Below are 57,671 nucleotides of genomic sequence, written 5' to 3'. Positions count from 1 at the left end.
AGTTAAAGGCATTAACTAAACAAATAGATGCTGGTGTCATTCAGTTTATTCAGTCAATTGAGACTGACTATTTGAGTGATGAGTCAGATTGACGTGATCATCAGAGGTAATGAAAGAAAAATGACAGCGGTCCAATCCTGTAAAGTTAGATGTCTATGAATGAAAAAAGGTGATAGCGTTTACTTGTGATTCGGTTTATATTAGAATTAGAAAGACTTTAATAGCATATTTAAAAAACGGAGGAATACGAATGGCTAGATTTGGATGGGCTTACATTGGGTGCGGAGGAATTGCTCATGGTACAGCAAAAGAACTGGTACAGACTGATGACAATCAGATAGTAGCAGTGTGGAACAGAACGAGGTCAAAAGCTGAAGACTTTGCAAAAGAATATGGTGGTATTGTTTACGATACAGCTGAAGAAGCGATCAATGCAGATGGAGTGGAAGGCGTTTACGTGAATGTGAATGGAGATAAACATGCTGAGTTTACAATTCTTTCAATAGATAATAATAAACCGGTCCTTTGCGAAAAGCCGTTTACAGTTAATGCCAAACAGACAAAAGCGATTTTTGACTATGCTAAAGACAAAGATGTCTATGTGTCTGAAGCGATGTGGACCTGGCACAATAAAACAGCTTTACAGGTCAAAACGTGGGTGGAGTCTGGAGTGATTGGTGATATTCAGTCAGTTGATTCTTCATTTGCTGTACCGTTGATAAGTAACAACACTAATCCCAGACTTACGACGCCTGCCATGTTGGGTGGTGCCTTGCTGGACCTTGGTATTTATAATATCCGATACTGCTATGAACTGTTTGGTATTCCCGAAAAAATTGACTGTACAGCTAAAATGGACAAAGTTGATTACAGTGAAACTATAGTATTTAATTATCCTGAATTTAAAGCCAACCTGTTTGTGTCGATGGAAGAAGCGGGTGGTCACTTCTTTGAAATAAAAGGAACGAAAGGGTCTATTTCTATTCCGAAATTTCATATGGCGAAAGAGGCGATTCTTAAGACGGAGACGAAAGAAGAAACCTTTGAAGTCAGAGATCTTTTATATGGCAGACAATTTTCCAATGTAGCTGCCGAGATTCGTTCTGGAAAAAAAGCAGGAGAAATCATTTCACCTGAGAGTACGATCGATGTAATGGCATTGATGGATGAATGCAGAAGACAAATAGGCTTAGTATACCCGATGGAAGAGAGTGAAGAGATAAACGGGTGGATCAGTAACTAAACCGAAAGTGAATTAGGAAAGTAGTTATTTAATCAGAAGCAGGCATTTGGTCAAACGGACAATGCGAGGCGGTCGACAGGAGAAAGCCGGTTGCTGGATGATTCTCCAGTTGACGGACTGGCACTGAACCTCTGGATGCGGGCGGCTTGAGGACAGAAAAGCATCAACCGGTGAGGATAAACGCCATTATAAGGTGAAGGGAGATAAACTAGTGAAAAATACATATTTAACTGCATTAGCCTTAATTGCTGCCTCAGCAATCAGTCTAACGGCCTGCAGTCAGGAAGATCCTACTCTAGAGGATCATGCTAATCAGCAACTGGTCGAACAAGAAGACATGGCAGAAAATGAGGATAACGCTGATAATGGTGATGAATTATCAAAAAATGAAGAAGACGAAATAGATAATGAAGACCCAGCAGAAGAGTCTGAAGATGATATGGAAGAGCAAGAGGAAGAGACTGCTTCGATATTCGGCAATCAGGAAGACACTGTTTACATAAGTGCAGACAGATTGACCGTTAGAGCCGACAGCAGAGAAGAGAGCGAGTCACTTGGCAGTTTAGTCAAAGGAAATGAAGTTAAAGTGATGAACGAGGCTAAAATTGAAAACGAAACCTGGTATCAAGTCGCTCACCATAACCCCACTGTAAATGAAGGATGGATTTCTTCTGAATTTACAGTTAGCAACTTAAATGACCTCCATTCGATATCATCATTTGATAATGATGAACTGAATGAATTTTTCACTTCACCCACGCTATTTGAAGAAAATACAATCGTTGCCTATTATGGACACCCCAATTCTGAAGTGATGGGGATCGTAGGCAGACATCCAGTAAAAGAGCTGATCGATTTGCTGGTTGAAACGGCTGACTCTTATGATGCTGCAGATGACAGTAAAGGTGCTGTACCGGCCATTTATCTTGTCTACGGAACCGTTCAGCCCGGTGGTGAGATTTACAAAATGAACTATGACCTTGTAATGTCATACATTGAAGAGGCGTACGAGAGAGGCGCTCTGGTCTATATTGATCATCAGATGGGCAGACACCATCCAGCGTATTCCATCAGAGAAATTCTGTCATTCTTAAGGTATCCGAATGTGCATCTGGCTCTCGATCCTGAATGGCGTACTGACAAACCAATGCAGGAAGTTGGCCATGTTACAGGTGCAGAAATCAATGAAGTACAGGGTATCATGCAGGACTATCTTTTATCTAACGAAATACCAGGGACCAGACAATATGTTTTCCATCAGTTTGTTGAAAAAATGATTCACACTATCGAAGACGTCACTACTGATTATGAACAAGTGCTGCTCGTTCATAATACTTCTGGGTGGGGTTCTCCTGAAGGTAAAAAAGCAACACATGACAACACGGCTGAAGCTACAAATATCCCATATAAAGGCTTTAAGTTATGGTATCATTTTTCTGATCAACCGGGAGTACACTATGATGACCCCCTCATGACTCCAGAACAGGTACTGGAGCTTGAACCACAGCCTGGACTTGTGATTTATCAGTAAGTCAGTTTAAGAGGAACGCTGCTGATAATGCATAGAAGGTTTCTGATTTATGACTAAACTGATAAGAATCGCCTCGTGTTTGACCCCTCGATTATTAAAAAATCACAAAAAAGTCGTTCTATTTGAGTCTTAATGTTAATATAGTAGGTGTGAAAGAAGTAAATAATCGATAGAGGAGAATGACATTGAAATTTATTACATGGAATATTGATTCATTAAATGCAGCTTTGACGAGTGATTCTGCTCGAGCAGTGATGTCACGTGATGTATTGGATACGATCATCAAACAGGATGCATCAGTGATTGCCATTCAGGAAACAAAATTGCCCAGAACCGGCCCTTCAAAGAAACACTTGGAAGTTTTAAAAGAAAAATTTCCTGACTATGAACTTGTCTGGAGTCTTTCGGAAGAACCGGCCAGAAAAAGTTATGCCGGAACGATGTTTTTATATAAAAACCATTTAACTCCTGCAGCTACACTTCCAAAAATCGGAGCACCGGATACTATGGATTCTGAAGGAAGAATTATTACGCTTGAGTTTGAGGACTTTTACTTGACTCAAGTCTATACGCCTAATGCAGGATCAGGGCTTGTGAGACTAAAAGAACGTCAACTGTGGGATGAAAAATATGCTGAGTACTTAGCTCAACTGGACGAGAAGAAAATCGTCGTGGCGACAGGCGATTTTAATGTAGCGCACACAGAAATCGATTTGGCGAATCCCAAAAACAATCACCTGTCAGCAGGCTTCACAGATGAAGAACGTGAGGGGTTCACGCGGCTCCTTAACAAAGGCTTTACAGATACGTTCCGACACATACATGGTGATGTGACAGGACAGTATTCTTGGTGGAATCAGCGGGTTAAAACCAGCAAAGTGAACAATTCCGGCTGGAGAATCGATTACTGGCTGGTGAGTGACCGCGCGGCAGATAAAGTCGTTAAATCTGAAATGATCGATTCCGGTATACGCCAGGATCATACACCTTTGCTGCTTGAAATTGATTTGGGGTAAGGGAGAAGCTATTTTCAAACTAAGTCAAACGTTTTCTAGTTCTTTAGAGCGTGAAACGATCTGATAAAATAGACTGTTCTATAAGCAAAAGCCGACTGGTTAAAGTTCAGTCGGCTTTTGCGTACTCAAACACTAAAATGAGTTGCACACTATAGTGTAACCTTTTTCAATTTCAAACGTATATAAAGTGAAGGGAGGGGTTCGATGGAGTCAGATGCAATGGAAAAGGCGTATAAAAAATATTACAGAGAAGTATACTTATATGCGCTTAGTCTCTGCAGACAAGAAGATATGGCTGAAGAACTGGTTAATGAAGCATTTTACAAAGCATTTATTGCTTCTGACATACCAGAGGGCTCTTTCAAGTTTTGGTTGTTTCGAGTGCTGAAAAATCAGTTTATTGATTTCAAGAGAAAAGAAAGCAGACTGCACCCTATTGGTCAATTTGAAGCGGGATTTTCAGAAATCAGGAAAGAAGGACCTGCAAACAAATACATAACGAAAGAAAGAGACGAGCGGCTATACCTGCATCTGGTAGCGCTGGAACCGGAGATATACCGAGAAGTCATTTTCTTATTCTACTATGGCGATATGGGTATAAAAGATATTGCTCTCACACTATCACTCTCGACTGGGAATACTAAAACGACACTCTATCGTGCCCGTAAGAAGCTCGGAAGATTACTGAAGGAGGATCCATATGAATTTTAAAGACTTAATCACTCGCTACAAAGAAGGTACTGCAAGCGAAGAAGAGAAACGGATCGTTCAGAATGAGCTGGAGAAGTATGAATCGATCGAACATTATTTCTCAGATCAGTTATCTGATGAATTATTTTTCAGTAAGGACCAGACAGAGGAGTCAGTGACTAAAGATGTTGAGGAGACAGCCAGTATAAAAAAGGTTGTTAACCGAAAGCTGGCAAAGGTTGTTTTAGTGTCAGTGCTTAGCGTTATCTTACTCTATGTAGGCATTTTCTATGGGCTGTCCAGTATCGTAGACAGCTTGCACTATGATCCGACCTCGATCACTGCCTATGAGGGTCAGGAGTATCCAGAATCTGACTTCTCTTTTGATATGAAAGCATATGTCAGCTTGAATATTCCTGGACACACCTTAAGTTCATTCACATATGAAGAACCACAAGGGTTTGGGGTGTATGAAACAGGCTACTTTTTAAGAGATTTATTCACAAATGAAGAACAACGTCATTCAATAGACATTCACAGGGGAATCCCTCGGAACTTTCATGACGGGATATTTAGTTATACTAACCGTTTTGACATATGGAGTGGATTTGATGACATATACTCTCCTGTAACGGATGACGATTCTGGGATGTCTGAAGAATACAGAGAAGGGGACAGGCAACGTAAAAATGATATCACACTCAACTATTTAGAGGAATTGAATCCTTTATCATATATTTCAATGAGTATTGTGTTTGAGGAAGATTTAACTATGGAAGAATTGTATGATTTGAGTAGAGAAGTTCAGATGCTGGATTTTAAATGGGTAGGAGTACGAACGATCGAACCCGGTACCAGGTGGAGTGAAAATCAGCCTAATCACTTAATCGGGTTTAATCCAAATATGAGTGACGAGCCGCAAGGGAATATGAAACCTGATCCAGAGGTCTATCCACTATTTAACTTAAGTGACGTATTTGACAGGTCTCCTTCTTCAGAGAATCCCTTTCCTAAAGGATACGAGACACATTTTGAGTCTCGTTTGACTTACTTGAGTCACCGAGATGAGTTTGTCGAAATAATTGATTATAATCCTCATAAAACAGAATTTTATGATCATGCGCTTAACTACATTAATGAAAATGGAGTCGAAACGTATGGTGTTCTTATTTACGGAACAGCTGAAGATTTTATGGAGAATATTGACTCTATCCCTTTCAGTTCGCTATATATTAATGAGATACAGTCATCATCTCCAACGATTTATTATGAGTAAATGACTTGAAAAAACGGTCTTATAATAGGAAGATAGGCGTAGAAGTGCTGCTTTTAATTAAACTGATTTCTTCTAAAAAGTATAACCAATATAAGCTTAAGGGCTTTATGTAACGACTATTAAACAGTTTATCTGAAGTATGTTTACACTAATTTAAGCACAGCATTGTGCATAGTTATAAGGAGCTAGTAATGATTAGAACATTTAAACCAGAAGATCTAGATGACGTAATGGCTATTTGGCTAAAAGCAAATACAGAAGCGCACCATTTTATCAGTAGACAGTACTGGGAAGAAAATTATGAGCAGGTAAAATCTATGCTGCCACAAGCAGACATAGTGGTATATGAAAAAAATGGTCAGAATTTGGGTTTCATCGGACTAAACAATCAGTTTATAGAAGGACTATTTGTTGAACCAAGTGAGCAGTCTAAAGGGATTGGGCAAGCTTTGTTAGACTATGCTAAACGGTCTAAATCTTCTCTAATGCTGCATGTCTACAAGAATAATAGGCGAGCTGTGCATTTTTACTATAAGAATGGCTTCTGTATTACAAGTGAGCAGGTAGATGAGAATGTAGCCCAAGTTGAATGTGTGATGAAGTGGCAAGCATTATAGTTAATAACATTATGCATCAGGATGAATTAGGGTACCCGTATGCGTCACCGTCCAAGTGATTCTGCATACGGGTTTTTATATAAGATAAACATTCTGGCATAACTGAATTTTAATTTGACAAACTGGCTATAATCGTTAAAATAGATAGAGTTAACTTGGTTACAATGAGTAAATGAAGTATAACCAACTGAAATAGCATTATATGATGCAATATAATTTGAACTTTAAAAGTGAAAGGATATACAGACTATGAAAAAAAACTTTTGGAAAGACTTGCCGAAGCCATTCTTTGTCCTGGCTCCAATGGAAGATGTCACGGATGTTGTATTCAGACATGTCATAGCTGAAGCGGGCAGGCCAGATGTTTTCTTTACTGAATTTACAAATTCCGTCAGTTACTGTCACCCGGAAGGTCGAAACAGTCTGCGTGGACGTCTTGCTTTTACTGAAGACGAGCAACCACTAGTGGCTCACATATGGGGAGATCAGCCGGAACATTTCCGAGAAATGAGTATCGGGATGGCAGAGGCTGGATTCAGTGGTATCGATATCAATATGGGTTGCCCGGTACCAAACGTTGCCGGAAAAGGAAAAGGCAGTGGCCTGATCCTGCGCCCTGAAGTTGCAGCTGAATTAATTGAAGCAGCCAAAGCTGGAGGACTGCCCGTCAGCGTCAAAACAAGGTTGGGTTATACTAAACTGGATGAGTGGCGCGACTGGATCACCCATTTACTGAAACAGGATATCGTAAACTTGTCGATTCATTTACGGACAAAGAAAGAAATGAGCAAAAAAGACGCTCATTGGGAACTAATTTCCGACATCAAAAAGCTTCGCGACGAAATAGCGCCAGACACCTTGATCACGATCAATGGAGATATACCCGATCGCGAAACCGGGTTGAAATTAGTTGAGGAAACCGGTGTAGACGGCGTTATGATAGGACGGGGCGTATTTAAGAATCCCTTTGCTTTTGAAAAAGACCCTAAAGATCACAGCAGTGAAGAAATGCTTGCCCTTTTAAGACTGCATTTGAATCTTTTTGATGAATACGGAGTCGATGCTGGACGTGCATTCAAGCCGCTGCGCCGATTTTTCAAAATTTATGTCAGAGGAATGCGTGGTGCGAGTGATTTGAGAGTTCAGTTAATGGAAACCCAGACCACTGATGAGGTTCGTGCCTTGCTGGATGACTTTGAAGAACACTATGACGATCCAGTAGAAGACGAAAGACAGAATAACTTTATCGAAATTAAGCTTAATTAAAAGTGCAAAAGGACAGTCTACTCAGTATGTTGAGAGACTGTCCTTTTTACATTGATTAAATAGGATGGGTGAGCGGCTAAAGATGAGTCTTCAAGAGACGAACTGTGATAACTTAAGCTAATTGTTCTTCATACATTTGCTGAAATTCTTCAGCCTTCTTAGGTGAGCTGTAGAAAGATCCTTGGCCATATAAGCAGCCGATCTGCTTTAAAAAGCCGGATTGCTGAACAGTCTCAATTCCTTCAGCCATTACTTTGCAGTCGATGGCATCACCGAGGCTGATGATTGTTTCTACTAACTTAGCGTTATGCTCGTTTTCCAAAATATTCAAAACAAAGGATTTATCAATTTTTATTGTATCAATTGGCAGAGCATTGATGACGCTTAAAGAAGAATACCCTGTTCCAAAGTCATCAATGGCTATTTCAAACCCCATATTTTGCAGCTGGTGGATAACATTTGATGCGTGCTGAGTATTCTGCAGAATATTCTCGGTAATTTCCAAAGTTAAATTTTCAGCGTTATAATGATTTTTGGATAGCAGGTTGCTGATATTCCTCAAAAATAGAGGATTTTCAAATTGAATAATCGATACGTTGACGGAAAGACGGATATCTATCCCCATTTCTTTCCATCTATTTCCTTGTTTCATTGCTTCATCTAAAACCCATAATCCGATTTCATCCATTAGACCATGACTTTCCGCCAGTGGAATGAATTCAGTAGCGGATACTCTTCCTAAATGAGAATTGTGCCAGTCAATTATCGTTTCAGCTTCAAATATGTCTCCAGTTTTTAAGACGACTTTTGGCTGGTAGTATAATTCGAACTCATCTTGCTCTAATGCTTTTTTCAATTGTTTCTCAATGCTGTTCTTGCGTATTTCAGCCTGTTCAAGTACAGGATTAGCAAACCGGTAAGTATTTTTACCTTGAGCCTTGGCTCTATACATGGCTCTGTCAGCCTGTCCGATCAGTCCTTCTATCGTCGTGGCATCTTTCGGATACATACTGATCCCAATACTTGCTGAGATTGTACTGTTTTCAATGTTCAAGTCATATGGTGTTTTGAATGTGTCCAGGATTCCATTGACGAGCTCTTTGAATTGCTTGTATTTGTTGTAACGGATGATAATAATGAATTCGTCGCCGCCATGCCTTGACACAATTCCTTTGCCATCAATAAAAGTCTGGAGACGGTTCCCAATTTGAATAAGTAATTTATCCCCTGTATTATGTCCATAATTATCGTTTATAAACTTAAATCGGTCCAAATCTAGAAATAAAACAGCAAAAGACTGATTCTTTTCTTGACATTTTTCTATCTCACTTTTCATGTGGCTCATTAATTTCTTGCGATTGGGCAGGCCAGTCAGATCATCATGAGTAGCACTATGGTAGAGTTTTTCTTCCAGTTCTTTACGGTCCGTAATGTCATAAGCCACTCCTGTCAGATGAGTAACTTCTTTCTTGTCATTAAAAATAGGGGTGCCCCAAGCATCAAGCCACCTTATTTCTTCATTACTGTTCCTGAAACGAAACATTCTGTTTGAAGGCAGCCCAGATTTGAGTCTGGCATAATGTTCTTCAGCTATATCCATATCTTCTGGAATAACCCGATCTTTCCATAATTCATAGTTGTTCATAAACTCATCTCTGGAAAATCCGTAAACTTGTTCGAAACCTATAGAGGGAAGGAAAGTCTTTTCAGCAAAATCGATCGTCCACAAGTATGAATTGTTATTGTCAAACAGTGATTTTAAAACGTTCTCTCTTAATAGGATCTGTTTGCGATTATCATTAAGTTCCTGGTTAGAGTCCTTTGTTTTTTTTGATTCCCGGTAGAGGTGCCAGGAGTAAGCACATAACAGCATCATAATAATATGTAGAAGTGTTATCACAGGACTATAAGAGACGTTATAGTAGTTCAGTGTGAAAGGCAGTCCGAGCAGAGAAACTAAACCGAGAAGGCCGAAGGTGAGATTTTGTTTGGTTAATAATGCCATGATTTTTCTCCTTTACTTATTTAATGTCAGAATAATTATATTTTAACCATAACTTTAAAGCAAATAATTATATAAATAAAGAATGATCACTTGGAATTTAGACTATTTGCAGCAGTGTGAAATTAAGTGACAATTTGTTGGAAATGAGGTTTAGAGTTTTTATAATTCAAATTATTTTAACCAGTGCAAAAAAAGATTAGGTTTTTTTGAAAGGATATGGTATACTGTGTTTAACATATTGTAAGAGACATTTTAAGAACTGTGTAATGCATTCCGAATTGATCCTTAAGCAATAATGTAAATATTTGTGCTGAAGGCACAAGGAGGAATTTTAATTATGGAAACAGGTACAGTAAAATGGTTTAACGCAGAAAAAGGTTTTGGCTTTATCGAACGTGACGGAGCAGACGACGTATTCGTACACTTCTCAGCAATCCAAGAAGAAGGATTCAAATCTTTAGATGAAGGCCAAGCAGTAAACTTTGATACTGAAGAAGGCGCACGCGGACTTCAAGCAGCAAACGTTACTAAGGCTTAATTAACCTAAACTAAACTGTTAAAGGCAAGGACATGAGCAATCATGATCCTTGTCTTTTTTTGTTTTAATTAGTTTCTGTCCGACCACAGGCGCAACTAATTAAAAAAATGATTATTAAAAACTCTGGCAACGAGTCTGCTCCTTTTGTCAATCATAAAACATTTAATTAGCCTGTTCTCTGATTTTATGTATAATTAGTAAGTAAAGATTTTTAAAGTATGACAATCTAAGGAGGAACAGAATATGAATAGTTTGACAGATACATACTCTTTATCTAATGGATTAGAGATTCCAGTATTGGGATATGGGACTTGGCAGGTTACAGATCCAAACGAAGCGGTTGAAGGGGTCAAAGCAGCAGTTAAAGCTGGCTATCGTCATATTGATACAGCCCAGATGTACAAAAATGAAGAGTTTGTCGGAAAAGGAATCAAAGAATGTGGTGTTCCTAGAGAAGATTTATTTGTGACAAGTAAACTAAATAATACTAATCATGGGTATGAGGCGACGAAACGAGAAGTAGCTATATCACTTGAGAAGTTGGGTCTGGATTACCTTGACTTATTCCTGATCCACTGGCCTGTGGTTAAAAATAACGGCGGAGACTGGAAAAAAGATAATAGAGAAACGTGGCGCGCTTTGGAAGAACTCTATGATGAAGGGAAATTAAAAGCAATCGGAATCAGCAATTTTGCTGTCCCTCATATAACTAATATAATGGAAACAGCAAGAATCAAGCCTATGGTCAATCAGATCAGATTACACCCTGGTGTCTTGCAGAAAGATACGGTTGAGTTGAGCCGTAAACACGATATCGTGGTTGAGGCATGGTCACCTCTTTCACCAATGAAACACTTGAATGAAGACGAAGAGGTTCAAAAAATGAGTGAGGCATATGGCAAATCGATTGCTCAAATCCTTTTAAGATGGAGCCTCCAACATGGGTTTGTTCCATTAACCAAATCAGTTCATGAAGAGAGAATTCAAAAAAATGCAGAGATTTTTGACTTTGAATTAAAAAAAGAACACATGAACTATCTGGACAGCCTGACGTTTGAAGACTTAGATAAGCCGGAAGACTTCGTAGAAAGATAATTTTTAAAGTCTTTTCAATATTCATTAGGTTTTCTTGGAAGAGTGTGTTATACTGTGTTTAACATATTGTAAGAGACATTTTAAGAACTGTGTAATGCATTCCGAATTGATCCTTAAGCAATAATGTAAATATTTGTGCTGAAGGCACAAGGAGGAATTTTAATTATGGAAACAGGTACAGTAAAATGGTTTAACGCAGAAAAAGGTTTTGGCTTTATCGAACGTGACGGAGCAGACGACGTATTCGTACACTTCTCAGCAATCCAAGAAGAAGGATTCAAATCTTTAGATGAAGGCCAAGCAGTAAACTTTGATACTGAAGAAGGCGCACGCGGACTTCAAGCAGCAAACGTTACTAAGGCTTAATTAACATAAACTAAACTGTTAAAGGCAAGGACATGAGTAATCATGGTCCTTGCCTTTTTTTGTTTTAATTGGTTTCCTTATAATCATAGGTGCAAATAACCGTCAGATTAGGGGACTAGTGGTATACTATCAGCGTAAAGCCCTTCTTAGTGACTGTTTATTACATATTCAATGCTATTAAAAGGAGAGGTTAAGAAATGAAAGACATCGTTCCCAACTTGTGGTTCAATGATGAGGCAGAAGAAGCAGTGAGATACTATACACGTTTATTTGACCAGTCTAGGATTACTAGTATACAGGTCCTGGAAAACACCCCATCTGGAGACACTACGACAATCAACTTTGAATTATCAGGTCAGCCTTTTACCGCCTTCAGTGCGGGTCCTCTATTCAAGTTCAATCGTTCTTTTTCATTGATGGTACAGTGTTCATCAGACGAAGAAGTCGATAGAGTATGGACGACCCTGACTGAAGGCGGAAAAGAATTAGTACCGCTTAGAGAATATCCGTTCAGTAAACGGTATGGATGGCTTGAAGATCGTTATGGTCTGACTTGGCAGATTTTACTTTCTGACAAGCCAGTCGTTCAGAAAATAATACCCAATTTTTTATTTTCTGACGCTGTATCAGGTAAAGCTGAAGATGCGGTTGTTTATTATACGGACCTATTTCCGATCTCTTCAATAGAAGAAATGCAGTATTATGAGGCAGGAGAAGCTGAAAACACGGATTCTAAAGTTAAATTCTCCGGATTTCACTTGTTTGGCAGACAGTTTTACGCTATGGATAATGCAAAGAATGAAAATCTATCATTCAATGAGTCCTTTTCGTTGATGGTGCTGTGTGAAAATCAGGCAGAAATTGATTATTACTGGGATAAGTTATCTTTCGATCCAGAGTCTGAGCAGTGTGGATGGCTCAAAGATCAGTTTGGCTTATCGTGGCAAATCGTACCAGAGTCAATGGATGATTTACTGTCAAATGGAACAAAAGAACAGATTAATCGAGTGACTCAGTCATTTTTAACCATGAAAAAACTGGACATCGCTGAGCTGGATAGAGCATGGCAGGAAGCTGAGTGATAAGGTCAGTACGGAGAGACTACCGACTAAAGATAGTCTCTTTTTTTTCGGTTTAAAAGTATCTTTATTCATTCGATTGAAAATGACTGGTGATCACATTGAGGTATTAATTGTGTATTCCCTCAATCTATGCTATTCTGATAAGCGACAATAATGGAGGGTATTATACATGATTAATAAGTTTAAGTTTATATTTTTATCGTTGATTGGATTCATATTTTTTCTAGTTCCATTTACTATTGGTGGCGAGAGTCGAATTATGATTTCTCACATCATCTACTTAGTAACAGATAATATATTGGACGAGTTTATATTGTTCACAGTCATCTGTGCCTGGATCGTCTTAGTCGCAACGGTTATCTTTACTTTTTACACGTCAAAAAGTGGTTTTCTCAACAAGATATTCAAAGCATCGCCTATCAACGTGGTTTTGAGACTCGTCGGTTCATTTCTTTATCTGATGGTAATCAATAACTGGTTTGCAGGTAATGCTGTAGCCGATATGATCCTGGACCCTGATACAGGTGGGTTGATGGCTGGGAGTAAAGGACTTTTAACAACCCTGTATATTACGTTTTTCGTAGGAATCCTGGCCCTTCCGTTACTGACTCACTTTGGAATCGTAGAATTTGTCGGGATACTCTTAGGCCCCTTAGTTGAAAAATTATTTAGAGTACCCGGTTATTCTATGATTGATGCGATTGCCTCTTTTGTAGGCGATGGAACAATTGGAATTGTTGTGACTGATAAGCAGTATCAGAGAGGATACTATAATAAAAGAGAAGCTTACATTATTTCCACCAGTTTTTCTATTGTCGGGATCGCGTTTGCAGCTGCAGTGGCAGAAGAATTGGGATTCAGCGGTATTTTCCCGATCTTTTATGGATCTATTGTAGTCGTCACACTGATTTTAGCCTTTATCACTGCACGGTTACCTTTAAAGAAATTTGAATCTACTTATTTTGAAGATAAAACACCTAAATCAGTTGAAATACCTGAGGATAAAACAATTGTGGAACACTCGTATGATTCAGCCATTGAACAGGCAGAACAGACTTCCATAGGGGGCGCTTTTCTGGAAGCCTTAAAAAATGTGGTTGATATCTATGTCGGTTTTCTTCCAATTATTATGGCTGTTGGAACATTGTCACTGATCATCGCAGAGTATACTGCATTCTTTGATATCATCAGTGCCCCACTCGTTCCTGTTTATGATTTTCTCGGATACAGTCGTGAGGTCGCCTCGCAAATGGCACCGGCTTCTGTAGCAGGTTTCGCAGATATGTATCTGCCTGCACTATTTATAATTGGCGCTGAGTCAGAAGCCGCTCGTTTCTTCATTGGTGTATTAGCCTTTACCCAATTAGTGTTCATGTCTGAAACGGGAATGATTCTGGTGAAAACTAAAATCGGATTAAATTTTTGGGATGTCATTAAAGTATTTTTATTTAGAACAGTATTATCTATCCCAGTCCTTATAGTATTGGTAAATATTCTATCCTGGGCCGGTGTATTGTCGTTTTAAGTGAAGAGTGACAACATGATATGAGAACAAGCTGCTATCTAATTTAATGGATAACAGCTTGTTTTTTTTGCATAATTAGAGGCTGCAACTAAGCGAGTCCAACCAAATAATGTATAATAAGCACTATATTTAACAATAATTAAACAGGACAACTCGATTTTAATACTAGATACGGATAAAGGCATTTTTTTCAGGACATACCCTAATAACTCTAAGACGGAATTTCAATAGAGAATACAAGGAGTGATCAGATGGACTATGTAGCACTGTTAAGAGGAATAAATGTTGGCGGAAAAAATAAAGTCAGTATGCCTGAGCTAAAGCGGTCAGTTGAAAGAGTTGGAGTGAGAGGTGTTCGAACCTATATTAATACTGGAAATGTCATTTTTAATTTGCCTGCAGACAACAAGTCTGAATTCAAAGATAATATAGCTGAAGTCATTTATGAAGACTTCGGGCTGAAGCTGGACATTCTGATACGCAGTCGATCTGAGATGAGCACATTAATGGCAGAAGTACCTGAGCTTTGGACGAATGATAAGCAAATGAAATGTGATGTGCTCTTTTTATTTGAAGAAGTTGATACGCCTTCTATTATAGGTGAGCTGTCTATTGTGCCAGCGATCGATACGGTCTTTTATGTCCCAGGAGCTGTCATATGGTCTGTTGATAGAAAAAACGTTACGAAGAGCGGATTAATGAAGCTCGCCGGGTCACGGCTTTACAAAAAAATGACAATCAGAAATATCAATACTACTCGTCGGCTAGTTAGTTTGATGAATGAGGGACTAAAGGATGAGAGCCCGTATAATTAAGGAGCTGATGACAATGGAAATTTGGGATACGTATGATAGAAATAGAGTTATAACAGCTGACAAGATGATCAGAGGAGAAGCCTTTGACAATGGTCAATTGCATATGATCGTCCACCTGTGCCTGTTCGATTCAAACGAGAGGATGCTGATACAGCAGAGACAAGCAGATAAGGCAGGCTGGGCAGATATGTGGGATATTTCTGTCGGTGGCAGTGCATTAAGTGGAGAAACAAGCCAGGCAGCTATAAAACGGGAAACAAAGGAAGAGCTCGGGATTGAAATAGATTTTGAAGAAGTCAGACCTCATCTGACTATAAACTATGATCATGGCTTTGATGATATTTATATCATTCATAAAAATATAGCGATAGAGGATCTGTCTTTGCAAGAAGAAGAAGTGCAGGCAGCTAAGTGGGCTACGAAAGATGAAATCTTAGACATGATCAGTAAGGGTTATTTTATCCCTTATTTTCCAAACTTCATAGAGCTGTTATTTGAGAGCAGGAATCAGTATGGCATTATTTCAAGAGATGTGGAACAGTCTTGAAATGGGAAGTAAGGAGGCTTAGTCATGAGGGTATTTATAGCAATCGAACTGAGTAATGACTTAAAAAAACGCGTACTAGATGTACAGGAAAAAACTAAACAGATAGTTGATAAAGGAAACTATACTAGTGTGGACAATTTTCACCTGACGCTGCATTTTATAGGAGAAGTAAATGAAGAAAAGACTGAGGAGATTAAAAGGACACTCGATCAAGTATCTGAACGGACAAGCCCGTTTCAGTTGAGATTAAATTCAATTGGTCACTTTCAAAAAAAAAATAAACACATTATATGGATTGGTCTTAAAGGAGATCTAACTCATCTTCATGCATTGAATCAGTCGATCAGACGAGCGCTGGCAAAGGACTCGACTCCTGATGATTTAAAATATACTCCTCATATCACTTTAGGAAGACAGATTGTACTATCAGACTCAATGGATGAAGTTGTGAATTTAGTCGAAGTGCCAGAAGAACGCCTGGAAGTTGACACTATTTCATTGATGGAGAGCAGACGAGAAGAAGGCGAGTTAGTGTATCGACCGATTTATACCAGAACTTTAGACTGTGGGACAGAAAGATAACAGGCTAAAAGCGCCTTAAATAAGACAGAAAAGAGTTCTGCCCCTTCAAATCTGCTACATAACAGACAAAGGAGCAGGAACTCGGTATATAATATAAGATCAGGGCTGCATGACACCTGCAAAAGCTAACCAGGCGAGTATGGATTTAGCAAACAAACTCAAAATAATGTACCCTCGTTCACCATAAAGATAATTTTCCCATTTACCGATCCTTTTATATTGCAGAATCATGTTGATCGGAAATAGATTGAAAAAAACAAAATAACTGCCGACTATAGCATAGACAAACCAGGGGATTTCAGCCGGATTAGAATTCCCGAATGCATATAGAAGGATGACGATCCATGGTGCCAGACCAGCTATAGTGCCGAAGATGAATGGTTTCCAGTTTGTTTTTTTTGTATAATAGTTGATCTCTTCCATATCAAGACCGAACAGGTTCATTGACGCATTGATGAGAACGATTAGTATGAGTGCCCCAATATCATAGACGCCAAAGAGTAAGGCAATCAGCATAATCATGAGAGAAGAACTGAGCGCATATTCATACCAGCGAAATCGGTTCATCCCTTTACTTAAGTCATCGTTATACTTAGGGTTTCCCCATGGGCTGACGATTATAAAATGTGCAAGGGCAGATAAAAAGAGAAATAAAGAAACGGTTATCCCGAATGGCAGTTCAGCAATCATGTCTGTTTCGGTGACAAGACGCATCTGAGTCTCATCGAATGTCAGAAAATTAGACATGACAGGAATCCTGAAATCAGCAATGCGATCAATGAATAAAGCAAAGCCGAGCATGAGTAACCCTTGAATAAGGTGGAGAAAGCCCATGATCAGATTGAATCTTTTTAATGATGAATATGTGATGGCTTTTGACAAGACGAACACCTTCTTTCGAATAGTAAGCTGCATTGAGATATAAGACTTGCCTGATAAGCATCATTTCCTTTAGTTTACATCAGTTTAAAGATTGATTTGTTAAAGTCATAATACCATAACAATCGTTATATAGTGTTCTATACTATCTCGACTGAATACTGTTTAGAAAAAACAGAAGGGCGATATCACTTCAGATTATTGACACTGCAAAAGTCCCTTCAAAAAGGTATACTGATATTAGGAATTTAAAGATAACTAAAGAATGATTAATCGATAAGGGGATTAACGATATGGATGGAACTAAGCGAGCAAATATTAAACAGGGGGATAAAGTCAAAGTGGTTCAGAAACAGGATCAGCGTTCAGGCAAACTGACTGAAGGGGTCGTCATGAAACTGCTAACTAATTCACCCACACACCCACACGGGATAAAAGTTATGCTGGAAGACAAAACAGTCGGTAGAGTGAAGGAAGTTATTAAATAATGAGAAGTTAAAGAGCATCTGTTACCTTTTAACAGATGCTCTTTAAGATATAAGGGCTTATTGATACTTCTTTGAACCAGCAGACGATTTTAAATGACCGTGCAGTAGGGTATGCCTTTTTGGACAAACATTGTATAATAAAGGTGATAATAGAAAGAAAGTACAATTGAATAATCGAAAGCCAACGTATGTCATACATGTCAGCCGTTAGCCTAGTAAACTCGGATACACCCATGGAGTTAAAGCAGTAAAGTGTGTCTGTTCTCAGAAGTCTATCTTACTGGTCCAGTAAAGGATGTGACATTATGAATACTGAGCAATCTTTATTAATCAATCCTTTTCATTTCGCAGTCGATCCCATGGAAAGAGTATTACTGATCAACTTTCAAAGGGATCCTGATGAGTATTATATAGGGTTTGAGGTGCAGGTTTTCGATGACGAAATAAACGGGCAGGGACATCTTGTGATTGGCTGGAGAAGAGACAGCAAAGTCGATGTCTATTATCAGAAGAGTCTTGCTTTATCAGAAAAAAACTTTGATACAGCAGGAAAGGGTCTGGCAGACAAAATAGAGTGTTTGTTTGAAGTGGCATCGTTTGAAATTAATGAAAGAGGGGCACAGGCACTTTATCGTTTTACTGATAAGTATCAAAGGTCGGTCAAAATCAAAATTAACGAAAGAAACTACAAAAAAAGACAGCCATTTAGTCTCCTGGCTCCTATGGAATCCGCTGCTGAAACACCATCCTGCCTACCGCTTATTTATTTGTTTGATTTTTATTTTGTCAGAAAAAACCATACAGTTATCGCCATTAAAATAGACGGAAAAGAGCATGCCTTGGATACCCTTTCTTTCCCCATGGATGGAATGAAGATGTATTTCACGCGCTACAGTTCAAAGCCGCTTATTGCAGGGTTTAATCCTTCTTTAGACGATCATGTCAGCTTGATCAAATTGACTGGACAGCAGGAGGTTGTAAAGAAGGAATCAACTTTTATTGAATTGATTTGGAGTGAGGACTGCCCATCCATCAAAAAAATAAGACAGACTAATCCCTTACACCCTTTAGAACTGACATTTGTACCGCCATTCCCAAGTGTGACGGGACTGGAAAACAATCAGATGAAAGAAGGGTTATTCCAAATCAGCTGTCACTCCTCTTTAGGTCTTATAATGGGGCGATACCAGGTGATTAAAAGAGGAAGGACAATCAAGATAAAATGTTATCCTTCTGAGGGATGGTCTCCTGTTCCAGAAAAATGGTCTATTCGATTCTTGTACAGGACTGCGCCTGTATTCAAGGAATGGACTAAGTCGTATGAATGGTCAGCCTATATATATGAGAGAAAGCAGAAGAATTATTATATGCACTCCAGCTGGAAAAAGTTGAATAGATAAATTCAAGTATCATTTTCAGTGGTGGAGTTTAAGGAGACTAGATATGAACAAGCTTGAAGTGGAACGGTCATTAATATTACCGAACAATGTGGTTGTAAAAAATAGATTCTTTAAGTCAGCAATGAGTGAGACACTGGCCGACCGTTTCAACAGCCCTAGTGCACTGCTTGTCAGCTTATACAAGCAATGGGCTGAAGGCGGAGCAGGAATAGTGGTCACCGGAAATATAATGATAGACCGTGATGCACTGGGAGAGCCTGGAAATGTCGTGATCGATGATGAACGGGACTTAGCTAGATTAAAAGAATGGGCAGCAGCAGGGAGCATCAACAATACAAAAGTGTGGGTACAGTTAAATCATCCCGGCCGGCAATCTCCCCGTTCTCTTTCAAAAGAACCAGTGGCTCCCAGTGCACTCTCCCTGGATAAGAAATACAGATCATTTTTTAGTCCTCCTAGAGAATTAACGACTGAGGAAGTGAAAGAAATTATCCAGAAATTTATCAGGTCTGCTCAGATCATCAGAAAAGCAGGTTTTAACGGTGTTCAAATTCACGGGGCACACGGGTACCTGGTCAGTCAGTTTTTGTCACCTCTAAGTAATCAGCGTCAGGATGACTATGGAGGTTCAAGCGAAAACAGGATGCGTTTTCTAATCGACATATATTCTGGTATCAGAGAGGTGCTGGGTCCGGACTTTTCGATAAGTGTCAAATTAAATAGTTCTGATTTTAATGAAGGTGGCTTTAATGAGAAAGCGGCTCTAAAGGTGATGACGAAACTGTCAGATCTAGGTATCGATTTAATAGAAATATCAGGAGGAAATTATGAGAACCCCCGTATGTTCGCCGAAGCGGATGGTGAAGAGGTGTTCTTTATAGATTATGCCAAAAAATTGAAGTCAGTCATTAGTTCTCCAATAGTCGTCACGGGTGGCTTTCGCACGCTTTTAACAATGGAAAAGGCATTAAACGAGAAAAAGACTGACATGATCGGCTTAGCACGACCATTAGTGTTGTACCCTGACCTTCCGCAGAGGATGATGGAAGGGAAACTGTCAGAAGTGACAATGCCTAGGCTGACGACAAACATTCCTTTACTGGATGGTAAAGCAGGTGGATTTATGGGAATCAGTTATTATGAGCAGCAGATCAAGCGAATCGCTGACGGAAAAGCTCCTGTCATTCATGAGAATGGCTGGAAACCCATCTTCAGTACGCTTAAGGCTCATGGTCTGAGTGTATTAATGCCCCGCAGGTTTTCTTGAGTCACAATTGAAACATAAAAATAGGTATAGGAATGAACTAACATGCAGAAAATAAAAGTCAACTGGAAAAAGATGTTGATAGGAGTTATCGTTTTATTTAGTCTGATGACAGTCGGCCTGTATCTATTGATCCAGTCGCGCACTTATGAGGCGATGGATGAAGCAAGAGCTATTTTAAATGAAGAACAGGTCAGTCAGGAAGACGGATGGATTAAGATAGAAGCAGAAGATAGAATCGGCACAATCGTTTTTTATCAAGGGGCTTTCGTTGAGGCAGAAGCATATTTACCTTTGGCGAAAAAACTGAGTACAGAGGGGTTTAGAGTGTTCATTCCATATATGCCGTTAAATCTAGCTATTTTAAATAGTAATGCCTTTGAAGAAATAATAGAGGAATATAGGTCGGATGAGGAGTGGTGGATCGGTGGGCACTCTCTTGGTGGAGCAAGCGCCTCTATCTATGCAGCAAGTGAAGAAGAAACCATTGACGGGCTTTTTTTCCTGGCTGCTTATCCAAGTGATTCAAGTGATTTGTCAGAAAAGCCATACCCTATTGTGTCCATTACAGCAGCTAATGATATAATCGTAAATGAAGAGCGTTTCGATGAGTCCAAAGACAATCTTCCGGATCATACTGTTTTCTATACCATTGATGGAGGAAACCATGCGGGGTTTGGAAACTATGGCTTTCAGTCAGGTGATGGCGCAGCCACTATAACTCAAGAAGATCAGCAGGAGCAGGTAGTGGACATAATGATGTCAGTTTTACTTGAGAACGATTGATTCTGTATTAGAAGATAATAGTTTAACAAAATCGTCACGTGCTTTTATAGTATCAGCAAACAAACTATGTTAATCTATAACTGTTGTAATTAATTAAATTAAATCTAATGAAACAAAAGGAGTTTACTCATTGATAGTTAAACGCATGACACAGTCAATCAGTCTTTTCACCAGTCTTATTGTTCTTGCAGGATGTGCTAGTGGTAACGGGGAAGAGACAGGACCAAGTGAAGTAGAGGAAACGGAGATTGAAGGTACGACTGGAACTGACGAGTCTCAAGGCGAGAATCCTGAGGAATCACAAGACCAGGAAGAAACAGATGATGAAGGAGAAACCGGAAGCCAATCTGCCCAGGATTCTTCAGCTGATGAAGAAGAGGACAGTCCATTAAATTTTGAGGATGATTTGATGGATCCTGACAGTCTGAAAGTCCTAGTCAATAAACAGTATGCACTGCCTGAAGATTATGAACCAGCAGATTTAGTGACCGTAGAAGTGCCAACAGTCCTTGATAATCCTGAGATCAGACAATTGAGAACTGAAGCAGCGGAGGCATTAAAAGATATGTTCGATGCGGCTGAAGAAGAGGGGATTTTTCTCCACGCCAGGTCAGGCTACAGATCTTATCAGACCCAAGTTCAGCTCTATAACAGCTATGTGTCAAATCATGGTGAAGAAGCTGCTAATCGGTACAGCGCGCAACCAGGCCATAGTGAGCATCAGACGGGATTGGGTATGGACGTGACTAGCGAAAGCGTCAGTTATCAGCTGACTGAAGCATTCGGTGATACTCCGGAGGGGATATGGGTAGAAGAAAACAGTCATGAATTTGGCTATATCATCAGATATCCACAGGGAAAAGAAGACATTACTGGATACCAGTATGAACCTTGGCACCTTCGCTATCTTGGACAAGAAGTAGCTACTGATGTATTTGAAAGTGGCCTGACATATGAAGAATACTTAATTGAAAGTGGGATAGATATTGAGATCAACGAATAGACAGAATAAAAAGAAGCCGTTTAAATTAATAGGCTTAATCATTCTTTTTTCAATTATATTGATTGGAGCAACTGCATTTGCAATCAACTTAGCACAGGGAAATGATGAAGCAGCCGATTCGAATGGAGAGACTCAGACTGTAGAAGAGTCTGAGTCTGAAGAATCAGATAACAGTGAAATAGAGGAAAATAATGAGGAAGTTGACGATACTGCTGAAGAGATAGAAGAAGAGACGTTTATTGATATCAGAATCTCTGCAGTAGGAGATGTTATGGGACACTTGTCCCAGGTCAACAGCGCGTATGTTCCAGAAACGGACACATATGACTTTACTTCTGTGTTTGAAGATGTAACGCCTTATATTTCAGAAGCTGATCTGGCTATCGCCAATCTTGAAACGACATTAGCCGGCTCACGACTGCCTTATTCAGGTTACCCGATGTTCAATACCCCAGACAGCATTGTTGATGCACTGGATCAGGCTGGATTTGATACAATCATCACGACAAATAATCATAGTCTGGATACAGGGTTTGATGGTGTTAACAGGACGGTCGAAGTTATTGAAGAAAAAGGATTGGATCCAGTTGGAACATACGCCAGCGAACCGGATTCACGTGTCTTGATAAAAGATGTTCAGGGCATTAAGGTCGCTATCTTAGCTTATACAGAACACTTGAATGGTGTTGATGCGGCATTTTCGCCTGAGCAGGTGAATGCTCAAATCAATCTTATCAGTGAAGAGCGAATAGTATCTGATATCGAAGAAGCAAAAGCTTCCGAGCCAGATCTAATCATCTCATTTATGCACTGGGGTGATGAGTATCAGAGAGAGCCCAATGAATTTCAGACGAATTACGCAGAATTCCTGACACGTGAGGGAGTCGATATTATTTTCGGCAGCCACCCGCATGTAATTCAAGGAGCAGAATTTCTTGAAGTAGATGGCAATGAATCAGTCGTGGCCTATTCATTGGGTAATTTTGTTTCTAATCAGAGAACGGAAACGTTGGGAGAAGAGCGTGCAGCAACAGAAGATGGTGTCATTTTCAATGTCGATGTTCAGAAAAACGAACAAACAGGCGAAACAACGATTCAAGGTGTGGATTACACTCCTACATGGGTTTATCGTCATATGTATGAAGGAGACAGTGAGTATACATACCGTATCCTTCCCGTCGAATCTGCACTTGACAGTGGTGAATTCAATGAAACCTATCAGAATCGCCTGAGACGGTCTCTTGAAGAAACAAACTCTCGCTTAAATATTGAAGAATCTTCTGAAGAGTGATCAGTTGAAAACGGAATAAGCGGTAAATGCCTGAGCTGGGTAAATGGGTCGATTCGATCTGTTTTTGGCTCAGGTTTTTTTACTTAGGAAACGATCTATTTAACACATCTTCTGTTCAGGTTAAGCATATGTACAAGTAGGGGAGAGTGATAGGGGATCATTTATAGACGGGTTCTTTAAAAGACGATCGATCATTTCTGTACTGACCATGCTATACTTATTGAAAGAATCTATTGTTAAATGGGGAAAATAGGTCATATGACCGAATAGAAGGGAGAATAAAGATGATACCAAAAATGCAACTGGTGATCGCTGGAGTGTTAGTCTTAATTAATCTGCACAGTTTGATTTTGTTTTACGTGGATAAACAGCGAGCGATAAAAAAACAGTATAGACTTTCAGAAAAACGATTATTGTTATCTGCTATAGTATTTGGAGGGGTAGGGGCTTGGATCGGAATGAATGTGTTCAGACACAAAACCAGACGAACGATTTTTAGAGTGACAGTTCCCTTTTCTGCACTCCTGACTATCGGAGCAACTATATTTATTCTACTGTTCTAATAGCGTACCCAAAGAACAGCAAAACAAATAAACAGCTAAAAGACTGAAATATATCAGGCTTTTAGCTGTTTTAATTCATCTGTGATTGAGTGTAATGGCTAATAAGAATCTAGTTCAGCAGAATGGTCAGGTAAATGACTAGAGAGTCAATCACTCATGCCCAGTGTTGTCCTGAATTTAAAGGAGGAAACGGCCCTTTTAAGGACGTCTCCGATCCGTTCTGACTATTTACCTAAATCTAGGTAAATAGCGCAATAGCCAAGCTTATGGAGCTGCTCAGCAATCATTTATTTTCCAGTAATAGAGATACCTGTTATTAAAACAGTTCTTACGCTAAACTCTCTTATCTTAATCGTACTAAATCCTTAATATCGCGTTAAGTCAATTGACAGTTCACTCAGAGGATCTGGCTTGGGTTTTCCAAACAGGTACCCTTGAAACAGTTGACATCCCTTGGATTTAAGCCAGATAAAATCTTGAATATCCTCAATTCCTTCGGCTAAAGTGATAGCACCGTATTCATTTGCCTTTTTTAAAAATTCTTTAACGACAGCCTGTTTTTCTTCTGACGAATGGACGCCTTGAACAAACTGCATATCCAGTTTGACATAAGGCGGTTTCAGGTCAGAAAGCAAATCTATGGTGTTGTACCCTGCACCAACATCGTCAAGAGCATAACTGAAACCATTAGTCTGATAATAGAGCAGAATTGATTTCAAATGATCAGTATCATCTATCTTCTCTGTTTCAACAACTTCAAATACAAAGCGGTCACTTTTTATTTCCAGTTGCTTAGCGACAGCAGTAGTTGTCTTTAAACAGTACTCCGGGTTATAAATCGCTGTGGGAATAAAATTAATGAAAGCTTTCTGATCTGAGTGTAATCGTGTGATCTGTCTGACACCCTGTATTCGACATAGACGGTCCAGAGCGAATGTACGCCCTCTGATTTTTGCGGCAGGGAATAGGACGTTTGGATAGACAGTATCCCCGTTTTCATCTTTAAAGCGAGCCAGCATTTCATACCCAAATATGTGACCGCTGGGCGTGATGATAGGCTGAAAGTGCATGGATATGTATTGTTCTCTAATAATTTTATCAACCCAGGAGGATGTTGTATAATGTTTGAACTCTAATATGGGCAACCATTCCTGGTTTTGAATCTTGTAATAGACATTTTCTGACAAGGTCATCGCTTCAAGAAAATCAGTTAAATCAGAAGTAGCCTGTTCAGTAGTCAATATATGATTGTTTACAAATGTATAAGGATACTCTCTCTGATCGAAGTGATCAAGAATCATCACTTTTAACTGATCAGGGATTTCCAGGGTGACGCGCTGTTTACTTACAGAGCATGAGGGACATGTCATTTCAAAACCTCCAATTGTTTATTTCTATATTTTAACACAAAAGGTATGATACCCTTATTGTTTATAAACAAAAAAACGGTTTTCTGATGAAAATCATCAGAAAACCGTTTTTATTCAGGATTAAGTAAGTACTGAATTACCTTCCTTTTCTACCAGTAATCATATTAAAGATGAATACGATCAAAGCAATTACAAGTAAAATATGAACTAGTCCACCTGCAACTTCAAATACAAGTCCTAAAATCCAGAATAAAATTAATAGTCCTATTATTGTCCACAACATTATTTCCAACTCCTTTTGTTTTGATAAGCTGAGTATAGCAAATAAAAATACAAAATACCTAATGATATGCATCAGATGACTAATCTGAAAACAGAATTCACAATATTAGAGATAAGGTTAAATGAGTGATAAACTAGGACTAACTAACACAAGTAAGGGGGATTTTATGAGTATAGGCTATGCCTGTTTAACCAGAGGAGTCAATGATTTGAGGTACAAAACCTGTCGAAAACAGAATGCAACTAAAGAAAATCTGGCCCAGTTGATTGAACATAATCTTGCCGTATTGGAAGACATGATTGATTACAATCAGCAGCAAGGGATAAAATTATTTAGGATGAGTTCGGATATTATTCCGTTTGGATCTGATTTTGAAGTAAATGATTTAAACTGGTCAGAACTTTTTAAAACCTGCTTTGAACGTATTGGGAGCAAAATACGGCGCAATCAGATAAGAGTATCGATGCATCCCGGTCAGTATACTGTCTTGAATTCACCCAATCCAGATGTTGTATCACGGGCTATGGATGATTTAAAATATCATACCCAGTTTATAGATAATCTGGGTGTTGGACCTGAACATAAAATCATTCTTCACATTGGTGGTGTTTATGGCGACAAAGAATCTGCCTTCGACCGGTTTATTGAAGTGTATGCGAGATTAGAAGATGCTGTCAAGGATCGCCTGATCATCGAAAATGACGACCGTTTGTTTACAATAGAGGATGTGCTTAAAATCAGCGATCAAACGGGAGCGCCGGTTGTGTATGATAATCTTCATCATTATATCAATGGAGGTAAGCTTGATCGTTCAGGTGCTTATTGGATAGAAAAAGCTAAAGCAACCTGGAAAGACCAGGATGGAAAAGCTAAAGTCCATTATTCCCAGCAGCAGTATGGTGCCAGAGAAGGAGCACATTCTTACACTGTTAGAATCAAAGAATTTTTAAGGTATTATCAATCTGTAGAACCACTAAATGTGGACATAATGCTGGAAGTAAAGGATAAAAATTTGTCGGCAGTCAAGTGTATCCTTGCCACTTCAGATAAGGAAGGCATTAAAAATCTGGAAAAAGAATGGGCTCGGTATAAATATGCCATACTGGAAAAATCCCAGCCGCATTATCAACTGATCAGAGAGCTTCTTAAAGACAAAAACGCATATCCTGTAGTCTCTTTTTACGAACTGATCGAAGAAGCGCTGGAAACTGTTCCTTCATCAAAGGATGCGCTTAACAGTTTAGATCATGTCTGGGGATATGTTTCAAATGAAGCAGATATCAAAGAAAAAAAAGCATATGAGAAGTACAAAAAAGAGGTCGAGCTGTCTGTAGAGTCGTTGCCTAAAGCCAAACGGTTCTTAAAAAGATTGGCAGTAAAACAGAATAGCACCTATTTACTGGAATCCTATTACTTTGATTTATAACAATTGAGGAGTGAATAAAATGTCAATAAAGAAAAGATTTGGATTGCTTTACAGTATAGCTTTTATATTTATGATCGGGATGAATTATCTGGTCGGAGCAATTGGAACTGATGTCGGGACGGTCGCTGATGAAAATCAGGCCATCATTCAACCGGCAGGTTATGTGTTTTCGATCTGGGGACTGATTTATGTCCTTCTGGCTATATGGATCATCCGGCTGTTCTTACTTAACAACAATAGAAGTCAGGTTTACGAAGAGCTTCATTACTGGCCCGTCGCTAATTTCATCCTGAATGCCTTATGGATTGTTGTGTTTACTCAGAGGTGGATATTAGCTTCTGTGATAGTCATAATAGGTCTCCTGATTACTCTTGTTGTGATTTATAAAAAACTGACAAAAATGTCAACCGGAAGGTTTGATCGTGTCCCTTTTTCAGTTTATTTCGGGTGGGGTACTGTCGCTACGATTGTGAATATAGTTGATTGGGTAAAAGATCAGGGCATCGAGGAACTAATCGGACTGGATGAATACCAGTGGACCTTGATTTTACTCGTAATCGCGACAATAATAGCTGTGTTTGTAGCGCTGGCACACATGGACTGGATTTACCCGCTCGTGTTTGTCTGGGCATTTTCAGGTATTATCGTTGAAAACGAAAACCAGCTCTTTTTATTGACTATTGTATGTGCCATGGGAATCGTCTTTCATGTACTCGCTTCATCAATTGTTGGATTCAGTAATATAAAAAAGGCAAAATAGTAACAATTAAGAAGGCTTGAAATAAAAAGGTGATCTGAGTCATCACTCTTCTTTATTTCAGGTCTTTTTTTGCTGTCTAATACTGATTACGTCATGACTTGGACTTAATTAATGTTATAATTGTTCTGTTAGAAAAAGAAAGGATTGGTTAAATGAAAAAAGCTTTAACAAGTTTACCCGGGGTCCTGCTAGCAACGGGTATAGCACTTTTAGCTGTACTGATTGAGTCCCAGTTACCGGGACATTACATAGGATCAGCAGTATTGGCTATGTTTATTGGGATAGCGATAAGAGCTGTATATTACAATGAGACTCTTTTTCAAGAGGGGATAAAGTTCACCTCTAAAAAAGTACTCAAATTTGCCATTATATTATTAGGGGCTTCATTAAACTTTTCCATCATCCTGCAAGTTGGGAGCAGAACCGTTTTTGTGTTGATTTTTACATTGCTGACAGCTTTTGGTGGAGGCTTTATTTTAGGGAAGCTGTTCAAGGTCAACTGGAAATTAAGTAACATGATCGCTGCGGGAACTGCGATTTGTGGAGGCTCTGCCATAGCAGCTATGGCTCCTGTCATAGAGGCAGAAGATGGAGATGTGTCCTATGCCATATCAGCCACATTCGTTTTTGATATGCTGATGGTCATTGCCTATCCGATAGTGGGACGACTCTTGTTTTTAAGTGATCAGTTTTTTGGTTACTGGTCTGGGACCTCTATCAATGATACTTCGAGTGTAGTGGCTGCCAGTTTTGCATTCTCTGAACGTGCCGGCGAGATTGCTACTATGGTCAAACTTACTCGGACACTGGCTATTATTCCAACAGTCATTATTTTTTCTATTATTTATTATAATAAACAATTGAAAGAACCGAACAGACGGAAAGAAAAAGTATCTGTTAAGGGACTTGTTCCCTGGTTCATTATTCTATTTGTACTGATGGCTGGCTTAAACACTGCTGGCTTGTTCCCGGCTGATTTTTCAGAATCATTAAGATCAGTCAGCCGATTTCTGATGGTCGTGGCACTTGCGGCAATTGGGTTGAAAACAGATATCAAACTATTTGTCAAGACAGGGTGGAAGCCATTTGTGCATGCGATGGTACTGTCTAGTTTAGTTGTAGTTGTATCATTTGCAGTGGTTGCGCTGATTATCGGCTGAGTATACGAGGAGGCATAATATGAAAAAAGTGCTGAAAATTTTGGGTATGGTCCTTGGTTTACTTTTAGTTGTGTGGTTTTTGTTATTCTTATTTCCTCTGACTTCAGAAGGAGAGCAGGACTTCCTTCAAAAGAGTGATGAAACACTAGTCATCGCACACAGAGGGGGACTGGATCATGCTCCGGAAAACACTCTGGAGGCTTTTAGACACTCACAGACTATAGGGGTGGATATTTTAGAGTACGATGTTTTCATCACAGCTGACGGTGAATTAGTAGTGATACATGATGAGACTGTGGATCGAACGACAAATGGCTCCGGAAGGGTAAACGACCTGACTTTAGAGGCTGTTCAGGCGCTGGATGCCGCTTATCATTTTGAAAATGAACAGGGCGAAAACAGCTATAGAGGGAAGGGTGTATATATTCCGACAGTCGAGGAAGTTTTTCAGGAATTCGGCTCGAAAAGACAACTGATCGAGTTGAAAGCCACTAACGATTCTGATCAATATGAAGCAATGATTCAGGAGATGTGGCGCCTGATTGAGGCATACGATATGCACGATACTGTGCTGATCGCCAGCTTTGATCATGAAATCAATTTAAGGTTCAATGAAGTATCAGGTGGGACTGTGGCGATAGGGGCTGGTGAGCAGGAAACGAGACAGTTTGTCACCCTTCATAAAGCATTCCTGAATGCTCTCTATCAGCCGACAGCAGATGCGTTTCAACTGCCGACAGAGCAGGAAGGCTTTAATCTCGCTGACTGGAAATTGATCAGAGGAGCAGAGAATAGAGGAATGGCAGTCTATTACTGGACCATCAATGATGAGGAAACGATGCTGGAACTCATGGATCTGGGTGCACATGGGATTATGACGGACAATCCTGAGTTGCTGATTGAGTTAAGGAACCGCAATTAAACTAAATGATGAGAGGACAATTAGATGAACATCACGTTATTTGAAACAAGTGATATACACGGGTATCTGTTTCCCACCGATTACCAGACACGCCAACATGAAGCTGAATTTGGACTGTTTAAAATCGCCACTTTACTGGAGAATGAAAGAGCCAGTCTGGAAGGCCCCAGTCTGACTATTGAAAATGGGGATATCATTCAAGGATCACCCTTAACGCATTACATCGTTAAAGAAAAAAAAGAGGCAACTGTCGTCATGGATGCCGTCAACAGATGTCAGTTCGATGCTGGAGTTCTTGGGAACCATGAATTCAATTATGGAATGGACTACCTTAACTCTGCAGTCAAAGGAGCCGATTATCCTATCTTGTGTGCCAATATAGTAAACAAAGAAGGCAAACCGGCCTTTGGGCAGGCATATAAACTGTTTGAAAAAGAGGGTGTCAAAATCGCTGTACTTGGTCTGACAACGCCTTATATTCCCAACTGGGAACACCCAGAGAATATTGAAGGATTACAGTTCAAATCAGCGGTTGAAAGTGCACATGAGTATGTGCCTATTCTTAGAGAACAAGCGGATGTTGTGGTGGTCAGCTATCACGGAGGATTTGAAAAAGACTTGATTTCAGGAAAAGAAACTGAGATTCAAACTGGAGAAAATGAAGGATACGCTCTGTTGCATGAAGTAGAAGGAATCGATGTCTTACTGACAGGGCACCAGCATAGGGTCATTGCTGAAAAAATTAATCAGACAGCTGTTGTCATGCCTGGAGATAAAGGAACGTACTTAGGAAAGGTGACACTTGAAGTAGAGAAAGTGAATGGCAAGTTCAAGGTAATTGATTCAATACCGGAAGTTCTGTCGACGGAAGGTGTACCTGTACATCAGAAATTAACTGAAGAATTCAAACAGGTCAATGATGAAGTGGAAGAGTGGCTTGATAGTCCTATCGGTGAAGTTCAAGGAAACATGAGAATCGATGATGTCGAACAGGCTAGACGAGTGGAACACCCGTATGTCGAATTTGTCCACAATGTTCAAATGCATTACGCGGAGTGTGATATATCTGGAACAGCCTTATTCAATAATCAGGCAAAAGGATTTGGAGAAAAAGTGACGATGCGTGATGTTGTGTTGAATTATATTTACCCTAACACACTCGCGGTACTCAAGGTCAGCGGGGCAGATTTAAAGGCGGCACTGGAGCGCTCAGCCACTTATTTTGAATTGGATGATTCAGGAGCTATAATCGTGAATCCTCAGTTTGTAAATCCAAAGCCGCAAATGTATAACTACGATATGTATGAAGGTATTGACTACACAATCGATGTGACCAGGCCAATGGGTAAACGGATTGTCCAATTGGATTATAAGAATGAACCCGTGCAGCCTGATGACAGTCTGGAAATCGTTATTAATCAGTACCGTGCAGTAGGAGGAGGAGACTATGATATGTTCGATGCATCCAAAATCATTCGCGAAGTCACGATACCGATGAATGAGCTGATGGGGGATTATTTTAGTCTTCATTCACCTGTAAAAGCCACAGTGAATCAGAATTTCAAAGTAATTGCGACCGGTTAGACAAAAGAAAAAAATGACATGAGCCAGTTTGTTACTGGCTCATGTCATTTTTTTAATGAACAATTACATCTGATCCCGATTAAACTGGTCGTTCAAATTATCAGGTTCAACATGAACATCAGTGTGCATGACATCATGCTTTTCATACAGTGCTTCTTCGATCAGTTCAGTCACGTCATGGCCTTCCTGAACAGTCATATCCCCGTCAACTAATATTGTCACGTCCACATAAGTATTAGCCCCATACATCCGCGCCTTAATTGACGCGACATCTTTTACTTCCGGCAAAAGCATAATCTCAGTCTTGTATTCAGCGAGGTGATTATCTTTAAATCCGTCTGATAATGAGAAGACACTTTCTTTAAAAACATCAATCCCAGTTTTGATAATAATGAGAGAGACTATGACAGCCATTATGCGGTCAAGCCATATCCATCCAAAAGAAGCTCCAATGATAGCAACAGACGTTACAAGACTGGTTAGACTATCCGCCAGGTTGTCCTTGGAAACCGCCCTCAACCCGGCACTGTTGGCTCGCTTGGCTAATGCCAAATTATAGCGGTATAAACTAAATAATATAACGGCACTGATCAAAGAAACAATAGCAGCCAATTCATTTGGCGGGGTGATTTCCCCTGTCAGCATACGAGAGATACTGCTTTCTAAAACCTGAAACCCGACAAACAGCATGAGGAAGGAGGTAATCAAACTGGCAATTGGTTCTGCTTTCCAGTGTCCATATGGGTGATTATGGTCAGCTGGCTTTCTGGCAGTCTTCAGACCAATCAGTATTGTAACGGAAGATACAACGTCAGTTAAGTTGTTAAAGCCGTCAGCGAGTAGGGAAGATGAACGAAAGTCATAACCCAATATAACTTTTGTCAGCGCAAGTATGATATAAATACTGATACTGACTTTAGCTCCTCGTTCAGCCAATTTAACTTTATCTATCTGATTAGGCATTCTGTAATCCTCCACAAGTCAGTCATAATGTTATTAATAGTATATAATTGTCCAGCTGTTTTCAATATCTGATGGCACGAATTTAGCTATTACTTATTTTTTAGGGTCCTTATAAATTAAAAAATGGGGGACCGAAAGCATCTGAAAAGAAGGTAGATTTCAAAGACCTGACCTGACTACACTGACAATGGACTCTAACAGGAAAAGAGTAAAACCCAAACGGCAAGTGGGAAGTCTGATAGAGTTCCTAAAGCGTTTGGGTTTATTGAAGTTATTCAGTTAGATCAGATGTTAACTGTCAGAAAGCATTACCAATCCTGTATCGTTTGTCGTTCTCCTTTGAAATTGTTCTTACTTTCATGACGAGAAGCTAGTACAGCTTCTACTTCAGCAACAGATACGCCAGAATTGTAGAGCAAGACACCTAGATGATACAACACATCGGCAGCTTCGTTTTTTATCTCAGTCTTATCTTTATTTTTAGCCCCTATCACAATCTCAAATGCTTCTTCACCGAATTTTTTGGCTATTTTATCGATGCCTTCTTTCAAGAGATAGTTAGTATAAGACTTTTCCTCAGAAGATGTTGCCCGATCAGAAATCGTGGATTCAATATCTTTTAAAGTGAAAGAAGGGGCAAGATTAAAGCAGCTGTCCGCACCAGTGTGGCAAGTAGGGCCAACCGGGTCGATCATAATCAGCAAAGCATCCTGATCACAGTCCAGATGCATGTCTTTCACATACTGAACGTTTCCGCTCGATTCTCCTTTTTTCCATAAACGGTCTTTTGAACGGGAGAAGAACCAGACAACGCCTTCTTTTTTAGTCAGTTCAAAGGCCTCTTCATTCATATAACCCATCATGCGGACATCTTTACTCGTATAATGCTGCAGGATAACTGGGAGAAGACCTTTAGAAAAATCAGGTTTTAATAAACTATAATCAGACATGTCGCATCGGTACTCCTTTCGAATCGCATAAATCTTTTACTTCTTGTATCGTAACATCTTCGTCATGGAAAATTGAGGCAGCCAAGCCAGCCGAAACATCTGTTTCCAGGAATAAAGAAACAAAATCGTCAGCACTACCGGCTCCACCTGATGCGATAACAGGAATAGAGACTTCTTTTTGGATTTTTGACAGTAAACGATGATCGAATCCGTTCTGCATGCCATCATAATCCATGCTGGTGACCAGGAGTTCTCCAGCTCCCCGTTCTTCGACTTCTTTTATCCAGTCAAGCGTGCGGATGTTTGTTCGTTCTTTTCCGCCATGAGTGTAACAGAACCAGTCCTGTTCAGTTTCTTCCCACTTTGCGTCAATGGCGATACAAATACATTGTGTTCCAAATTTCTCACTTGTTTCATTAATTAATTGCGGATTGTTCAGTGCAGCAGAGTTTAAACTGACCTTGTCAGCTCCGGCATTGAGCACTGCGGAAATATCTTCGATGGATTTCAGACCGCCGCCAATGGTCATCGGGATAAATAATTCTTTAGCAGTCTTCCTGATGACATCAAGCATCAATGCATTGCCCGTTTGAGTTGCAGAAATATCAAGAAATACCAGCTCATCTGCTCCCAGCAGATTATATCTCTTGGCCAGATCGACCGGGTCTCCGATTTCACGCAGACCTTTAAACTGGATTCCTTTGACCACTACGCCATTTTTTACATCGAGGCAGGGAATGATTCGTTTTTTTATCATTTACTTGATGCCCTCCCAAAATGCGTCTGTATTTGCGGCTTTTCCGACGATTGCAGCAGAAACGCCAGCTTCTTCAAGCTGTTTCATATCATCTAAACTGCGAATGCCTCCGGAAGCTGTAACAGGATGAGGGGTAGAGGAGACGAGCTCTTTAGTCAGTTCGAAATTCGGCCCCTGCATTTTACCGTCTTTGGATATATCAGTATAGATTATGCCCCCAAGTGCAAGAGAAGCTGTTTCCTCGGCGACATCAAAAATCGTTCGACCAACTGATTCTGTCCAGCCGTTAACTGCAACCTGATCTTTTTTTGCATCCAGACCAAGGTAAATTTTACCAGGATAGAGCAGTGTCATCTTAGTCAGCCAGTTGAAGTCCTGAAGACCACGCGTTCCAACGATAACATAAGAGGCTCCGCTTTCGATATAATAATCAATAGTATCTTTAGAGCGAATGCCCCCCCCAATCTCGATTGGATGCTCACTCACTTGAATTAGTTCTTTGATAAACGCTTCTTCAGCAGGTTTCTGATGCAGTGCCCCCATTAAGTCGACAATATGGATACGTTTAACTTGCTCAAATTGATTGTAGAAGACAATTGCTTCTTGTGGAGTGCGGGGCATCAGTTCTTTAGTGTCATAATCGCCTTCAGTTAACCGCACGCTTTGATTGTTGATCAGATCGATTGCAGGCCATAATTCTATCATTGATTAAAACCGCCTTTTAATGCTTGATTTAGTATTTGAAGTCCTTTGTCTCCGCTCTTTTCAGGGTGGAACTGAATACCGATTATATTATCTTTCTGAACGATGGCAACCACATCCTCTTCGTAGTTGGCTTTAGCAACTACATTTTCATCTGTTTGCACTTTGTAAGAATGGATAAAATAAACGTCCTCTTCTAAGGAAGGAAGGGAGGCATTCAATTTGTTCCAACCAAGATGGGGCACAGGTAGCTGGCACGTCATTTTTTTTACTTGACCTGGCAAAAAGTTCAGTCCGTCGACATCGCCCTCTTCACTGTGTTCGAACAGTAATTGCATACCCAGACAAATGCCAATAAACGGTTTTGTCTCTTTTAGTTTGACCAGTTCGGGAACCAGTTTTAGATCATTTAAATGGGCCATGGCATCTTTAAAGTGACCGACACCTGGCAAAATAATCTGATCCGCTGCCTCCAGGTCACTGATTTTATTTGTGACGAGGACCTCATAGCCTAGAAAGTGTAAGGCATTTGATAAATTAGCTATGTTCCCTAATCCGTAGTCCACAATGGCAATCATGCTTCGATCACTCCTTTAGAAGATGGAAGCCTGGAAATCGAAGAATCACTCGACGCTTTACGAAGTGCCTGAGCGTAAGATTTAAAAATCGATTCGATTTCATGGTGCGTATTTCCACCTCGGATGAGATCGATATGTGCTGTTAAACGAGCATTGATCGTTAAGGCATAAAAGAATTCTTTCACTAGTTGTACATCAAAGGATCCGACCTTCTGGCTTGAAAATTCAGGCTCAAAGTAAAGGTAAGGTCGACCACTGATATCAATAACAGATCTGGACAGGGTTTCATCCATTGGAACATAAGCAGTTCCATATCGCTCGATAGACTTTTTATCATTCATCAGTTCAGCAATTGCCTGACCGATCAGAATCCCCACATCCTCAGTTGTGTGATGATCGTCGACGTCAACATCCCCATCAACCTTCAAGTCAATGACATAATGACCATGAAACGCAAACAAGTCCAGCATATGATTTAAAAAACCTACACCAGTATCGATATGTGAATCCGTTAACCCTTTGCTGATGCTTAGTTCGATAGAGGTCTCTTTAGTTTTGCGTTCTTTTTTGATGGTCATTGAGTCTGTCTCCAATCTTTTAAAATAGCTTTCAGTTCATTCAACTGGTCATCTGTAGCAATGGAATATCTGACTGCTGCTCTCAATGCAGGGTTTTCAGATTCAGGATACATTCTAGGCAAGAATCCCCTCTCAACTACATATGCACCTAATTCAGCAGCTTTATCGCCATACGTAAATACAAAGTTAGTTGAGCTGTCCAGGATACTGATGACATCTCCAACTTCTTCTTTAAATATTTTGAACAGTTTTTTTGATAACACTCGGTTGAGCTCGATAAACTGATCCAGTCGTTCTGTCTGATTCAATAGATAATTAGCAACATTCAAAGAGAAGGTATTGAGCGGGTAAGGATGAGCGATGGAATTCAAAAGTGCCATTGTTTTCTCTGTAGACGTTGCTACTCCTACACGTAAACCGGCCAGTCCATAAACTTTACTTAATGTACGGAGACGGATAACATGATCTCCTTCAGGATAGGTCACTTCATCTTCAATAAATTCCCCATATGCTTCATCAATTATAAAATACCCGTTAACTTTTTTCATCAGTTCAGCTGCAGCTTGTATGAATTCTGAAGGGTGAAGAGTTCCGAAAGGATTATTCGGCTGAGAAAAAATAAAAACGGAAGGGCGCAATTCTATTATTTTTTTATAGACTTCTTCATAATCAAAAGTCCAGTCTTCGAGACAGTTCAGCTTAGTCAAAGGACGGTTGAATTGCTTGGCGTATTCCTCATACATGACAAAATCAGGGTCTAATACTAAAGCAGGTCCGTCGCCTAACACAATCATTGCTTTCTGAATCCACTCATCAGAACCATTAGCGAATGATATCAGTTCGGGGTCAAGGTTATTGTATTTTGCATAACTTTTCTGAAGTTCCAGATACTCATCTTCAGCATATTGATTGAAATGAGTGTCGACAGCCAATTTAGCTATTTCGTCTTCTGTTAATGCTCTGTATGGACTTTCGTTTTTATCGATTCTAATCATTTTGAATCCTCCCATCGGCTTGCCAGTGAATCATAATGTGCGGACAACGCTTCTTCTTTAGCCATGCGCATGCCACTTGGAGCCATTTGCATAAAGGTCTCTTTTTTCAGCGATATCACTGAATTTGTTCTCAAGAAGTCATTTACGGTCAGCCCATTACTAAAACGGGCTGTTCCGCCTGTAGGCAGCACATGGCTTGGACCTGCAACATAATCGCCAATGGCCTCTGGAGAAAATCCGCCGATAAACAAGGCACCTGCTGTTGTGATCCGCTCAATATAATCATTGGCATCTTTCGTTTGAATTGATACATGCTCTCCAGCAATCAGATTAATAACGTCGATTGTTTCGTCTGTTGATTTGGTTAAAATATTATAATGATGATTCGCCAGGCTTTCCTGGATAATAGCTGAGCGAGGTTGTTTTTTCAGTTCTTTTTGAACAGCTCCATAAATCTCCTGAAGCTTGGACTCATTTGAGCTCACCAGAAAAGTACGGGCTTCAACGTCATGCTCTGCCTGTGCAAGGATATCAAACGCTGCCCATTTAGCATTGGTCGATTCATCCACTGCAATTACAATTTCGCTGGGACCGGCTATTGAATCAATACCGACATCTCCATATACCAGCTTTTTAGCAAGAGCGACATACTGATTGCCAGGGCCAACTATCTTGTCGACTTTAGGAATCGTCTCTGTGCCATATGCTAGAGCTGCAATCGCCTGAGCACCACCTACCTGATAAACATGGTCAACCCCGGCAATATGGCAAGCCGCCAGGATCGCCGGGTGAACGCCGTTTTCTTGAGGTGGCGTTGTGACGATAATTTCCTTGACACCTGCAACTTTAGCCAGTACGGCGGTCATTAAGACGGTTGAGAGAAGAGGAGCAGTGCCACCGGGAACATAGATCCCAACACGGTTTAACGGGTGCACTTTTTGAAATAACTCTTCACCCTGACTGTCAGACAGTTTAATTGATTGCTGATAGTTCTTTATATTTTCGTGTGCAGCCTTCATTGCTTCTAATAAATCTTTATTGAGATTCTCAGCAGCAGATTCAATAACGGACTGATTTATTTCCAGCTCATTCAGTTCGACATGATCGAACTGTTCACTGTAATGTCTAAGCGCACGATCCTTATCCTTTTGAACGGCTTGGACAATTTCCATTACAGCAGTAGTTTTAGTCCAGTCGACACTGTTAATAGTCTCAAATTTAGTTTTGAATGATTGAGTTGTATACATTTATGCACCTGCTTTTTTAAATTGATTAATAATCGATTGAATTTCATTATTTTTAGAAAAGAAAGCATGCTTATTTGCAATGAGACGGGCATTGATTTTGTTAAGCTGTACTTGTTCTTCAAGTCCGTTTTCTCTTAGTGTGGTACCTGTCTGAACAATGTCCATAATGGCGTCCGCCATATCTATGGTTGCTGCCAATTCAACAGACCCTTTTAAATAGATGATTTTGACTGGCTGCATGATTGAATCAAAATAATCTTGGGTAAATTGAACGTATTTAGTAGCCACTACAGGGTAGGTCTCCTGTGGTTGTTTGGCTGCCAGTGCAAAGTGGCAGTAACCAAATGGCAGATCCATCAGGTTGTTGATGTGCCTTTTTTGTTCATACAGCACGTCACTACCAGTAATGCCAAGGTCAGCAACGCCTTCTTCAACGTATACGGGCACATCTTCCCCTTTCACCAGTAAAAAACGGATGGAATCTGTTTCTACAACTAGTTCTCTGGAAACAGATTCTAGAGCATCGCTTAAGTGATGCAGCTCCTTACTTTTTAAAAAATCTATAAAATCTTTCAGTTGTCTTCCTTTTGATAATGCAATGGTTAACATGTCAGTTTCCTCCGGAGAATTGATTAATAGGTTAGGTCGGTCAAATTGATAGCCATTCCAAATGCTTTAGTCGGGCTTGAATACTGTCCACCCGTCACAATCGGTTCGACTAACTGATCAGTATAAAATTGAAGGAAAATTCCTTTGTAATAAGACTGGGCTGGGAGCGAAAACAAATCGCTGTATACTGTCGGGATATTTTTCTTTTCAAGAATAGCAGACCACTCGATGATTTCATTTACGGACTCTTTCAAATCGGGAAATTTAGCTTTCGCAAAGTGCAGCTGGTCCGGTACTGGCTGGCTCATCAGCTGAACCACAGGGTGTTCAGTACCTAGTTGATGGATCAGACCATCAAGATTTCGTTCCCGCAGCAAATGTTTGATATCTGGGTCTTCCAGATCATCTTTGGTTAAGAGTTTCTTAAGCAGAGAGTAATGACTGATGACAGCAACCGATAATTTCTGGTTCAAGCTCGTTTGAATGTAATCAAGTAATTCTTTCATAGAGTCCTGTTGTTTAGAAATAGACTCTGAGAATATTTCTACTCCAAATTGCATTTTTTCCTGATTATATGGATAGACAGGTCCAGAATAGGCTACCTTAGATGTTTGTAATTTATATTTTTTGCGGTATCTGACAATCGAATCAGTCCAGTCACTCCTCAGAGAGAGTAGAGAATCGTTAGACTGCCACGTGTATCGGTTAGTCATTGTTTTCAAATCATCAGGAGATAAACGATCCCACTTGAACTCTTCCAGTATGGATAAATCAAGAAGATCATACCCCAGGTGGGTAAAATGATGAAGAAACTCCCACTCTTTATGTTTTTTGTCTAATATATGGTGATTATTCTGTTCGAATAGCACTAGTCGTTTCCTCATTTCTATTTAAGTATGATTTTGTTACAATAACTGTATGATACAGTTAATTAAAAAAATACTAACATAAAATTAGTAATTGTGAAAGCTGTTTTCATTTTGCTGATTTAACAGGAGGATCACATGCACTCTGACAATCACATCCACACACACTATTGTCCGCACGGTTCAGACTATAATATGGAAAATTATGTTAAATCTGCTATAAGCAAGGGATTGAAACGGATGACATTTACAGAACATGCGCCTCTTGTCATTAAAGATACTACCCCTGAAAAAAATAGTGCGATGACTGTGGAAGATATAGACTTGTATAGACAAGAAGGCCGTATGCTTAAAGAACGGTACCAGGAGCAAATAGAAATTAACCTGGGTTTTGAGGTGGACTACATTGAAGGCATGGAAGCCGAGACGCAACGCTTATTAGAAAAGTACCCGGATATGATTCCTTACTCCATCCTCAGTGTCCATTTTATTAAACTACCTGATAATGAATACTTTTGTATTGATTATGATAAAGATTATTTCCTGACTAAATTAAACGAGGTCGGCTTTGAAACAATTGCAGCTATCTATGAGAAGACATTACATCTGGCGTTGTCAAACCCCTATGGAGAGTATACCCCAAAAACCATCGGTCATATTACATTGATCAATAAATTCGAGCAGGCTCATCTTTTAGAAAATCAGATTGACTGGATACGTCTGTTAAAGAAGATAAAGCAAGAAGGGTATAGTATGGATTATAACTTTGCTGGTTTGGATAAACCTTATTACAAGAAGACTTACCCACAAGCAGAGCTGGTCAAAAAAGCTTTAGAAATGACTATCCCGCTGTCGTACGGATCAGATGCACATCATCCGGATGATGTTGGCCGCTATTTTGAAAGGAGTGTTGAAAATGGATAAACTGTCTTATGAGGTGCTTGAACATTTAGCCGTACTCTCCACGTCTCCAAAAGGATGGACTAAGGAATTGAATCTGGTGAGCTGGAATGAACGTCCTGCTAAATTTGATATTAGAGAATGGAGTCCAGATCACTCTAAAATGGGAAAAGGTGTGACACTAAGTAATGAAGAAATGACAGCCTTAAAGAAACAATTACTTGAAATCGAACTGTAAAGACAGGTAAACTGTAACTAACGATTGAACTGAAGGAGAGATACTATGGAAAAAGTTCGTTTGAATAACGGCATATCGATACCTTATTTAGGAACAGGAACCAATACTTACGGGAAAGAAAACAATGATTACAATGGGGAGTTAAATGGGGATTTCTCAGCTCTTGAATCAGCTATTACGTTAGGCTACCGTCTGATAGATACGGCTATCTCATACCGAAACGAAGCTGGCGTTGGGGAAACGATCAAGAGGAGTGGCATACCACGAGAGGAATTCTTTATCACTACTAAGATTCCTGCGGATGATGAGTACATTAAAGACAAGAATGCTGTCAGGAAAACATTAGATGACAGTTTAAATCATTTACAGACCGACTATATTGACTTGTATCTGATTCATAAGCCTATAGAAGATGATGAGAAATTAAAACAAACATGGGAAGTGCTCGAAGAGTATGTCTCTAAAGATAAAATCAAAACGATCGGTGTATCAAACTTCTCGATAGATGATTTAAAACGATTAGACCAATTTGCAACTGTCAAACCGGCTGTCAATCAAATTAAATCGAATCCAACACACTGGAATAATGAGTGGATTAAATACATGTTTACTGAAGATATCAGACCACAGGCATGGGGGCCGATGAAAACAACAGATAAGCACAAGGCACAATTGGCTGAAATCGGTGAGCGATATGATAAGTCCTGGAGCCAAGTGTTATTGCGTTATCAGACTCAAAGAGGCATTATCGTGATTCCTAAATCTCACAATGAAGAGAACCAGAAAGCTAACCTAGAAAGTATGGACTTCCTGCTTTCAGAAGAAGATATGAGAAAAATCGATCAGTTGTAGCAGTAAAGCCGTCCAGTACACTAGTTATCTAGTATACTGGACGGCTTTTTTAATTTAAAGCATCTTTAGCCAGCTGATCTGCCCGTTCATTGAAGTCAATCCCTGAGTGAGCTTTTACTTTAACAAAAGAAACGTCTATTTGACTAGCGTACTTTTTAAAGTAGGTCACATAGTCCTTAGAGACCGTTTTGTTTGCCCGCCATTTTCCTAAAGCCCACATTTCTATACCTAAGTAATCATAGTGGATAATCACTGACTGATAACCTTGTTTAATAGCCCACTTGATAGCGTTTAAAGCTCCAAAACACTCTCCCGCAATCTGAAAACTTTCTGCATAAGTAGGATCGTCACCAGAATTTGAGAGTTCGTCAATAATTTGTCCGTTTTTAATGAGAACTACTCCATAACTGTATTTTTGTGAACGCTTATCGAATGATCCATCCACATACGCAATGACTGTTTCTTCCGTTTCCACCAGTTTGGGAGCGGAAGTATCCGTCATATAGGACTCTGCTTCTTCGCGTTTAGTGAATGACTTGAATTCAGCATTTGAAAAACCGGAGATGACTTTCTGTGCTTCTGTCCAGGTGGTGAAAATACCTGGCTGTCTTCCTTTTTTTACAGCATAATATTTTTTCGGCATAAAAATCTCCTTGCTCATTTATCTTATCTAACTTTAGAAGAGAATAGAGAATTTGTCAATGAGGATTAAGGGACGTCCTCTTAAATGGATGGGTGTAGTCAAGGGTCATTTTAAGGTATGAAAAAAGACACCTTCATAAACAAGAAGGTGTCTGCTTTATAAGATTTAGACTGGTTAGCTGTCAGTCTGTTGAAGGGCAGCTGTTTTTTTCTGAAAAATGATGACGACTCCAAAATGGACTAAGGTCCAGATGAGCAGAGCTGTAAAAGGAATGAAGAACGTCCAGGTAGTCGTTACTATTCCAATGGATGCTACATGCCAGTATACAAAACCGGCACCGATGGTCATAACACCGTGGACATACTGTCTGATAGTCTGCCATTGGTCGATCATACTGAGTCCTTTCATGATGAGGGCGATCAGAAATGCTGCCAGGGCTGCATAACCAAACGGATTGGTCAGTGCGGGAAAGCGAATAGCCGCTATCATGTTCATTTCAAAGACAAGGTGTATGGCAATAAGTAAGACACCTGCCATGCCGGCCGTTGTACTCACACCCTGATTCTTCCATTCGGACGTCAGGACAATAAAAATCAAAGCAAGGTAGGCCAGCACACCAACGATCATCGAGGATGAGTGTTCCGGAAATACGGGAATGATTGACCGAAATAATCCCCAGAACATAATGAGTGACAGACTGCTGAAAACACCTAAAAGAAGACGGTTTTTCTTTTGATGAAGCATATGCAAACTCCTTTCCTATTTGAATCGTTCCTTGTTAAAACTTTACCATAAGTAAATGGCTGAATAAATCAAAAACCCTTAATGAAGTAGTGACAAATCAGTTTAAAACAGGTAGTCTTAAATGTGAGTATAGGAGTGTGTAAAATGGTTAAAAAAGCTTTGATGTATTTATTTAAAAGACGAGTCATTCTGGCATTATTTATTATCATTCAATTTGTTATTTTTGGATTTGTCATCAATCAGTCGTTGGCCTACTCGATTTTATGGGAAACACTCTTTACGGTGCTGTCGATCGGTGTGGCTTTTCATGTCGTCTGGAAAAAAGGGAAAGAAGCTTACAAAATCACCTGGATTCTTCAAGTCCTGATTTTTCCCGTTTACGGTACTTTGTTTTATCTGATGTTTAACAGACAGACACACACCAGAAAGCTGCAGAATAAATTAGAGCAGATTTACGACCTACACCTACCTCATTCTTTATATGAAGAAAAGAGCTTGATTTCAGCTGAACAGCGCTATCCTTTACATGGCCGTCTGATGCATTATCTCTCACAGACAGCTGGGTTTCCGCTTTATAATCAAACTGAGACAGAGTATTACCCTGTTGGAGAAGCGTATTATGAAGCATTGAAGCAAGCCATCAGTCGAGCGGAGAAATACATATTTTTTGAGTTCTTTATTATTGCGGACGGGACCATGTGGCAGAGTCTATTAGATCTTATGATCGAAAAGGCTGAAGCTGGCGTCGATGTAAGGATAATGTATGATGATATCGGCAGTTTTGTCACACTTCCCTCAGATATAAAACAGAAGATCGAAAGTAAAGGCATAAGCTGCAGGATCTATAATCCCTTTCATCCAGTACTGACATCATCTCAGAATAACAGGGATCACAGAAAAATCGTCTCTGTCGACGGACACACGGCGTTTACAGGAGGCATCAATATTGGGGATGAATACATTAACGAAATCGAACGCTTTGGTCACTGGAAAGATAATGGTGTCAGGCTCACAGGAAAAGGAGCCTGGGGATTGACACTGATTTTTCTGCAATTATGGCAGACAATGGATGACGATTTAACCGATGCTGAAATCCCGGACCTTAAGCCTGTTTTCGCGAGTGAGACAGCTGTTAAGATGAATCAGACTGGATTTGTTCAACCTTTTTCTGACAGCCCAACTGATAAAAAGAATTATGGGGAACACGTCTTCATTAAGTTGATCCATGCAGCGCAGAAATCAGTTGTTATCTATACCCCTTACCTGATATTGGATGAGAATCTTGAAACGGCACTGATACTAGCGGCCGAAAGCGGGGTAGAGGTGACAATCATCACGCCTAAGAAATGGGATAAATACTTGGTTCATGTTACGACACGCTCCTATTACGCAGAGCTGATAGAGTCCGGAATCAAAATATATGAGTACACCCCGGGTTTCATGCATGCCAAAACTGTATTGATAGATGATGAAGTAGCCTTAGTCGGAACAATTAATTTGGATTACCGAAGTTTATATTTGCACTTCGAAAATGCAGTTATATTGTATGGTGGATCAGTAATGGATAAAATACGAGTGGACATAAATGAGACGCTTAAAGTAAGTGAACAGATACACTTGAATACGATTTCTCAATCAAAAGGCATACGAATCATGAAAAGTGTGCTAAGGTTATTTGCACCTTTGATGTAATGGAAGGGATGAAGGTAATATGGATTCTTTAACTTTAGGAAAAACTAAAATAACGTGGTTGAATGGCGGATTGACTAAAATGGACGGAGGAGCTATGTTTGGACCTGTACCCAAACCGTTATGGACCAAGAAATACCCCTGTAATGAGAAAAATCAGATAGAATTAGTTACTGAACCCATGCTGGTAGAACAGTCAGGTCTTTATTATCTGATAGATGCAGGGATAGGAAGAGGCAGGCTAAGTGAGAAACAAAAAATGATATTTGGTGCATCAGAAGAGTCCTCTATCGAGAAGGATTTACGATTATTGTCAATTAAACCTGAAGACATCGATTATGTACTGATGACTCACCTCCATTTTGATCACGTGACCGGTCTAGTTACGGAAAAAAATGACGAATTGACGTCGCTATATCCCAATGCTCAAATTATTGTGGAAAATAGAGAATGGGATGCGATCCGTCATCCAATCAAGCGGACAAAAGGGACTTACTGGGAAGAAAACTGGAGAGCAATCGAATCCCAGATCGTTCTGTTTGATGATTATTATGAAGTATCGCCAGGCATCGAACTATTTCATGCTGGCGGACACAGCCCGGGTCTCTGTCTAGTCAAAATAGAGGATGGGGATAAGGTTGCGGTCCATTTGTCAGATATTTTTCCAACACACGCTCATTTGAATCCCCTCTGGGTCACTGCCTTCGATGATTATCCATTACAATCGATAGAGACTAAAGAACAGTGGATTAACAGAGGGATAGATCAGAACTGGGTGTTTCTGTTTTACCACGATGCCTACTATAGAGCACTTCAGTTTGATAAAAACACTAAAGATATTAACTGGAGCTTAAAGCGTTCAAAAGAGGCAGCAGTTCCTCTGAATCAAAACACTAACTGATAAATAGAAGAATGAATTCGTGTGTGATAATATTAGGGTGGAGGAGAAATAATGGAAAAAATAACAATTTATCACACAAACGATATGCATTCTCACTTGACGTACTGGCCTAGAATAGCCAAGTATTTATCTGATGAAAAAAAGAGAAAGAAATCAGAAAACGAAACCGTCTTTGTTTTTGACAGTGGGGATGCTACGGACCGTATGCACTCTTTAACTGAAGCAACGGAAGGTAAAGCTATAGCCTCTTTACTTCATGAAGGTGAATACGATGCGATTACGATTGGAAACAATGAAGGTATAGGGAATACGAAACAACAACTGAATAATTTGTTTGCAGATTCAGTTTACAAAGTCGTTGTGTCAAATCTCATTGACAAAGAGACGAAGGCGAGACCTGACTGGGCTGAAGAAGTAGTGTTATTGGAGACAGTCAAAAACCATAAACTGGCCCTCATCGGATGTACTATCCCCTTGCCGCTGAGTTACGATTCTCTGGGCTGGGAAGTGAAAGACCCGATTGAAACAATAGCTAATGTGGTTCAGGAATATAAGGATGAAGTGGACGGCTTTATATTATTGAGTCATCTTGGTCTGGGAACAGATAGGGAAATAGCGTCTTTGTTCCCCGAAATTCTAGTCATCCTTGGAGGACACACCCACCACTTGCTTCCAGAAGGTGAAAAAGTCAATAATACCCTTATCGCTGGGGCTGGTAAATTCGGGACCCATGTGGGAATAGTCACTATAGAATTGGATCATTCCTACTCAGGGCATCTGACAGCTCAAGTCATTGATGCCAGAACCCATTTGAAGGAAATAGAAAACGAACGATCCCAGATTGAGGACTTAATGACTCTGGGAAACACTATGCTCGAGAGCGAAAAGCTGGGTGTTCTATCTAATCCGCTGGAAAAACAATGGACAAAAGAGCCCAATCTGATTTCACTGACGCTTGATGCCATGAGAGCCAGTTCTAATGGAGATGGAGCGATTGTCAATGCCGGTTTGTTTTTAAAATCTATTCCGGAAGGGATTGCCAACCGGAAACAGATACACGAAGCATTGCCTCATCCTATGCGTCTGATAGAAGTGGCATTAACCGGAAAACACTTAATGAATATGCTTAAAGAGATGGAGAGACAACAAGACTATCTAAAAACACTCCCTGTAAAAGGATACGGATTTAGAGGAGAAGTTTTTGGAGAGATCCGTTATCAGGGAATAGATGTTAACGATGAAGAAGTTAGAATCGATAATAATAAAATCATCATGGATAGGCTGTATCGAATCATTACTGTTGATTATCTGATGTATGTTCCTTACTTTCCAGTTTTACAAAAGGCATCAAAAGTGAAGATCATCAGCTCGGATTTTCTTAGAACGATCGTTGGTAACTATGTCAAAAACCAATACCCCAGCTCATAAAGGAAAGGAAACTCAAATTGGTCAATAACAGTAAAGAGAACGAAACAAATCCTGCATCAGAAGCAATCGAAGAAATTGAAACACTGGTCGAAAATGAGAATAAAATAGTGAAAAAAATAGATTCTGAGACTCTTGAACTAAACAAAGACAAGTATGCAATCAAAACAAATTACAGAGATGCGCTTGATTTAGAACTACTGGAAGAGAGATACAGTGACTTACTTGAGAAGTATGATTTCATAGTAGGCGATATGTCTTATGGAAAATTAAGACTGAGAGGCTTTTATTATGATAGCAACAAAAAAGCGCCTATTGACATGAAGATATCACATCTGGAAGACTACCTTCTTGAATACTGCAGTTTTGGGTGTGCTTATTTCGTACTGGAAAGTCTGGAAACTAAAAAGAAAAACCGGTCATATCCTAACACTGAACTGGACTATGAGGACGCTTCAAGAAAGTCTCAAAAAGGAAGATCTGACAAGTCACGAAAAAAACCGGTCAAGAAGAACTATAAGCAGACAGCTAAACCTGCATCAAAATCTTCAGGAAAGACGTCAGTCAAACCAAAACCGAAATCAAAACCGAAATCAAAGCCAAAACCAGCAGACAAGCCGGCTCAAAGCAATGAGAAAAAAGCATTTACCAAGAAAAACCGATCGGACACACAGTCAGTAAAAAATGAGACTGAAAAAGTGAAAGAAGTTAAAAATGATAAAGGCAATACCCGGTTTGAAATTCGCAAGAAAAAGTAGAAGCTAAAGGAGAATCCGCATGAACGCATTGAAGTATAAAGGGTATCTGATAGACTTGGACGGAACAATGTACAAAGGCAAAGAGCCCATTAAAGAAGCTCCCCATTTTATTGACTACCTCAAAAAAAACCAGGTGCCTTATCTTTTTCTGACAAACAACTCGACCAGCAGTCCGGATGAAGTAGCAGTCAAGTTAAAAGCACAGTTTAATATACCGGCTGAAGCCAGTGACGTGTATACGAGTTCGCTGGCAACTGCTGAATATGTCAGACAGCTCGAAGGAGATCGTGTCTTCGTTATTGGTGAAAAAGGACTGATAGAAGCTCTTGAAGCGGCCGGATGTACTATAGTGGAAGAAGATATTGATCATGTGGTAGTGGGACTGGATACTGAATTGACTTACGCCAAATGTGAGCGGGCAAGTTTAGCTATTCAAGAGGGGGCTTCCTTTATTGCTACAAATAAAGATACGAATTTACCCAACGAAAAAGGGCTGGTCCCCGGAGCGGGATCGATCGTTGCACTGATTGAAAAATCGACACGTGTTCAACCAACTTTTATAGGGAAACCCGAAAGCTTCATCATGGAATCGGCATTAAATAAACTGGGGCTGGACCGAACGGAAGTGCTCATGGTAGGGGACAATTACGAAACCGATATTCTAGCAGGAATAGATAATGGAATCGATACACTGCTTGTCCTGACCGGTTTCACATCGAAAGAAGACTTGAAAAACGTCACCAGTCAGCCGACATATATAGTGGACACTTTGGCGGATTGGAGAGTTTAAGATGATTCTCTTAAAAAAAATTGCCGGGTTCATTAGTCTACTGCTTTTGATTATTACTGCCAGTATAGCAATCGTGATCCTGTTTACACCGCTCTATCACTTTTCAGCCTGGTATCACGATATACCTGAGAGATTGAATATGTCATACGACACCTTGATCGATAATTATTATGTCCTGTTAAGATATCTTCATTTTCCTTGGATTCAGGAATTAAACCTGCCGGATTTTCCAAGCTCGGAAAGTGGGTTATTCCATTTCTGGGAAGTTAAAATCTTATTTTACATTAATTATGGAGTTCTGGTGATATCAGCTTTAGCCAGCTATGTTTACATTAGATATGTCAAACAAAATCGTCTGTTCTGGACATTGCAGAAACCATTCTTCGCTGCCAGTCTTGTGCCGCCAATACTGCTGATGCTACTCGCAATTAATTTTGACCGCATGTTCGTTATTTTTCATGAACTGTTCTTCAATAATGATGCGTGGCTGTTTAACCCGGCAACTGATCCCATCATATTAGCACTTCCACAAGAATTCTTTATGTACTGTTTTATTCTGTTCTTTATACTGATCGAAGCCTCATTTATTTTTGGATACAGGTATAGCAAAAAAAATGCCTTTAAATAAAAAAACTGAATGATTCTCTTCAGAACTGTCTCCTATAGAGGAGTGGTCAGTGTAGAGAATCATTCAGCTTTTTTTATTTCATGACGTCTGATATTTCAGGATTATCGTGAGCAACTCTGCTTGCAGCAGCTGCAGCAATTGCGCCAACAATGTCATCCAGGAACGTATGTGTTTCATTTGTATTTTTGTGATCGTCCAGTCTCGCGATTACTTTTGGTTTTGTTTTATCCAGGAAGCCGTAATTCGTAAATCCAATCGATCCATAGACGTTAACAATAGAAAGGGCTAAAATCTCATCGATACCGTATAACCCTTCATCTTCTTTAATTATTTCCTGAAGCGGGCTGGACAGTTTGCCTTCTTCACATAAGACGTCCAGTTCAACTCCTGTTAAAACAGCATTCTGAACTTCTCTTTTTCTAAGAACTGCCTTCACATTGTCTAAACACACGTCCATGGTGATGCCGGGTAGGTAGGGCTGCTGTAGATCGTATACTAATTCAGCAATTTCGTCTAATGTAACCCCTCGTTTTTCTAATAATTCCAGAGCAACTTTATGCAGTTTTGAACCTGATTGTACCATTTGTATTCCTCCTCGTCGTTTTGTTCAATCTTCAAATGACAATTTTGTACTTTGAATAGGTTGAGCATGTTCTTTAGGATAGATGGAATGAATCGCATGATTGACAGCCGTTGGTGCTTCACCGAATCCTGTGGCAATCAGCTTTATTTTACCGTCAAACGTATTGCTGTCTCCAGCAGCATATATACCTTCAATAGAGGTCTCCATCTTAGAGTTAACGATGATATCTGTCTGGTCCAGATTGATGTCCCAGTCTTTGATCGGGCCAATGGAGGAGACAAACCCATAATTGATTATGAAAAAGTCCAGATCGACAGTCGTTAATTTATCGCCTCTCGTTTCTTTGAATTCTACTGCCTTTAAGTAGTCGCTGTCCCCAATCAGTTTATAAGGAATCATGGGTGTCAAAATATCTATATTGGAGGCTTTCATCATTTCGACTGAACCTTCATGTGCTCTGAAGTGTTCACGGCGATGAACAAGGAAGACTTTTCTGGCGATCCCTTCAAGAGTCAGTGCCCAATCCACTGCAGTATCTCCACCACCACAGATTACGACTGTTTTATCTTTATATTGTTCAAGATCTTTGACAATGTAGTGAAGATTAGTCTGTTCGAACCGGTCAGCTAAAGGGAGTGTAAGTTTTCTAGGCTGAAAAGAACCCTGGCCAGTAGTCAAAATAACTGTCTTGCTGTAGTGCGTTTCCTTAGTGGTCTCGATTTTAAATAAATGATGATCCAGCTTTTCGATTGATTTGACTTCCTGATCCAGACAAATCGTCTGATCGAAATGCTGCATCTGAGCAGTCAGCTGATGAACCAGCTCTTTGCCAGTGACTCCCGCATAACCGCCAACATCATAGATTGTTTTTTCAGGATAAAGCAGGGATACTTGTCCGCCTAATACAGGCAGGGACTCTATGATTTTGGTTTTCGCATTTCTCATCCCAGCATAGAAGGCAGCAAACATGCCTACTGGGCCACCGCCTATGATTGTTATATCATATAATTCTACTGAAACTGTCAAAACAAACCCTCCATAAATGTAACCTGTACTTAATAAAAGACACCAATAATCAAAGCGATCACTATTCCTGATAAGATACCAAAAAAGACTTCGATTGGTTTATGACCTAGATGACCTCTAGATTGTCTTTCTTCTTCATCTAATGCTTCGATGTCTTCATATTTGTACTGTGTAAATGTTTTACGTAAATTCTCAAAATCAGCCAGTAATTCATTGATCAAAATGCCATGTTCCCCACTTTGTCGTCTGACACCCATTGAATCGAACATAACGATCACTCCAAAAGTAGACGCGATGGCCACATAAGGTGACTGGATACCATACTCTGCTATCATACTGGTGATAAGAGCTGTAACGCCTGCAGAATGAGAACTCGGCATACCTCCAGTAGAAGTAGCTAAAGCCACAGAAGAGGGACGTTTTAATAGAAAGGCAACAGGGACTTTGATTAATTGTGAAATAATGATGGCTGAAAATGCAGCTACTAACGGGTAATTATCAAATAATACCATAATTGAATCTTCCTTTTCCTAAAGTGAAAACCTCTTTAATAATAACATGAATAAACAGATAAGAAGATAAAAAAGTGTTACAATTAAAAATATTGGAAATTAACAAAAACTAAGGTACACTAAATAGAGATTATTATATAGGAGGAAATTTAATGAGCGATTTACCACAGTTAAATTTAGACCAGGCTAAAGGACCAAAAGCTGTCATGAGTACCAGTATGGGAGAAATAACAATTCAGTTATTCCCGGAAGAAGCACCAAAAACTGTAGAAAATTTTGTTGGACTTGCAAGAAAAGGATATTATGACGGCATTATCTTCCATAGAGTCATTTCTAATTTCATGATACAAGGGGGAGATCCGACCGGAAGTGGTATGGGTGGAGACAGTTTGTTTGGAGGATCATTTGAAGATGAATTCAGTTCAAAATTATTCAACTTGAATGGGGCTTTATCTATGGCCAATTCCGGACCGAATACAAACGGTAGTCAATTCTTCATTGTAACGATGAGTGATATTCCAGAACAGATGGTTTCTCAGCTTGAAGATGCCGGATTCCCGGAAGAAATCATCGAAGCTTATAAGCAGAATGGTGGAACACCTTGGTTAGATCAGAAACATACCGTATTCGGCCATGTAATTGAAGGTCATGAAGTTTCTAAAGCAATCGAGAATGTTGAGAAAAACGCAATGGACAAGCCTAACAAAGATGTCGTCATTGAAACGATTACGATCATCGACTAAACTGAACTAATTTAAATTAAGGAGGCTGGTTATGTTAGGTGCGATTGAAGCGGGCGGGACAAAGTTCGTATTGGCAGTCAGTGATGATGACTTCAATATTATAGAACGAGTATCCATACCCACTACAACTCCGGTAGAAACATTTAAAAAGGTATTTGATTTTTTTGATAACTATCAGGTAAGCGCTATTGGCATAGGCTCTTTTGGTCCGATCGATGTTAACACATCGTCAGATACTTACGGCTATATTACATCAACGCCAAAGACTGCCTGGGAGAATACTGATTTTATCGGACTGATGAAAGACAGGTATCCAGTACCTATGGGATGGACTACGGATGTCAACGCAGCTGCGCTGGGAGAATTATCATATGGTGCAGCTAAAGGAAAGACCTCCTGTTTGTACTTGACTGTTGGAACTGGAGTAGGTGGAGGAGCTGTTATAAACGGTGAACCGCTTGAAGGATATGGCCATCCAGAAATGGGGCATATTCTAGTTAGAAAACATGCAAATGACAGCTTTGATGGAAATTGTCCATACCACAGCGATTGTCTTGAAGGACTGGCAGCAGGACCGGCAATCGAAAAGCGCTACGATAAGAAAGCTCAGGATATGACAGATAATAAAGAGGTATGGGAAATTGAAGCCTACTATTTAGCCCAGGCGCTAATGAGCTATACCTTGACTATAAGTCCTGAAAAAATCATTCTCGGAGGCGGAGTTATGAAACAGACTCAACTTTTCCCTCTGATCAGAACCGAGTTTGATAAATTGCTTAATGGATATGTTCAAACACCGGATCTAAACGATTATATTGTGCCGCCCGCATTGAAAGATGATGCCGGCATTACTGGGTGTTTAATGCTTGCTCAAAGAGCGCTATAAAATAAGTGATCCCCATTCGCGAGATGCAGTCTTGATTAAAGGTTTTAATCAGAACGTGCAGCAGTGAATGAGGATCGCTTTTTTATTTTGAGTCGAATACTTTTTTTATACGGTGCAGGCCATCCATCAATACTGACTGAGGGACGGCGAAATTCATTCGCATATATGCCCGCCCGTTTGGACCATAACTGATTCCATCATTTAATGCTATTTTCCCTACTTCAGCAAAATGGCTTTTGAGCTCCGTTGCATCAACATTTAATAGAGAAGCATCAAACCAGAATAAGTAAGTAGCTTCAGGTTTCATATAACTCACATTTGGCAAATGAAGATCAAAAAAATCAATTATAGTTTGTCTGTTATGAGAAAGATAATGAAGTAACTCTTCTCGCCAATCAGCTGCTTCAAGGAATGCCGCTTCTGTCGCACACATACCGAAGCTGTTGACTGCATCTAGTTCAGTCTCTTCTAGACTCATTTTTAGCTTTTTGGCTAGCGATGGATCGTAAACGAGTATAAATGACAGTTTGACACCTGCTAAATTAAACGTTTTTGTTGCTGAATGAAGTGTAACCACCCATTTTTTGTAATGGTCATCAAGGGTTACAGGAGACAGACAATCGTATCCTTCGTAAACCAGATCGCTATGGATTTCGTCACTTACTAAGACAACCTCGTTCTTTATACATAAATCCGTTAAGGTGATTAATTCTTCTCGAGTCCACACCCTTCCACCGGGATTATGAGGATTGCTCAAAATAAAAAGCTTAACGTCTGGCTTTTTTAGAATAGACTCGATATCTGTAAAGCACATTCTGTACTGTCCTTCTTCTATAGTAAGTGCGGAACGGTAGACTTGACGATGATTTCTTTCCGCCAGCATCGCGAAAGGAGTGTAGACCGGATCGTGAATCACAATGCCGTCTCCAGGTTCAGTGAGTGCTTGAATAGTTACGGCTACCGAAGAAAGAACACCAGGTGAAAAAAGTATCTGTTCTTCAGTCAGCCTCATTCCATGATGCTCCGCCTGCCAGTGGATAATAGCAGAGTAAAGACTGGATTTTGGGAAAGTATAGCCTAGAACTTCATTATCGATCATCTTCTTCAAAGCATTTTTCACTGGTAAGGGGTTATCAAAGTCCATATCAGCGATCCACATAGGTAGTATCGTGTCATCTCCGAATAATGAATCCAGCATATCCCATTTAACGCTCCCCGTCTGTTTACGGTTAATGATTTTTTCAAATGTCATGACCTCACTCCTCTGATGATTATCTCCCTTATAGTATTAAGCAATTAGTGATCAAAATCAAGAGAAGGATAGTCTAACCTTAATTTCACAAATGAGTGTTTTCATGCTATACTATTTAAGATGATTTGAAAAATCCATGAAGACGGAGAGGGGAATTCATGGTGTACAAAATTGGCCAAAAAGTTAGAGGAGAAGTCATAGGAATTCAGCCATATGGCGTCTTTGTCTCGATAGATGAAGAGACTCAGGGGCTGATTCACATTTCTGAATTAAAACATGGTTACATCAAGAGCATCTCCGAGGTAGTTAATAAGGGTGATGTAGTAGACGTCATCATTATGGATATTGATGAATACTCTCATAAAATCAGTTTATCGTTGAGGAGTCTGCACAAACCAAAATTCCACCCGTTTTCTAATAGAAGAAACATTTCGCGTTACGGTAATAAGACTGGTATCGGATTTAAATCGATTGAAGACAAATTACCTGGCTGGGTTGAACTGGCATTAAAAGAAATTGATACACGTAAAAGCAGTAAGTGAGACAAAAACAATGACCCTATGCTTAGAAAGGTGTTAATGAATTTGATGAAAGAAAATCATTATGTTGCATGTACTATTCTGGTTAAAGGTAAGGACGGACGCTATGTCTTTCTTGTCAGGAAAGAAGAAGAAGGATTTGCTTTTTTAGCGACAACAGTTAAACCTAAACAAACCGGGCTGGCAAGTGTAATCAATCGACTAAAAGAAGTGTGTAATCTGGATATTGAAAAGTTGGAATTAAACGAATTAACCAATGCAATAGTTGATGATAATCGTATACCACTGTTTGTTTTTATTTATGAAGACATTAATCTGGTAGATCCTGATCAGTTACTTGCAGAGTCATATGACTTATCCTGGGAGCACTCTGATAATGTGATCGCCACACTTGAGCAATGGAAAATTTCTGGAGTACCCCAGTTTTTACTTATATAATTAAAATAGTATTATTATGGAGGAATGATTTATATGACAAAAATCAAGTTTGATTACTCTAAAGTAGTAGGACAGTTCATTAATGAAGATGAACTGAAAAACATGCAGGCTCAGGTAACTTCAGCAGATTCTTTAATTAAAGAACAGACAGGTCCTGGGAATGAATTTTTAGGATGGGTCGATTTGCCTGAAAAATATGATAAAGACGAATTTTCTCGTATAGAAAAAGCAGCTGAAAAAATCAAATCTGATTCACAAATCTTAGTGGTTATTGGAATTGGCGGCTCATACCTTGGAGCTAAAGCAGCACTGGACTTTTTAAACCATTCTTTTTACAACGAGTTAAGCAGTGAACAGCGTAAAACACCACAAATCTTTTTTGCGGGTAACAATATCAGCTCTACTTACTTAAGTGATTTAATTGAAGTAATTGGGGATAAGGATTTTTCTGTTAATGTCATCTCTAAATCCGGAACAACAACTGAACCGGCACTAGCATTTAGAGTATTTAAAAAGCTCCTGATTGATAAGTATGGAGAAGAAGAAGCTAAAACTAGAATATATGCCACTACAGATAAAGAAAAAGGAGCTTTGAAATCGTTAGCTGATACAGAAGGGTATGAGTCCTTTATTATCCCTGACGATGTCGGAGGACGTTTCTCAGTACTGACAGCTGTTGGACTGCTGCCTATAGCTGTAGGTGGTGGAGACATTAATGCACTTATGGAAGGGGCAAATCAGGCAAGAACAGATTTCTCGGATGACAGTCTTGAGAATAATCTGGCTTATCAGTATGCTGCTTTTAGAAACATCTTATACAGAAAAGGAAAAGTTACTGAATTATTAGTGAATTATGAACCAAATCTTCAGTATTTATCAGAATGGTGGAAACAGCTCTTTGGGGAATCAGAAGGGAAAGACCAGCGAGGCATTTATCCTTCGAGTGCTAATTTCTCGACAGATCTGCATTCATTAGGTCAGTACATTCAAGAAGGCAGACGAAATCTATTTGAAACGGTCATTAAAGTGGACAAACCGTCTAAATCTATGACAATACCTACAGAGACAGAAGATCTTGACGGATTAGGCTATCTGGAAGGCAAGGAAATTGATTTTGTTAACACTAAGGCTTTTGAAGGAACGTTACTAGCTCACACAGATGGAGAAGTTCCAAACTTTGTGATTACTATACCTGACATGTCTGCACATACATTAGGTTACTTGTTCTATTTCTTTGAAATTGCAGTTGCAGCATCAGGATACATGAACACTGTTAATCCATTTGATCAGCCAGGTGTTGAAGCATACAAGAAAAATATGTTTGCGTTACTTGGAAAACCAGGATTTGAAGACTTAGCGAATGAATTGAACAAGCGTCTGTAAAATAGAGACAACTAGATAATAGGAAGGAGGGCAAATCTGCTCTCCTTTTTTTCTTCCAAAAAAAAGGCATATGAGTTAGAATATTAATCTATAGGGGGAGAGGAATATGAAAAATATTGTAATTAAAGAGGCAACTGCTGAAGATTTATCAACTATCAAGGGAATCCTTTATGAAACTGCAGTCTGGCTGAGCAAAAAGGGATCAACTCAGTGGGCAGGGTTATTGAAAGGAGAAGATGTTCATAATGTTCAACAGGCAATAGAAAAGAAAGAAGTATTCCTTGCGTATAGTCATAATGAAGTCATCGGAACGTTTGCATTGTGGGATAAACAGACTAAGTGGGATATTGATCTTTGGGGACTGGAGAACCATGAAGATTTCTATTATCTTCATAGAATCGCAGTAGATAGAACAAAAAAAGAAGGGAAAAAAGGATACAATCTGATCGAAGGGGCAAAAGAAATAGCGAGACATAACCAGAAAAAAGGAATCAGACTGGATTGTATTGCAACAAATAACCAGTTGAATTCATTTTATAATGCGCATGGATTTACCTTTGTAAAAACCATCAAAGACTATGATAACGGAGAAGGATTACAGGACTATAATCTATATCAGTGGGAAATTTGAATATTATGAGCAATACAGGTTGACTATTTTCAAATAACCTGTTAATATTAATCTCGTTGCTGCAAAACAGTAACAGGTTTTACAAACAGAAATTATTTGAAATAAGTATTGACTTTCAGGTGGCAACGAGATATACTAAAGTAGTTGTCATAGAGGCAAAGGGAACGCTTACAGATTTAAATTGATTGCGAAATTAATTTAAAAAAGATGTTGACTCAAAGCTGATCTGATGGTAAGATAGTTAAGTTGCTAATGACGCAAAACACATTCAGCAACACCAACCGAACGAGATAGATCTTTGAAAACTGAACAAAGTAGAAACAACCAAATGTGCAAGGGTCTTCGGTCCGTTTAGGGCCGGAGACAACAAACGAGTTAACCTAGTTAACTCACAAGCAATACAATGAGCAAGTCAAACTTAAAATGAGAGTTTGATCCTGGCTCAGGACGAACGCTGGCGGTATGCCTAATACATGCAAGTCGAACGCTGAA

63 protein-coding genes and 1 rRNA gene (1 of these 64 running past the window's edge) are annotated in these 57,671 nt (G+C 39.6%); 44 read left to right on the top strand and 20 right to left on the bottom strand.

The window, feature by feature from the left end:
* The 8 genes from CLV38_RS05505 to CLV38_RS05470 all read left to right on the top strand — a co-directional run.
* Window positions 1-92, top strand: partial view of a DUF7000 family protein gene (locus CLV38_RS05505; protein ID WP_106192569.1) — the 3' portion only. It extends 412 nt beyond the left edge of the window; 92 of the gene's 504 nt are visible here — the last part of the coding sequence; its start codon lies off the left edge, out of view; it ends in the stop codon at window positions 90-92.
* Window positions 93-250: 158 nt separating this feature from the next.
* The gene (locus CLV38_RS05500; protein WP_106192567.1) at window positions 251-1,243 is read left to right on the top strand and encodes a Gfo/Idh/MocA family protein; all 993 of its coding nucleotides are present in this window, start codon (window positions 251-253) and stop codon (window positions 1,241-1,243) included.
* Window positions 1,244-1,454: 211 nt separating this feature from the next.
* On the top strand, window positions 1,455-2,774 hold the full coding sequence (locus CLV38_RS05495) for an SH3 domain-containing protein (protein ID WP_106192565.1): 1,320 nt from the start codon (window positions 1,455-1,457) through the stop codon (window positions 2,772-2,774).
* A gap of 185 nt (window positions 2,775-2,959) precedes the next feature.
* On the top strand, window positions 2,960-3,790 hold the full coding sequence (locus CLV38_RS05490) for an exodeoxyribonuclease III (protein WP_106192562.1): 831 nt from the start codon (window positions 2,960-2,962) through the stop codon (window positions 3,788-3,790).
* A gap of 204 nt (window positions 3,791-3,994) precedes the next feature.
* Window positions 3,995-4,501 (top strand): RNA polymerase sigma factor, encoded by a 507-nt coding sequence (locus CLV38_RS05485; RefSeq protein ID WP_106192559.1) that lies wholly within the window; start codon window positions 3,995-3,997, stop codon window positions 4,499-4,501.
* Window positions 4,491-5,756, top strand: coding sequence for an anti sigma factor C-terminal domain-containing protein (locus CLV38_RS05480; RefSeq protein WP_106192557.1), 1,266 nt, complete (start codon window positions 4,491-4,493; stop codon window positions 5,754-5,756). Before CLV38_RS05485 ends, CLV38_RS05480 begins: the two co-directional genes overlap by 11 nt.
* A gap of 191 nt (window positions 5,757-5,947) precedes the next feature.
* The gene (locus CLV38_RS05475; protein WP_106192554.1) at window positions 5,948-6,373 is read left to right on the top strand and encodes an N-acetyltransferase; all 426 of its coding nucleotides are present in this window, start codon (window positions 5,948-5,950) and stop codon (window positions 6,371-6,373) included.
* A 249-nt stretch (window positions 6,374-6,622) separates the two neighbouring features.
* Complete coding sequence (locus tag CLV38_RS05470; protein WP_106192552.1) at window positions 6,623-7,639, top strand: tRNA dihydrouridine synthase; 1,017 nt, start codon at window positions 6,623-6,625, stop codon at window positions 7,637-7,639.
* Between the two features lie 112 nt (window positions 7,640-7,751).
* Here CLV38_RS05470 and CLV38_RS05465 read toward each other — a convergent pair whose 3' ends face one another.
* Window positions 7,752-9,644, bottom strand: a complete 1,893-nt coding sequence (locus CLV38_RS05465; protein ID WP_106192549.1) for a putative bifunctional diguanylate cyclase/phosphodiesterase — start codon at window positions 9,642-9,644, stop codon at window positions 7,752-7,754.
* A 337-nt stretch (window positions 9,645-9,981) separates the two neighbouring features.
* Between CLV38_RS05465 and CLV38_RS05460 the strand changes: the two genes are divergently transcribed.
* The 8 genes from CLV38_RS05460 to thpR all read left to right on the top strand — a co-directional run bounded on the left by CLV38_RS05460 (window position 9,982) and on the right by thpR (window position 16,194).
* Window positions 9,982-10,182 (top strand): cold-shock protein, encoded by a 201-nt coding sequence (locus CLV38_RS05460; protein ID WP_034302155.1) that lies wholly within the window; start codon window positions 9,982-9,984, stop codon window positions 10,180-10,182.
* A 243-nt stretch (window positions 10,183-10,425) separates the two neighbouring features.
* A complete protein-coding gene (locus CLV38_RS05455) occupies window positions 10,426-11,277 on the top strand; it encodes an aldo/keto reductase (protein WP_106192546.1) in 852 nt (283 codons plus the stop codon).
* Between the two features lie 165 nt (window positions 11,278-11,442).
* Window positions 11,443-11,643 (top strand): cold-shock protein, encoded by a 201-nt coding sequence (locus CLV38_RS05450; RefSeq protein WP_034302155.1) that lies wholly within the window; start codon window positions 11,443-11,445, stop codon window positions 11,641-11,643.
* 197 nt (window positions 11,644-11,840) lie between these two features.
* The gene (locus tag CLV38_RS05445) at window positions 11,841-12,725 is read left to right on the top strand and encodes a VOC family protein (protein WP_106192544.1); all 885 of its coding nucleotides are present in this window, start codon (window positions 11,841-11,843) and stop codon (window positions 12,723-12,725) included.
* A gap of 169 nt (window positions 12,726-12,894) precedes the next feature.
* Window positions 12,895-14,250, top strand: a complete 1,356-nt coding sequence (locus CLV38_RS05440) for a YjiH family protein (RefSeq protein WP_106192541.1) — start codon at window positions 12,895-12,897, stop codon at window positions 14,248-14,250.
* A 251-nt stretch (window positions 14,251-14,501) separates the two neighbouring features.
* Complete coding sequence (locus CLV38_RS05435) at window positions 14,502-15,065, top strand: DUF1697 domain-containing protein (protein ID WP_106192539.1); 564 nt, start codon at window positions 14,502-14,504, stop codon at window positions 15,063-15,065.
* A gap of 13 nt (window positions 15,066-15,078) precedes the next feature.
* Entirely contained in the window at window positions 15,079-15,612 is a 534-nt protein-coding gene (locus CLV38_RS05430) for an NUDIX domain-containing protein (protein WP_106192684.1), read from the top strand.
* 24 nt (window positions 15,613-15,636) lie between these two features.
* Window positions 15,637-16,194, top strand: coding sequence for an RNA 2',3'-cyclic phosphodiesterase (gene thpR, locus CLV38_RS05425; RefSeq protein WP_106192537.1), 558 nt, complete (start codon window positions 15,637-15,639; stop codon window positions 16,192-16,194).
* A 99-nt stretch (window positions 16,195-16,293) separates the two neighbouring features.
* Here the strand turns inward: thpR and heR are convergent, their stop codons facing one another.
* Complete coding sequence (gene heR / locus CLV38_RS05420) at window positions 16,294-17,076, bottom strand: heliorhodopsin HeR (protein ID WP_245920549.1); 783 nt, start codon at window positions 17,074-17,076, stop codon at window positions 16,294-16,296.
* Window positions 17,077-17,366: 290 nt separating this feature from the next.
* On the opposite strand from heR, the gene CLV38_RS05415 reads away from it, so the two are divergent.
* From CLV38_RS05415 to CLV38_RS05385, 7 genes are all read left to right on the top strand, one after another.
* Entirely contained in the window at window positions 17,367-17,561 is a 195-nt protein-coding gene (locus CLV38_RS05415) for a YwbE family protein (RefSeq protein ID WP_106192534.1), read from the top strand.
* A 305-nt stretch (window positions 17,562-17,866) separates the two neighbouring features.
* A complete protein-coding gene (locus CLV38_RS05410) occupies window positions 17,867-18,961 on the top strand; it encodes a hypothetical protein (protein WP_106192531.1) in 1,095 nt (364 codons plus the stop codon).
* A 43-nt stretch (window positions 18,962-19,004) separates the two neighbouring features.
* A complete protein-coding gene (locus tag CLV38_RS05405; protein ID WP_106192529.1) occupies window positions 19,005-20,228 on the top strand; it encodes an NADH:flavin oxidoreductase/NADH oxidase family protein in 1,224 nt (407 codons plus the stop codon).
* 42 nt (window positions 20,229-20,270) lie between these two features.
* On the top strand, window positions 20,271-21,011 hold the full coding sequence (locus CLV38_RS05400; protein ID WP_106192527.1) for an alpha/beta hydrolase: 741 nt from the start codon (window positions 20,271-20,273) through the stop codon (window positions 21,009-21,011).
* A 130-nt stretch (window positions 21,012-21,141) separates the two neighbouring features.
* Complete coding sequence (locus CLV38_RS05395) at window positions 21,142-22,014, top strand: M15 family metallopeptidase (protein WP_245920548.1); 873 nt, start codon at window positions 21,142-21,144, stop codon at window positions 22,012-22,014.
* Window positions 21,998-23,305, top strand: coding sequence for a CapA family protein (locus CLV38_RS05390; protein ID WP_106192525.1), 1,308 nt, complete (start codon window positions 21,998-22,000; stop codon window positions 23,303-23,305). The genes CLV38_RS05395 and CLV38_RS05390 overlap by 17 nt, the downstream gene beginning before the upstream one ends.
* A 284-nt stretch (window positions 23,306-23,589) precedes the next feature.
* Window positions 23,590-23,868 (top strand): DUF1294 domain-containing protein, encoded by a 279-nt coding sequence (locus tag CLV38_RS05385; RefSeq protein WP_211295425.1) that lies wholly within the window; start codon window positions 23,590-23,592, stop codon window positions 23,866-23,868.
* Window positions 23,869-24,233: 365 nt separating this feature from the next.
* On the opposite strand, the gene CLV38_RS05380 is transcribed toward CLV38_RS05385, so the two are convergent.
* Window positions 24,234-25,238, bottom strand: a complete 1,005-nt coding sequence (locus CLV38_RS05380) for an EAL domain-containing protein (RefSeq protein ID WP_106192523.1) — start codon at window positions 25,236-25,238, stop codon at window positions 24,234-24,236.
* Window positions 25,239-25,374: 136 nt separating this feature from the next.
* Window positions 25,375-25,521 carry a lmo0937 family membrane protein gene (locus CLV38_RS05375; protein WP_106192520.1) on the bottom strand — a complete coding sequence of 49 codons (147 nt, stop codon included), beginning with the start codon at window positions 25,519-25,521 and terminating at the stop codon, window positions 25,375-25,377.
* Between the two features lie 166 nt (window positions 25,522-25,687).
* Between CLV38_RS05375 and uvsE the strand changes: the two genes are divergently transcribed.
* From uvsE to CLV38_RS05350, 5 genes are all read left to right on the top strand, one after another.
* Window positions 25,688-26,947, top strand: a complete 1,260-nt coding sequence (gene uvsE, locus CLV38_RS05370) for a UV DNA damage repair endonuclease UvsE (RefSeq protein WP_106192518.1) — start codon at window positions 25,688-25,690, stop codon at window positions 26,945-26,947.
* A gap of 19 nt (window positions 26,948-26,966) precedes the next feature.
* Window positions 26,967-27,707: a DUF4149 domain-containing protein gene (locus tag CLV38_RS05365; RefSeq protein ID WP_106192516.1), complete on the top strand. Its 741-nt coding sequence runs from the start codon at window positions 26,967-26,969 to the stop codon at window positions 27,705-27,707.
* Window positions 27,708-27,859: 152 nt separating this feature from the next.
* The gene (locus tag CLV38_RS05360; RefSeq protein WP_106192513.1) at window positions 27,860-28,867 is read left to right on the top strand and encodes a YeiH family protein; all 1,008 of its coding nucleotides are present in this window, start codon (window positions 27,860-27,862) and stop codon (window positions 28,865-28,867) included.
* A 19-nt stretch (window positions 28,868-28,886) separates the two neighbouring features.
* Window positions 28,887-29,789 (top strand): glycerophosphodiester phosphodiesterase family protein, encoded by a 903-nt coding sequence (locus CLV38_RS05355; RefSeq protein WP_106192511.1) that lies wholly within the window; start codon window positions 28,887-28,889, stop codon window positions 29,787-29,789.
* Window positions 29,790-29,813: 24 nt separating this feature from the next.
* Window positions 29,814-31,373: a bifunctional metallophosphatase/5'-nucleotidase gene (locus CLV38_RS05350; protein WP_106192509.1), complete on the top strand. Its 1,560-nt coding sequence runs from the start codon at window positions 29,814-29,816 to the stop codon at window positions 31,371-31,373.
* A gap of 63 nt (window positions 31,374-31,436) precedes the next feature.
* On the opposite strand, the gene CLV38_RS05345 is transcribed toward CLV38_RS05350, so the two are convergent.
* The 10 genes from CLV38_RS05345 to CLV38_RS05300 all read right to left on the bottom strand — a co-directional run bounded on the left by CLV38_RS05345 (window position 31,437) and on the right by CLV38_RS05300 (window position 39,621).
* On the bottom strand, window positions 31,437-32,336 hold the full coding sequence (locus CLV38_RS05345; RefSeq protein WP_106192507.1) for a cation diffusion facilitator family transporter: 900 nt from the start codon (window positions 32,334-32,336) through the stop codon (window positions 31,437-31,439).
* Window positions 32,337-32,644: 308 nt separating this feature from the next.
* Window positions 32,645-33,286, bottom strand: a complete 642-nt coding sequence (gene hisIE, locus CLV38_RS05340; RefSeq protein WP_106192505.1) for a bifunctional phosphoribosyl-AMP cyclohydrolase/phosphoribosyl-ATP diphosphatase HisIE — start codon at window positions 33,284-33,286, stop codon at window positions 32,645-32,647.
* Window positions 33,279-34,043 carry an imidazole glycerol phosphate synthase subunit HisF gene (gene hisF, locus CLV38_RS05335; RefSeq protein ID WP_106192503.1) on the bottom strand — a complete coding sequence of 255 codons (765 nt, stop codon included), beginning with the start codon at window positions 34,041-34,043 and terminating at the stop codon, window positions 33,279-33,281. The genes hisIE and hisF overlap by 8 nt, the downstream gene beginning before the upstream one ends.
* Window positions 34,044-34,748 carry a 1-(5-phosphoribosyl)-5-((5-phosphoribosylamino)methylideneamino)imidazole-4-carboxamide isomerase gene (hisA, locus tag CLV38_RS05330; RefSeq protein WP_106192501.1) on the bottom strand — a complete coding sequence of 235 codons (705 nt, stop codon included), beginning with the start codon at window positions 34,746-34,748 and terminating at the stop codon, window positions 34,044-34,046.
* A complete protein-coding gene (gene hisH, locus CLV38_RS05325) occupies window positions 34,745-35,323 on the bottom strand; it encodes an imidazole glycerol phosphate synthase subunit HisH (RefSeq protein WP_106192499.1) in 579 nt (192 codons plus the stop codon). Before hisH ends, hisA begins: the two co-directional genes overlap by 4 nt.
* Window positions 35,320-35,901: an imidazoleglycerol-phosphate dehydratase HisB gene (gene hisB / locus CLV38_RS05320; RefSeq protein WP_106192497.1), complete on the bottom strand. Its 582-nt coding sequence runs from the start codon at window positions 35,899-35,901 to the stop codon at window positions 35,320-35,322. Before hisB ends, hisH begins: the two co-directional genes overlap by 4 nt.
* Window positions 35,898-36,896 (bottom strand): pyridoxal phosphate-dependent aminotransferase, encoded by a 999-nt coding sequence (locus tag CLV38_RS05315; RefSeq protein ID WP_170068820.1) that lies wholly within the window; start codon window positions 36,894-36,896, stop codon window positions 35,898-35,900. The genes hisB and CLV38_RS05315 overlap by 4 nt, the downstream gene beginning before the upstream one ends.
* On the bottom strand, window positions 36,893-38,143 hold the full coding sequence (gene hisD, locus CLV38_RS05310; protein ID WP_106192492.1) for a histidinol dehydrogenase: 1,251 nt from the start codon (window positions 38,141-38,143) through the stop codon (window positions 36,893-36,895). Before hisD ends, CLV38_RS05315 begins: the two co-directional genes overlap by 4 nt.
* A complete protein-coding gene (gene hisG, locus CLV38_RS05305; RefSeq protein WP_106192490.1) occupies window positions 38,144-38,752 on the bottom strand; it encodes an ATP phosphoribosyltransferase in 609 nt (202 codons plus the stop codon). It abuts the gene before it with no gap.
* Between the two features lie 23 nt (window positions 38,753-38,775).
* Window positions 38,776-39,621, bottom strand: coding sequence for an ATP phosphoribosyltransferase regulatory subunit (locus CLV38_RS05300; protein WP_170068819.1), 846 nt, complete (start codon window positions 39,619-39,621; stop codon window positions 38,776-38,778).
* Window positions 39,622-39,756: 135 nt separating this feature from the next.
* Here CLV38_RS05300 and hisJ point away from each other — a divergent pair, with 135 nt between their 5' ends.
* From hisJ to CLV38_RS05285, 3 genes are read left to right on the top strand one after another with little or no spacing between them, the layout of a single operon-like run.
* Window positions 39,757-40,542, top strand: a complete 786-nt coding sequence (gene hisJ, locus CLV38_RS05295; protein ID WP_106192486.1) for a histidinol-phosphatase HisJ — start codon at window positions 39,757-39,759, stop codon at window positions 40,540-40,542.
* Window positions 40,535-40,756: a YdbC family protein gene (locus CLV38_RS05290; RefSeq protein ID WP_106192484.1), complete on the top strand. Its 222-nt coding sequence runs from the start codon at window positions 40,535-40,537 to the stop codon at window positions 40,754-40,756. Before hisJ ends, CLV38_RS05290 begins: the two co-directional genes overlap by 8 nt.
* Window positions 40,757-40,801: 45 nt before the next feature.
* Window positions 40,802-41,608, top strand: coding sequence for an aldo/keto reductase (locus CLV38_RS05285; protein ID WP_106192482.1), 807 nt, complete (start codon window positions 40,802-40,804; stop codon window positions 41,606-41,608).
* 49 nt (window positions 41,609-41,657) lie between these two features.
* On the opposite strand, the gene CLV38_RS05280 is transcribed toward CLV38_RS05285, so the two are convergent.
* Window positions 41,658-42,251: a ribonuclease H1 domain-containing protein gene (locus tag CLV38_RS05280; protein WP_106192478.1), complete on the bottom strand. Its 594-nt coding sequence runs from the start codon at window positions 42,249-42,251 to the stop codon at window positions 41,658-41,660.
* Window positions 42,252-42,425: 174 nt separating this feature from the next.
* Complete coding sequence (locus tag CLV38_RS05275; protein ID WP_106192476.1) at window positions 42,426-42,995, bottom strand: hypothetical protein; 570 nt, start codon at window positions 42,993-42,995, stop codon at window positions 42,426-42,428.
* 144 nt (window positions 42,996-43,139) lie between these two features.
* On the opposite strand from CLV38_RS05275, the gene cls reads away from it, so the two are divergent.
* Genes cls through CLV38_RS05245 form a run of 6 tightly spaced genes read left to right on the top strand, consistent with a single transcriptional unit; the run spans window position 43,140 to window position 49,186 of the window.
* Window positions 43,140-44,687, top strand: a complete 1,548-nt coding sequence (gene cls, locus CLV38_RS05270) for a cardiolipin synthase (RefSeq protein WP_106192474.1) — start codon at window positions 43,140-43,142, stop codon at window positions 44,685-44,687.
* A 19-nt stretch (window positions 44,688-44,706) separates the two neighbouring features.
* A complete protein-coding gene (locus CLV38_RS05265; protein ID WP_106192472.1) occupies window positions 44,707-45,585 on the top strand; it encodes an MBL fold metallo-hydrolase in 879 nt (292 codons plus the stop codon).
* A gap of 51 nt (window positions 45,586-45,636) precedes the next feature.
* Window positions 45,637-47,013 carry a bifunctional metallophosphatase/5'-nucleotidase gene (locus CLV38_RS05260; RefSeq protein WP_106192469.1) on the top strand — a complete coding sequence of 459 codons (1,377 nt, stop codon included), beginning with the start codon at window positions 45,637-45,639 and terminating at the stop codon, window positions 47,011-47,013.
* 17 nt (window positions 47,014-47,030) lie between these two features.
* Window positions 47,031-47,768 carry a YutD family protein gene (locus CLV38_RS13715; protein WP_106192467.1) on the top strand — a complete coding sequence of 246 codons (738 nt, stop codon included), beginning with the start codon at window positions 47,031-47,033 and terminating at the stop codon, window positions 47,766-47,768.
* Window positions 47,769-47,796: 28 nt separating this feature from the next.
* Complete coding sequence (locus CLV38_RS05250; RefSeq protein WP_106192676.1) at window positions 47,797-48,558, top strand: TIGR01457 family HAD-type hydrolase; 762 nt, start codon at window positions 47,797-47,799, stop codon at window positions 48,556-48,558.
* A gap of 1 nt (window position 48,559) precedes the next feature.
* Window positions 48,560-49,186: a TIGR01906 family membrane protein gene (locus CLV38_RS05245; protein WP_106192465.1), complete on the top strand. Its 627-nt coding sequence runs from the start codon at window positions 48,560-48,562 to the stop codon at window positions 49,184-49,186.
* Window positions 49,187-49,259: 73 nt separating this feature from the next.
* Here CLV38_RS05245 and CLV38_RS05240 read toward each other — a convergent pair whose 3' ends face one another.
* Genes CLV38_RS05240 through CLV38_RS05230 form a run of 3 tightly spaced genes read right to left on the bottom strand, consistent with a single transcriptional unit; the run spans window position 49,260 to window position 51,307 of the window.
* Entirely contained in the window at window positions 49,260-49,769 is a 510-nt protein-coding gene (locus CLV38_RS05240) for a phosphatidylglycerophosphatase A family protein (protein ID WP_106192463.1), read from the bottom strand.
* A gap of 24 nt (window positions 49,770-49,793) precedes the next feature.
* Window positions 49,794-50,795 carry an NAD(P)/FAD-dependent oxidoreductase gene (locus CLV38_RS05235; protein ID WP_106192461.1) on the bottom strand — a complete coding sequence of 334 codons (1,002 nt, stop codon included), beginning with the start codon at window positions 50,793-50,795 and terminating at the stop codon, window positions 49,794-49,796.
* A gap of 29 nt (window positions 50,796-50,824) precedes the next feature.
* On the bottom strand, window positions 50,825-51,307 hold the full coding sequence (locus CLV38_RS05230) for a divergent PAP2 family protein (protein WP_106192459.1): 483 nt from the start codon (window positions 51,305-51,307) through the stop codon (window positions 50,825-50,827).
* A 152-nt stretch (window positions 51,308-51,459) separates the two neighbouring features.
* On the opposite strand from CLV38_RS05230, the gene CLV38_RS05225 reads away from it, so the two are divergent.
* On the top strand, window positions 51,460-52,050 hold the full coding sequence (locus tag CLV38_RS05225) for a peptidylprolyl isomerase (protein ID WP_106192457.1): 591 nt from the start codon (window positions 51,460-51,462) through the stop codon (window positions 52,048-52,050).
* Between the two features lie 31 nt (window positions 52,051-52,081).
* On the top strand, window positions 52,082-52,936 hold the full coding sequence (locus tag CLV38_RS05220) for an ROK family protein (RefSeq protein ID WP_106192455.1): 855 nt from the start codon (window positions 52,082-52,084) through the stop codon (window positions 52,934-52,936).
* 82 nt (window positions 52,937-53,018) lie between these two features.
* On the opposite strand, the gene CLV38_RS05215 is transcribed toward CLV38_RS05220, so the two are convergent.
* Window positions 53,019-54,188 (bottom strand): MalY/PatB family protein, encoded by a 1,170-nt coding sequence (locus tag CLV38_RS05215; protein ID WP_106192452.1) that lies wholly within the window; start codon window positions 54,186-54,188, stop codon window positions 53,019-53,021.
* Between the two features lie 158 nt (window positions 54,189-54,346).
* On the opposite strand from CLV38_RS05215, the gene CLV38_RS05210 reads away from it, so the two are divergent.
* From CLV38_RS05210 to CLV38_RS05190, 5 genes are all read left to right on the top strand, one after another.
* Window positions 54,347-54,730, top strand: coding sequence for a CvfD/Ygs/GSP13 family RNA-binding post-transcriptional regulator (locus CLV38_RS05210; protein WP_106192450.1), 384 nt, complete (start codon window positions 54,347-54,349; stop codon window positions 54,728-54,730).
* A gap of 36 nt (window positions 54,731-54,766) precedes the next feature.
* On the top strand, window positions 54,767-55,165 hold the full coding sequence (locus CLV38_RS05205; protein ID WP_245920547.1) for a hypothetical protein: 399 nt from the start codon (window positions 54,767-54,769) through the stop codon (window positions 55,163-55,165).
* 33 nt (window positions 55,166-55,198) lie between these two features.
* Window positions 55,199-56,548, top strand: a complete 1,350-nt coding sequence (locus tag CLV38_RS05200) for a glucose-6-phosphate isomerase (RefSeq protein WP_106192448.1) — start codon at window positions 55,199-55,201, stop codon at window positions 56,546-56,548.
* Window positions 56,549-56,654: 106 nt separating this feature from the next.
* Window positions 56,655-57,179, top strand: coding sequence for a GNAT family N-acetyltransferase (locus CLV38_RS05195; RefSeq protein ID WP_106192445.1), 525 nt, complete (start codon window positions 56,655-56,657; stop codon window positions 57,177-57,179).
* A 419-nt stretch (window positions 57,180-57,598) separates the two neighbouring features.
* A 16S ribosomal RNA gene (locus CLV38_RS05190) occupies window positions 57,599-57,671 on the top strand; the annotation flags it as partial.

Source organism: Alkalibacterium olivapovliticus (assembly GCF_003003275.1).
GTDB classification, from domain to species: domain Bacteria; phylum Bacillota; class Bacilli; order Lactobacillales; family Carnobacteriaceae_A; genus Alkalibacterium; species Alkalibacterium olivapovliticum.
This window is presented reverse-complemented; position numbering and strand designations above follow the sequence as displayed.

Bases quoted from the DNA above. Each gene is read 5' to 3' on its own strand.
- CLV38_RS05205 (WP_245920547.1), top strand. From the start codon at position 54,767: ATGAATTTGATGAAAGAAAATCATTATGTTGCATGTACTATTCTGGTT.
- CLV38_RS05430 (WP_106192684.1), top strand. From the start codon at position 15,079: ATGGAAATTTGGGATACGTATGATAGAAATAGAGTTATAACAGCTGAC.
- CLV38_RS05225 (WP_106192457.1), top strand. From the start codon at position 51,460: ATGAGCGATTTACCACAGTTAAATTTAGACCAGGCTAAAGGACCAAAA.
- CLV38_RS05200 (WP_106192448.1), top strand. From the start codon at position 55,199: ATGACAAAAATCAAGTTTGATTACTCTAAAGTAGTAGGACAGTTCATT.
- hisD (WP_106192492.1), bottom strand. From the start codon at position 38,143: ATGTATACAACTCAATCATTCAAAACTAAATTTGAGACTATTAACAGT.
- CLV38_RS05380 (WP_106192523.1), bottom strand. From the start codon at position 25,238: ATGACATGTCCCTCATGCTCTGTAAGTAAACAGCGCGTCACCCTGGAA.
- CLV38_RS05475 (WP_106192554.1), top strand. From the start codon at position 5,948: ATGATTAGAACATTTAAACCAGAAGATCTAGATGACGTAATGGCTATT.
- CLV38_RS05245 (WP_106192465.1), top strand. From the start codon at position 48,560: ATGATTCTCTTAAAAAAAATTGCCGGGTTCATTAGTCTACTGCTTTTG.
- CLV38_RS05415 (WP_106192534.1), top strand. From the start codon at position 17,367: ATGGATGGAACTAAGCGAGCAAATATTAAACAGGGGGATAAAGTCAAA.
- CLV38_RS05410 (WP_106192531.1), top strand. From the start codon at position 17,867: ATGAATACTGAGCAATCTTTATTAATCAATCCTTTTCATTTCGCAGTC.
- CLV38_RS05500 (WP_106192567.1), top strand. From the start codon at position 251: ATGGCTAGATTTGGATGGGCTTACATTGGGTGCGGAGGAATTGCTCAT.
- CLV38_RS05445 (WP_106192544.1), top strand. From the start codon at position 11,841: ATGAAAGACATCGTTCCCAACTTGTGGTTCAATGATGAGGCAGAAGAA.
- CLV38_RS05215 (WP_106192452.1), bottom strand. From the start codon at position 54,188: ATGACATTTGAAAAAATCATTAACCGTAAACAGACGGGGAGCGTTAAA.
- CLV38_RS05260 (WP_106192469.1), top strand. From the start codon at position 45,637: ATGGAAAAAATAACAATTTATCACACAAACGATATGCATTCTCACTTG.
- cls (WP_106192474.1), top strand. From the start codon at position 43,140: ATGGTTAAAAAAGCTTTGATGTATTTATTTAAAAGACGAGTCATTCTG.
- CLV38_RS05315 (WP_170068820.1), bottom strand. From the start codon at position 36,896: ATGATTAGAATCGATAAAAACGAAAGTCCATACAGAGCATTAACAGAA.
- CLV38_RS05465 (WP_106192549.1), bottom strand. From the start codon at position 9,644: ATGGCATTATTAACCAAACAAAATCTCACCTTCGGCCTTCTCGGTTTA.
- hisIE (WP_106192505.1), bottom strand. From the start codon at position 33,286: ATGTCTGATTATAGTTTATTAAAACCTGATTTTTCTAAAGGTCTTCTC.
- CLV38_RS05360 (WP_106192513.1), top strand. From the start codon at position 27,860: ATGAAAAAAGCTTTAACAAGTTTACCCGGGGTCCTGCTAGCAACGGGT.
- CLV38_RS05265 (WP_106192472.1), top strand. From the start codon at position 44,707: ATGGATTCTTTAACTTTAGGAAAAACTAAAATAACGTGGTTGAATGGC.
- CLV38_RS05440 (WP_106192541.1), top strand. From the start codon at position 12,895: ATGATTAATAAGTTTAAGTTTATATTTTTATCGTTGATTGGATTCATA.
- CLV38_RS05280 (WP_106192478.1), bottom strand. From the start codon at position 42,251: ATGCCGAAAAAATATTATGCTGTAAAAAAAGGAAGACAGCCAGGTATT.
- CLV38_RS05405 (WP_106192529.1), top strand. From the start codon at position 19,005: ATGAACAAGCTTGAAGTGGAACGGTCATTAATATTACCGAACAATGTG.
- CLV38_RS05455 (WP_106192546.1), top strand. From the start codon at position 10,426: ATGAATAGTTTGACAGATACATACTCTTTATCTAATGGATTAGAGATT.
- CLV38_RS05220 (WP_106192455.1), top strand. From the start codon at position 52,082: ATGTTAGGTGCGATTGAAGCGGGCGGGACAAAGTTCGTATTGGCAGTC.
- CLV38_RS05485 (WP_106192559.1), top strand. From the start codon at position 3,995: ATGGAGTCAGATGCAATGGAAAAGGCGTATAAAAAATATTACAGAGAA.
- CLV38_RS05230 (WP_106192459.1), bottom strand. From the start codon at position 51,307: ATGGTATTATTTGATAATTACCCGTTAGTAGCTGCATTTTCAGCCATC.
- CLV38_RS05355 (WP_106192511.1), top strand. From the start codon at position 28,887: ATGAAAAAAGTGCTGAAAATTTTGGGTATGGTCCTTGGTTTACTTTTA.
- CLV38_RS05375 (WP_106192520.1), bottom strand. From the start codon at position 25,521: ATGTTGTGGACAATAATAGGACTATTAATTTTATTCTGGATTTTAGGA.
- CLV38_RS05385 (WP_211295425.1), top strand. From the start codon at position 23,590: ATGATACCAAAAATGCAACTGGTGATCGCTGGAGTGTTAGTCTTAATT.
- hisH (WP_106192499.1), bottom strand. From the start codon at position 35,323: ATGATTGCCATTGTGGACTACGGATTAGGGAACATAGCTAATTTATCA.
- CLV38_RS05470 (WP_106192552.1), top strand. From the start codon at position 6,623: ATGAAAAAAAACTTTTGGAAAGACTTGCCGAAGCCATTCTTTGTCCTG.
- hisB (WP_106192497.1), bottom strand. From the start codon at position 35,901: ATGACCATCAAAAAAGAACGCAAAACTAAAGAGACCTCTATCGAACTA.
- CLV38_RS05345 (WP_106192507.1), bottom strand. From the start codon at position 32,336: ATGCCTAATCAGATAGATAAAGTTAAATTGGCTGAACGAGGAGCTAAA.
- CLV38_RS05240 (WP_106192463.1), bottom strand. From the start codon at position 49,769: ATGGTACAATCAGGTTCAAAACTGCATAAAGTTGCTCTGGAATTATTA.
- CLV38_RS05275 (WP_106192476.1), bottom strand. From the start codon at position 42,995: ATGCTTCATCAAAAGAAAAACCGTCTTCTTTTAGGTGTTTTCAGCAGT.
- CLV38_RS05285 (WP_106192482.1), top strand. From the start codon at position 40,802: ATGGAAAAAGTTCGTTTGAATAACGGCATATCGATACCTTATTTAGGA.
- hisJ (WP_106192486.1), top strand. From the start codon at position 39,757: ATGCACTCTGACAATCACATCCACACACACTATTGTCCGCACGGTTCA.
- CLV38_RS05435 (WP_106192539.1), top strand. From the start codon at position 14,502: ATGGACTATGTAGCACTGTTAAGAGGAATAAATGTTGGCGGAAAAAAT.
- CLV38_RS05195 (WP_106192445.1), top strand. From the start codon at position 56,655: ATGAAAAATATTGTAATTAAAGAGGCAACTGCTGAAGATTTATCAACT.
- CLV38_RS05480 (WP_106192557.1), top strand. From the start codon at position 4,491: ATGAATTTTAAAGACTTAATCACTCGCTACAAAGAAGGTACTGCAAGC.
- CLV38_RS05400 (WP_106192527.1), top strand. From the start codon at position 20,271: ATGCAGAAAATAAAAGTCAACTGGAAAAAGATGTTGATAGGAGTTATC.
- CLV38_RS05365 (WP_106192516.1), top strand. From the start codon at position 26,967: ATGTCAATAAAGAAAAGATTTGGATTGCTTTACAGTATAGCTTTTATA.
- CLV38_RS05290 (WP_106192484.1), top strand. From the start codon at position 40,535: ATGGATAAACTGTCTTATGAGGTGCTTGAACATTTAGCCGTACTCTCC.
- uvsE (WP_106192518.1), top strand. From the start codon at position 25,688: ATGAGTATAGGCTATGCCTGTTTAACCAGAGGAGTCAATGATTTGAGG.
- hisG (WP_106192490.1), bottom strand. From the start codon at position 38,752: ATGTTAACCATTGCATTATCAAAAGGAAGACAACTGAAAGATTTTATA.
- CLV38_RS05450 (WP_034302155.1), top strand. From the start codon at position 11,443: ATGGAAACAGGTACAGTAAAATGGTTTAACGCAGAAAAAGGTTTTGGC.
- hisA (WP_106192501.1), bottom strand. From the start codon at position 34,748: ATGATAGAATTATGGCCTGCAATCGATCTGATCAACAATCAAAGCGTG.
- CLV38_RS05350 (WP_106192509.1), top strand. From the start codon at position 29,814: ATGAACATCACGTTATTTGAAACAAGTGATATACACGGGTATCTGTTT.
- CLV38_RS05210 (WP_106192450.1), top strand. From the start codon at position 54,347: ATGGTGTACAAAATTGGCCAAAAAGTTAGAGGAGAAGTCATAGGAATT.
- hisF (WP_106192503.1), bottom strand. From the start codon at position 34,043: ATGATAAAAAAACGAATCATTCCCTGCCTCGATGTAAAAAATGGCGTA.
- CLV38_RS05460 (WP_034302155.1), top strand. From the start codon at position 9,982: ATGGAAACAGGTACAGTAAAATGGTTTAACGCAGAAAAAGGTTTTGGC.
- thpR (WP_106192537.1), top strand. From the start codon at position 15,637: ATGAGGGTATTTATAGCAATCGAACTGAGTAATGACTTAAAAAAACGC.